The 55,705-nt window shown below is 74.0% G+C and carries 51 protein-coding genes, 2 pseudogenes and 1 riboswitch (2 of these 54 only partly in view); of the genes and pseudogenes, 32 read left to right on the forward strand and 21 right to left on the reverse strand.

Features of this window, described 5'->3' with window-relative positions:
* On the forward strand, positions 1-348 hold the 3' end of the coding sequence (locus tag ACGRHY_RS23280; RefSeq protein WP_394637253.1) for a carbohydrate ABC transporter permease. The gene continues 621 nt to the left of window position 1, outside the view; only the last 348 of its 969 coding nucleotides appear in the window; its start codon lies off the left edge, out of view; it ends in the stop codon at positions 346-348.
* Positions 349-363: 15 nt separating this feature from the next.
* On the opposite strand, the gene ACGRHY_RS23285 is transcribed toward ACGRHY_RS23280, so the two are convergent.
* The 3 genes from ACGRHY_RS23285 to ACGRHY_RS23295 form a co-directional block, all read right to left on the reverse strand.
* Positions 364-1,101 carry a DUF5995 family protein gene (locus ACGRHY_RS23285; protein ID WP_394637254.1) on the reverse strand — a complete coding sequence of 246 codons (738 nt, stop codon included), beginning with the start codon at positions 1,099-1,101 and terminating at the stop codon, positions 364-366.
* Positions 1,102-1,224: 123 nt separating this feature from the next.
* The gene (locus tag ACGRHY_RS23290) at positions 1,225-2,649 is read right to left on the reverse strand and encodes a uracil-xanthine permease family protein (RefSeq protein WP_394637255.1); all 1,425 of its coding nucleotides are present in this window, start codon (positions 2,647-2,649) and stop codon (positions 1,225-1,227) included.
* A 208-nt stretch (positions 2,650-2,857) separates the two neighbouring features.
* Entirely contained in the window at positions 2,858-4,057 is a 1,200-nt protein-coding gene (locus tag ACGRHY_RS23295; protein ID WP_394637256.1) for an MFS transporter, read from the reverse strand.
* Positions 4,058-4,116: 59 nt separating this feature from the next.
* Here ACGRHY_RS23295 and ACGRHY_RS23300 point away from each other — a divergent pair, with 59 nt between their 5' ends.
* A complete protein-coding gene (locus tag ACGRHY_RS23300; RefSeq protein ID WP_394637257.1) occupies positions 4,117-5,376 on the forward strand; it encodes an ROK family transcriptional regulator in 1,260 nt (419 codons plus the stop codon).
* A 53-nt stretch (positions 5,377-5,429) separates the two neighbouring features.
* Here the strand turns inward: ACGRHY_RS23300 and ACGRHY_RS23305 are convergent, their stop codons facing one another.
* The gene (locus ACGRHY_RS23305) at positions 5,430-7,802 is read right to left on the reverse strand and encodes a chitinase C-terminal domain-containing protein (protein ID WP_394637258.1); all 2,373 of its coding nucleotides are present in this window, start codon (positions 7,800-7,802) and stop codon (positions 5,430-5,432) included.
* 271 nt (positions 7,803-8,073) lie between these two features.
* A riboswitch (FMN riboswitch) is annotated at positions 8,074-8,204 on the forward strand.
* Between the two features lie 209 nt (positions 8,205-8,413).
* Between ACGRHY_RS23305 and ribD the strand changes: the two genes are divergently transcribed.
* From ribD to ACGRHY_RS23345, 8 genes are all read left to right on the forward strand, one after another.
* Positions 8,414-9,565, forward strand: coding sequence for a bifunctional diaminohydroxyphosphoribosylaminopyrimidine deaminase/5-amino-6-(5-phosphoribosylamino)uracil reductase RibD (gene ribD, locus ACGRHY_RS23310; protein WP_394638171.1), 1,152 nt, complete (start codon positions 8,414-8,416; stop codon positions 9,563-9,565).
* A complete protein-coding gene (locus ACGRHY_RS23315) occupies positions 9,566-10,240 on the forward strand; it encodes a riboflavin synthase (protein ID WP_394637259.1) in 675 nt (224 codons plus the stop codon).
* On the forward strand, positions 10,237-10,968 hold the full coding sequence (locus ACGRHY_RS23320) for a nicotinamide mononucleotide transporter family protein (protein WP_394637260.1): 732 nt from the start codon (positions 10,237-10,239) through the stop codon (positions 10,966-10,968). The genes ACGRHY_RS23315 and ACGRHY_RS23320 overlap by 4 nt, the downstream gene beginning before the upstream one ends.
* A complete protein-coding gene (locus ACGRHY_RS23325) occupies positions 10,965-12,368 on the forward strand; it encodes a bifunctional 3,4-dihydroxy-2-butanone-4-phosphate synthase/GTP cyclohydrolase II (protein ID WP_394637261.1) in 1,404 nt (467 codons plus the stop codon). Before ACGRHY_RS23320 ends, ACGRHY_RS23325 begins: the two co-directional genes overlap by 4 nt.
* Positions 12,369-12,447: 79 nt before the next feature.
* Positions 12,448-12,933 carry a 6,7-dimethyl-8-ribityllumazine synthase gene (gene ribH / locus ACGRHY_RS23330; RefSeq protein WP_394637262.1) on the forward strand — a complete coding sequence of 162 codons (486 nt, stop codon included), beginning with the start codon at positions 12,448-12,450 and terminating at the stop codon, positions 12,931-12,933.
* A 58-nt stretch (positions 12,934-12,991) separates the two neighbouring features.
* The gene (locus ACGRHY_RS23335; RefSeq protein ID WP_241717475.1) at positions 12,992-13,264 is read left to right on the forward strand and encodes a phosphoribosyl-ATP diphosphatase; all 273 of its coding nucleotides are present in this window, start codon (positions 12,992-12,994) and stop codon (positions 13,262-13,264) included.
* 142 nt (positions 13,265-13,406) lie between these two features.
* Positions 13,407-14,255, forward strand: a complete 849-nt coding sequence (gene hisG, locus ACGRHY_RS23340; protein ID WP_394637263.1) for an ATP phosphoribosyltransferase — start codon at positions 13,407-13,409, stop codon at positions 14,253-14,255.
* Between the two features lie 48 nt (positions 14,256-14,303).
* Positions 14,304-14,783: a PH domain-containing protein gene (locus ACGRHY_RS23345; protein WP_394637264.1), complete on the forward strand. Its 480-nt coding sequence runs from the start codon at positions 14,304-14,306 to the stop codon at positions 14,781-14,783.
* Between the two features lie 44 nt (positions 14,784-14,827).
* On the opposite strand, the gene ACGRHY_RS23350 is transcribed toward ACGRHY_RS23345, so the two are convergent.
* Both ACGRHY_RS23350 and ACGRHY_RS23355 read right to left on the reverse strand, forming a co-directional pair.
* A complete protein-coding gene (locus ACGRHY_RS23350) occupies positions 14,828-16,786 on the reverse strand; it encodes an AAA family ATPase (RefSeq protein ID WP_394637265.1) in 1,959 nt (652 codons plus the stop codon).
* 441 nt (positions 16,787-17,227) lie between these two features.
* The gene (locus ACGRHY_RS23355; RefSeq protein ID WP_394637266.1) at positions 17,228-17,851 is read right to left on the reverse strand and encodes a uridine kinase family protein; all 624 of its coding nucleotides are present in this window, start codon (positions 17,849-17,851) and stop codon (positions 17,228-17,230) included.
* 214 nt (positions 17,852-18,065) lie between these two features.
* Here ACGRHY_RS23355 and ACGRHY_RS23360 point away from each other — a divergent pair, with 214 nt between their 5' ends.
* Positions 18,066-19,466: a C39 family peptidase gene (locus ACGRHY_RS23360; RefSeq protein WP_394637267.1), complete on the forward strand. Its 1,401-nt coding sequence runs from the start codon at positions 18,066-18,068 to the stop codon at positions 19,464-19,466.
* Between the two features lie 145 nt (positions 19,467-19,611).
* Here the strand turns inward: ACGRHY_RS23360 and ACGRHY_RS23365 are convergent, their stop codons facing one another.
* On the reverse strand, positions 19,612-20,379 hold the full coding sequence (locus ACGRHY_RS23365; protein WP_394637268.1) for a class I SAM-dependent methyltransferase: 768 nt from the start codon (positions 20,377-20,379) through the stop codon (positions 19,612-19,614).
* A gap of 687 nt (positions 20,380-21,066) precedes the next feature.
* On the opposite strand from ACGRHY_RS23365, the gene ACGRHY_RS23370 reads away from it, so the two are divergent.
* Complete coding sequence (locus ACGRHY_RS23370; protein ID WP_394637269.1) at positions 21,067-21,711, forward strand: hypothetical protein; 645 nt, start codon at positions 21,067-21,069, stop codon at positions 21,709-21,711.
* 12 nt (positions 21,712-21,723) lie between these two features.
* A complete protein-coding gene (locus tag ACGRHY_RS23375; RefSeq protein WP_394637270.1) occupies positions 21,724-22,668 on the forward strand; it encodes a transporter substrate-binding domain-containing protein in 945 nt (314 codons plus the stop codon).
* Between the two features lie 511 nt (positions 22,669-23,179).
* Here the strand turns inward: ACGRHY_RS23375 and ACGRHY_RS23380 are convergent.
* Positions 23,180-24,118, reverse strand: a complete 939-nt coding sequence (locus tag ACGRHY_RS23380; protein WP_394637271.1) for an EamA family transporter — start codon at positions 24,116-24,118, stop codon at positions 23,180-23,182.
* A gap of 132 nt (positions 24,119-24,250) precedes the next feature.
* Here ACGRHY_RS23380 and ACGRHY_RS23385 point away from each other — a divergent pair, with 132 nt between their 5' ends.
* On the forward strand, positions 24,251-24,820 hold the full coding sequence (locus ACGRHY_RS23385; protein ID WP_394637272.1) for a GNAT family N-acetyltransferase: 570 nt from the start codon (positions 24,251-24,253) through the stop codon (positions 24,818-24,820).
* A 183-nt stretch (positions 24,821-25,003) separates the two neighbouring features.
* On the opposite strand, the gene ACGRHY_RS23390 is transcribed toward ACGRHY_RS23385, so the two are convergent.
* Positions 25,004-27,337, reverse strand: a complete 2,334-nt coding sequence (locus tag ACGRHY_RS23390; RefSeq protein WP_394637273.1) for a tetratricopeptide repeat protein — start codon at positions 27,335-27,337, stop codon at positions 25,004-25,006.
* Positions 27,334-27,756, reverse strand: a complete 423-nt coding sequence (locus tag ACGRHY_RS23395; protein WP_394637274.1) for a hypothetical protein — start codon at positions 27,754-27,756, stop codon at positions 27,334-27,336. Before ACGRHY_RS23395 ends, ACGRHY_RS23390 begins: the two co-directional genes overlap by 4 nt.
* Before the next feature lie 219 nt (positions 27,757-27,975).
* Here ACGRHY_RS23395 and ACGRHY_RS23400 point away from each other — a divergent pair, with 219 nt between their 5' ends.
* Positions 27,976-28,194, forward strand: a complete 219-nt coding sequence (locus ACGRHY_RS23400; RefSeq protein WP_394637275.1) for a DUF397 domain-containing protein — start codon at positions 27,976-27,978, stop codon at positions 28,192-28,194.
* Positions 28,195-28,259: 65 nt separating this feature from the next.
* Complete coding sequence (locus ACGRHY_RS23405) at positions 28,260-29,429, forward strand: MFS transporter (protein WP_394637276.1); 1,170 nt, start codon at positions 28,260-28,262, stop codon at positions 29,427-29,429.
* A gap of 179 nt (positions 29,430-29,608) precedes the next feature.
* Here the strand turns inward: ACGRHY_RS23405 and ACGRHY_RS23410 are convergent, their stop codons facing one another.
* The 3 genes and pseudogenes from ACGRHY_RS23410 to ACGRHY_RS23420 form a co-directional block, all read right to left on the reverse strand.
* Positions 29,609-29,986: a VOC family protein gene (locus ACGRHY_RS23410; RefSeq protein ID WP_394637277.1), complete on the reverse strand. Its 378-nt coding sequence runs from the start codon at positions 29,984-29,986 to the stop codon at positions 29,609-29,611.
* A 180-nt stretch (positions 29,987-30,166) separates the two neighbouring features.
* Positions 30,167-30,409, reverse strand: a pseudogene (locus ACGRHY_RS23415) (VOC family protein); the annotation flags it as partial.
* Positions 30,410-30,569: 160 nt separating this feature from the next.
* Positions 30,570-31,685, reverse strand: coding sequence for a MerR family transcriptional regulator (locus ACGRHY_RS23420; protein WP_394637278.1), 1,116 nt, complete (start codon positions 31,683-31,685; stop codon positions 30,570-30,572).
* A gap of 306 nt (positions 31,686-31,991) precedes the next feature.
* On the opposite strand from ACGRHY_RS23420, the gene ACGRHY_RS23425 reads away from it, so the two are divergent.
* The 7 genes from ACGRHY_RS23425 to ACGRHY_RS23455 all read left to right on the forward strand — a co-directional run bounded on the left by ACGRHY_RS23425 (position 31,992) and on the right by ACGRHY_RS23455 (position 35,739).
* The gene (locus tag ACGRHY_RS23425) at positions 31,992-32,264 is read left to right on the forward strand and encodes a hypothetical protein (protein ID WP_394637279.1); all 273 of its coding nucleotides are present in this window, start codon (positions 31,992-31,994) and stop codon (positions 32,262-32,264) included.
* A gap of 155 nt (positions 32,265-32,419) precedes the next feature.
* The gene (locus ACGRHY_RS23430; protein WP_394637280.1) at positions 32,420-33,001 is read left to right on the forward strand and encodes a hypothetical protein; all 582 of its coding nucleotides are present in this window, start codon (positions 32,420-32,422) and stop codon (positions 32,999-33,001) included.
* Positions 32,994-33,299 (forward strand): hypothetical protein, encoded by a 306-nt coding sequence (locus ACGRHY_RS23435; RefSeq protein WP_394637281.1) that lies wholly within the window; start codon positions 32,994-32,996, stop codon positions 33,297-33,299. The genes ACGRHY_RS23430 and ACGRHY_RS23435 overlap by 8 nt, the downstream gene beginning before the upstream one ends.
* 99 nt (positions 33,300-33,398) lie before the next feature.
* Positions 33,399-33,608 (forward strand): DUF4236 domain-containing protein, encoded by a 210-nt coding sequence (locus ACGRHY_RS23440; RefSeq protein ID WP_394637282.1) that lies wholly within the window; start codon positions 33,399-33,401, stop codon positions 33,606-33,608.
* 435 nt (positions 33,609-34,043) lie between these two features.
* The gene (locus ACGRHY_RS23445; protein ID WP_394637283.1) at positions 34,044-34,664 is read left to right on the forward strand and encodes a DUF6230 family protein; all 621 of its coding nucleotides are present in this window, start codon (positions 34,044-34,046) and stop codon (positions 34,662-34,664) included.
* Positions 34,655-35,050, forward strand: a complete 396-nt coding sequence (locus tag ACGRHY_RS23450; protein WP_394637284.1) for a DUF6114 domain-containing protein — start codon at positions 34,655-34,657, stop codon at positions 35,048-35,050. Before ACGRHY_RS23445 ends, ACGRHY_RS23450 begins: the two co-directional genes overlap by 10 nt.
* Entirely contained in the window at positions 35,047-35,739 is a 693-nt protein-coding gene (locus ACGRHY_RS23455; RefSeq protein WP_394637285.1) for a hypothetical protein, read from the forward strand. Before ACGRHY_RS23450 ends, ACGRHY_RS23455 begins: the two co-directional genes overlap by 4 nt.
* Positions 35,740-35,831: 92 nt before the next feature.
* Here ACGRHY_RS23455 and ACGRHY_RS23460 read toward each other — a convergent pair whose 3' ends face one another.
* Positions 35,832-37,196 (reverse strand): nicotinate phosphoribosyltransferase, encoded by a 1,365-nt coding sequence (locus ACGRHY_RS23460; protein ID WP_394637286.1) that lies wholly within the window; start codon positions 37,194-37,196, stop codon positions 35,832-35,834.
* Between the two features lie 86 nt (positions 37,197-37,282).
* Positions 37,283-38,866, reverse strand: coding sequence for a bifunctional aminoglycoside phosphotransferase/ATP-binding protein (locus tag ACGRHY_RS23465; RefSeq protein WP_394637287.1), 1,584 nt, complete (start codon positions 38,864-38,866; stop codon positions 37,283-37,285).
* 398 nt (positions 38,867-39,264) lie between these two features.
* Between ACGRHY_RS23465 and ACGRHY_RS23470 the strand changes: the two genes are divergently transcribed.
* Positions 39,265-39,519 (forward strand): DUF1876 domain-containing protein, encoded by a 255-nt coding sequence (locus tag ACGRHY_RS23470; RefSeq protein ID WP_394637288.1) that lies wholly within the window; start codon positions 39,265-39,267, stop codon positions 39,517-39,519.
* 140 nt (positions 39,520-39,659) lie between these two features.
* Positions 39,660-40,688 carry an Acg family FMN-binding oxidoreductase gene (locus tag ACGRHY_RS23475; RefSeq protein WP_394637289.1) on the forward strand — a complete coding sequence of 343 codons (1,029 nt, stop codon included), beginning with the start codon at positions 39,660-39,662 and terminating at the stop codon, positions 40,686-40,688.
* Between the two features lie 66 nt (positions 40,689-40,754).
* Here ACGRHY_RS23475 and ACGRHY_RS23480 read toward each other — a convergent pair.
* Together ACGRHY_RS23480 and ACGRHY_RS23485 are read right to left on the reverse strand one after the other, a co-directional pair.
* Positions 40,755-40,970: pseudogene (locus tag ACGRHY_RS23480) on the reverse strand (DUF1918 domain-containing protein); the annotation flags it as partial.
* Positions 40,971-41,463: 493 nt separating this feature from the next.
* Positions 41,464-41,748 (reverse strand): DUF1540 domain-containing protein, encoded by a 285-nt coding sequence (locus ACGRHY_RS23485; RefSeq protein ID WP_394637290.1) that lies wholly within the window; start codon positions 41,746-41,748, stop codon positions 41,464-41,466.
* 363 nt (positions 41,749-42,111) lie between these two features.
* On the opposite strand from ACGRHY_RS23485, the gene ACGRHY_RS23490 reads away from it, so the two are divergent.
* On the forward strand, positions 42,112-43,827 hold the full coding sequence (locus ACGRHY_RS23490; RefSeq protein WP_394637291.1) for a sensor histidine kinase: 1,716 nt from the start codon (positions 42,112-42,114) through the stop codon (positions 43,825-43,827).
* A 58-nt stretch (positions 43,828-43,885) separates the two neighbouring features.
* Here ACGRHY_RS23490 and ACGRHY_RS23495 read toward each other — a convergent pair whose 3' ends face one another.
* A complete protein-coding gene (locus ACGRHY_RS23495) occupies positions 43,886-44,860 on the reverse strand; it encodes an Acg family FMN-binding oxidoreductase (protein ID WP_394637292.1) in 975 nt (324 codons plus the stop codon).
* Between the two features lie 210 nt (positions 44,861-45,070).
* Between ACGRHY_RS23495 and ACGRHY_RS23500 the strand changes: the two genes are divergently transcribed.
* Positions 45,071-45,466, forward strand: a complete 396-nt coding sequence (locus ACGRHY_RS23500) for an OsmC family protein (protein ID WP_394637293.1) — start codon at positions 45,071-45,073, stop codon at positions 45,464-45,466.
* Between the two features lie 172 nt (positions 45,467-45,638).
* Here ACGRHY_RS23500 and ACGRHY_RS23505 read toward each other — a convergent pair whose 3' ends face one another.
* From ACGRHY_RS23505 to ACGRHY_RS23515, 3 genes are all read right to left on the reverse strand, one after another.
* On the reverse strand, positions 45,639-46,160 hold the full coding sequence (locus tag ACGRHY_RS23505; RefSeq protein WP_394637294.1) for a flavodoxin domain-containing protein: 522 nt from the start codon (positions 46,158-46,160) through the stop codon (positions 45,639-45,641).
* A gap of 93 nt (positions 46,161-46,253) precedes the next feature.
* Entirely contained in the window at positions 46,254-46,964 is a 711-nt protein-coding gene (locus tag ACGRHY_RS23510) for a CBS domain-containing protein (RefSeq protein WP_394637295.1), read from the reverse strand.
* Positions 46,965-46,996: 32 nt separating this feature from the next.
* Positions 46,997-49,768, reverse strand: coding sequence for a bifunctional acetate--CoA ligase family protein/GNAT family N-acetyltransferase (locus ACGRHY_RS23515; RefSeq protein ID WP_394637296.1), 2,772 nt, complete (start codon positions 49,766-49,768; stop codon positions 46,997-46,999).
* A 235-nt stretch (positions 49,769-50,003) separates the two neighbouring features.
* Here ACGRHY_RS23515 and ACGRHY_RS23520 point away from each other — a divergent pair, with 235 nt between their 5' ends.
* The 5 genes from ACGRHY_RS23520 to ACGRHY_RS23540 form a co-directional block, all read left to right on the forward strand.
* Positions 50,004-50,861: a universal stress protein gene (locus tag ACGRHY_RS23520; protein ID WP_394637297.1), complete on the forward strand. Its 858-nt coding sequence runs from the start codon at positions 50,004-50,006 to the stop codon at positions 50,859-50,861.
* A gap of 129 nt (positions 50,862-50,990) precedes the next feature.
* On the forward strand, positions 50,991-53,645 hold the full coding sequence (ppdK, locus tag ACGRHY_RS23525; RefSeq protein ID WP_394637298.1) for a pyruvate, phosphate dikinase: 2,655 nt from the start codon (positions 50,991-50,993) through the stop codon (positions 53,643-53,645).
* A 189-nt stretch (positions 53,646-53,834) separates the two neighbouring features.
* Entirely contained in the window at positions 53,835-54,785 is a 951-nt protein-coding gene (locus ACGRHY_RS23530) for a universal stress protein (RefSeq protein WP_394637299.1), read from the forward strand.
* The gene (locus tag ACGRHY_RS23535) at positions 54,782-55,303 is read left to right on the forward strand and encodes a flavodoxin domain-containing protein (protein ID WP_394637300.1); all 522 of its coding nucleotides are present in this window, start codon (positions 54,782-54,784) and stop codon (positions 55,301-55,303) included. The genes ACGRHY_RS23530 and ACGRHY_RS23535 overlap by 4 nt, the downstream gene beginning before the upstream one ends.
* Positions 55,304-55,350: 47 nt before the next feature.
* A protein-coding gene (locus ACGRHY_RS23540) for a DUF4389 domain-containing protein (protein WP_394637301.1) crosses the window boundary here: on the forward strand, positions 55,351-55,705 show its 5' portion. The gene runs 305 nt beyond the window's last position; only the first 355 of its 660 coding nucleotides appear in the window; the start codon lies at positions 55,351-55,353; its stop codon lies beyond the right edge, outside the window.

Consider the following 55,705-nt stretch of genomic DNA (forward strand, 5'->3'; position numbering starts at 1 on the left):
CTCACCCTCCCCGGGGAGCTGGAGGAGGCGGCGGAGATCGACGGCTGCAACCGGTGGCAGATCTTCGCCCGGGTGGTGCTCCCCCTCGCCCGCCCGGCCCTGGTCACGCTCGCGCTGCTGTCTTTCCTGACCAACTGGAACGACTTCCTGTGGCCGCTGTACGTGCTGCTCAGCCCCGAGTCGCTGACCCTGCCCGCCGGGCTGGCCAACTTCCAGGGCGCCAACAACATCCGCTACGACCTGCTGATGGCCGGGGCCGTCATCGCCAGCGTCCCCGTACTGCTGCTGTACGTGGTGGCGCAGCGCTGGGTGATCGAGGGGGTGTCCCGCTCGGGGCTGAAGGGCTGAGCAGGGACGGGGCGATCAGGCCGTCCGGGCTACCGGGCGGCGCTCCAGCGGGGTGAGCAGGAAACGGCCCACCAGACCCACTCCGGTGTCCAGCCGGTGGGTGAACTCCTCGGCCAGTTCCGGCAGCCGCCGCATGCTCCACAGCAGCCGCGCCGCCGACCAGGCCGCGTCCCGTGCCCGCTCCATGTTCCAGCCGGCGATCAGGTGGGTGAGCGGGTCGGCGACGTCCAGCGGGTCGGGGCCGGGCACCAGGTCCTCGCGGATCCGTTCCTCCAGCTCCACCAGGACGTCCCCGATCCGGTCGAACGCGCCCTGGAGCGCGGAGGGTTCGCACCCGTGCGCCCGGGCGGTGTCCACCACGGCCAGCGCCAGGTCGTACCCGATATGCGCGTTGACCCCCGCCAGCGCGAACTGCGCGGGGTGCACGCCCGTGTGGTGGCGCGCCCGGAACAGCGGGCGCCAGCAGGCGGGGACGGGCTCCCCGGCGGCGGCCAGGTCGACGGCGGCCGGATAGCGGCCGGCGAAGACCGCGGCCAGGGCCGCCGCGGAACGGGGGCGGGGCAGGAGGCCGTCGAGGAGACTGTGGCGCACCGACAGCGTCACGGCCAGATAGACCCGGTTGAAGGCCGCCACCCCGTCGTGGGACGGCAGTTCCTCCTGGAGCGCGCGCATCCGCGCGATCACCCCGTCCACCCCGTCCACCCCGTCCGGGGCGGCGGGCCCGGCGGCGGGCCCGGACTGCGTCATCGTCATGCGATCAGAGTGACAGACGGGGACGGAGCGCAGGAGGGAGCGCGGAAAGTCCCCCCGGATCGGGCGACCTCCGAACGAGCGGCGAAGAACCCCTGTCCGCGAGGGCGCGGCGGCCGGCGCCGCCTACCGCTTGCCGGGCTCCGTGTCGCCGGCGACGTCCGTGCCGCCGTCCGCGGTCTCGGCGTCGTAGGAGGAGGTGCCCTCGTCCAGCAGCGGTTCCTGCTCGCGCATGTGCGCCGGGGCCAGCGCCCGCAGCACGTGGTAGCCGGTGAGGACGACGATGGTGCCCAGCGCGATGCCGTTCAGTTCGAAGCTGTCGGTGACCTCCAGGCTGACGCCGCCGACGCCGATGATGACGCCCGCCGACACCGGCACCAGGTTCAGCGGGTTGCGCAGGTCCACCCGGCCCGCGAGCCAGATCTGCGCGCCGAGCAGGCCGATCATGCCGTAGAGGATCACGGTGATCCCGCCGAGCACACCGCCGGGGATCGCGGCGATCACCGCGCCGAACTTCGGGCAGAGCCCGAACAGCACGGCGAAGCAGGCGGCGGCCCAGTAGGCGGCGGTGGAGTAGACACGGGTCGCGGCCATCACGCCGATGTTCTCGGAGTACGTGGTGGTGGCCGGGCCGCCGACCGCCGTGGACAGCACCGTGGCCGCGCCGTCGGCGCCGATCGCGGTGCCCAGCTTGTCGTCGAGCGGATCGCCGGTCATCTCGCCGACGGCCTTCACATGGCCCGCGTTCTCCGCGATCAGCGCGATCACCACCGGCAGCGCCACCAGGATCGCCGACCACTGGAACTCGGGCGCGTGGAGGGAGGGCAGTCCGAGCCAGTCGGCCTCGGAGACGCCCGAGAGGTCCAGCCGCCAGTGGTCGACGGCCTCCCCGCCGCCCGCCGGGGAGTGGATCTTCCCGAAGAGGCGGTCCAGGACCCAGGAGACGGCGTAGCCGAAGACCAGTCCGAGGAAGATCGCCACACGGGACCAGAAACCGCGCAGCGCCACCACCGCGAGCCCGGTGAAGAGCATGGTCAGCAGTGCCGTCCACTGGTCCTGCGGCCAGTACGTCGAGGCCGTCACCGGGGCCAGGTTGAAGCCGATCAGCATCACGACCGCACCGGTGACCACGGGCGGCATCACGGCGTGGATGACCCGCGCGCCGAACCTCTGCACCACCAGGCCGGCCAGCAGCAGCACCACGCCGACCACCAGCAGCGCCCCGGTGATCGTCCCGCTGTCGCCGCCCGACGCGCGGATCGCCGCGGCGACGCCGACGAAGGAGAGGCTGGAGCCCAGATAGCTCGGCACCCGGCCGCGCGTCATGAGCAGGAACACCATGGTGGCGACACCCGACATCATGATGGCCAGGTTGGGGTCCAGACCCATGAGGACCGGGGCGACGAAGGTGGCGCCGAACATGGCCACCACGTGCTGGGCCCCCAGCCCGGCCGTCCGCGGCCACGACAGCCGCTCGTCGGGCCGTACGACGGCTCCGGGCGCCGGTGTGCGACCGTCGCCGTGCAGGGTCCAGCGCAGACCGAGGCCCATGGGTGCTCCGTTTCGTGCTCGTGCGGTGGTGCGTTCCGGCACGCTTCGGGGGCGCGCCGAGGTGCGATCGGGTGTGACCGGAATCGATCGGCCCACATGCTACGGGGCGCCTTCGTGGGGCCGATCGGCGCAGTGGGGCCGAGCGGACCGGTCACGTCCGGCCGGGGGAAAACCCGACCGCCTCCCTCGCCCGCCCTCGCCGCTCCGGTCAGCTCCCCCGCAGCTCCGCCCGCGTCTCCCCGGCGCCCCGGGCGACGACACCGCCCCGACCCGGGGTGCCCAGCACCCCGGCCGCCAGAACGAGGACGGCGGTGGCAGCGGTGACCAGGGCGAACGATGCCCGCAGCGAGACCAGTTCGGCCAGGAGGCCGATGACGGTCGGCGCGGCCAGTCCGGTGGTGTAGGTGATGGTGGCGACGCCGGCGATGGCCTGCCCGGGAGCCGGACCGCTGTGCCCGGCCGCGGCGAAGGCCAGCGGCACCACCACGGCGATCCCGACGCCCAGCAGGGCGAACCCGGCGATACCCGCCACCGGGCCGGGCGCGGTCACCACCAGCGCGCCGCCCGCGGTGGCCAGGACACCGCTGACCCGCACCGTGCGCACCGGACCGATACGGCGTACGGCGGCGTCGCCGGCCAGGCGGGCAGCGGCCATGGTGCAGGCGAACGCGGTGTAGCTCGCGGCCGCGACCGTCGCCGACGCGCCGGTGACGTCCCGGAGGTAGACGCCGGACCAGTCCATCGAGGCGCCCTCGGCGAGCACCGCGCACATCCCCACCGCGCCGATCAGCAGGGCCGAATGCGGCGGCAGCGCGAAGCGCGGCGGCGCCTCCCGCCCCGGCGCGGGGCGTGCGTCCGGCAGCCCGCGGCAGGCCGCCGGAACGGCCGCGGCCAGGACGGCGGCGGCCAGCGCGAGGTGGATCCGGGCGTCCAGGCCGAGGTGGACGGCGCCCACGCCGGCCGCCGAGCCCAGCAGCGCGCCCACGCTCCACATGCCGTGCAGCCCGGACATGATCGAACGGCCGTGGCGCCGCTCCACCTCCACACCCTGGGCGTTCATGGCCACATCCGCCATCCCGGCGGTGGCGCCCAGAACGAGGAACGCGGCGCAGAGCACGGCCAGGTGGGGGGCGAGGGCGGGCAGGGCGAGGGAGGCGCACCACAGGGCGAGCAGAGCGCGTACGGCCGCCCGCCCGCCGTGGCGGTGCATGATGCGCCCGGCCAGCGGCATGGCGAGCGAGGCGCCGATCGCGGGGAAGGCCAGGGCGAATCCCAACTGGCCGTTGCTCAGGTCGAGTTGGTCCCGGAGCCAGGGGATGCGGGTGGTGAAACCGCCGGAGACCGCGCCGTGCAGGGCGAAGACCAGGGCGACCGAGCGCCGGGCCCGGCCGATGGAGGAGGAGGGCATGCACGTAAACTATCAGGAAGGCTTCCTGAATGAAAAAGGAAATCTGCGAGGATTCCCGCATGACCACGCCCCCGCGACCCGATCCCCCCGCTCCTTCCGCCTCGGTTCGTCCCGCGCGCACCGCGTCGCCCCGTACGGCCCGCGCCATCAACGACCGGATCGCGCTGGAACTGCTGGTGGAGCACGGGCCCCTGACGGCCGGCCGGCTCAAGGAGCTGACCGGGCTGTCCCGCCCCAGCGTCGCGGACCTGCTGCGGCGCCTGGCCGACGACGGACTGGTCCGGGCCGCCGGTGAGGCGGGGGAGACCCGCCGCGGACCCAACGCCCGGCTGTACGGCCTCGTCGCCGACCGCGCCCACGTCGCGGCCGTCGACGTCCGCACCGGTGGCGTCTCCTTCGCCCTGGCCGACCTCGCGGGCGGCGCGGCCGGCGGGGCGGAACCGCCCGTCCTGGACGGTGCAGACGGCGCAGACGGCGGGGGCGACCCCGTGGAGCGGACGGTGACAGCCCTGCGGGAGGCGCTGCGCGAGAACGGCGTCACCACGCTGCACACCGTCGCCGTCGGCGCCCCCGGCATGATCGACCCGGCCACCGGAGCCCTCGGCCGCGGCACCACGCTGCCGGCCTGGCACGCCCGCGTCCCGGCCGCGATCCGCGAACGGCTGGGCGCCCCGGTGGTACTGGAGAACGAGGTGAACCTCGCGGGCATCGCCGAGCACCGCCTCGGCGCGGCGCGGGGCCGCGACACCTTCGTCCTGCTCTGGCTGGGGCATGGGGTGGGAGCCGCGGTGATCCTGGACGGCGCACTGCGCCGCGGCGCTTCCGGCGGCACCGGCGAGGTCGGTTTCCTGCCGGTGCCCGGTACCGCCGGACTGCCGTCCGCGACCGTCTGCGACGGCGGCTTCCACTCCCTGGCCGGCGCCGCGGCGGTGTGCGCGCTGGCGCGCGGGCACGGCCTGCGGCCGCCGCGGTACGCACCCGGGGACGGTGTCCGCGCCGCGGAGGCTGTGGTCCGCGCCGCGGTGGCCGGCGAGGCGGGAGCCGGTGCCGAGGCGTTCCTGGACGCGCTGGCCGAGCGGATCGCCGTGGGCGCCGCCGCCGTCGCCTCGGTCCTCGACCCCGGCTGCGTGGTGCTCGGCGGCGAGGTGGGACGGGCCGGGGGGCAGCCGCTGGCGGAACGGGTGGCCGGCCGGCTGGCCGGGATGTCCCCGCTGGCCACCGAGGTGCTGTGCGGCACGGTCGAGGGAAGCCCGGTGCTCGGCGGCGGCCTGGTGACGGCCCTGGACGCGGCACGGCGGGAGCTGTTCACACCGCGGTGACGCGGTGCGGACGGCTCCCGCCGCGGGGGCGGTTCACCGGGGTGGGAGCCCGGTCAGCAGGTGCCCAGGTCCTGCCAGACGCCCCACTCGCCGGTGGTGCCGGGCTCCTCGCCCTGCGTCCACCACTGGGCCTTCCACTCGTGGCCGTTCCAGGAGACGGTGGCGCCGCCGGTGTACGCGGTGGCCCGGTCCCAGGAGGGCGCGGCGCACTGCTCGCCGCCGCCCGAGGCGCCGCCGTCGGTCGTGCCGCCGTCCGTACCGTCGCCGTCCACCACCGTCACACCGCGCGTCAGGTCCCCGGCCAGCCCGTACGTCATGCCGTCGAAGGACACCGTCCAGTTCGACGGCGTGGACACCGGCAGGTAGTACACGAAGTCCAGCTCGACCGACGCGCCCGGCGCCAGTGTCTGCCAGGCGGGCAGCTTCAGTGAGACGCGGTGGAAGTCGCCGTCCAGCCCGCCGGTGTTGCCGGTACGGGTGTGGCCGCTGTCGACGATCGTCGTGCCGAAGCCCGACTGGTCCTTGGCGTTGCCCGGCGCGGAGGTGGCGTAGTCGAACCGGAACTCCGTGCCGCCCGGCAGGGTCGCCTTCGAGTTGTTGGTGATCCTCAGCCTGGGGCTGATCGGGTAGTTGGAGTCGCCCAGGGCGAACTGCCCGAACTCCACGTCGACGTCCAGGGCCCGGTCGGGCATGTCGGTGTTCGCGCGCTGTGCGCCGTAGGGCGCGGCCGTCCTGAACTTCTCGTACATCGCCGTGGTGAGGGTGTCGCCCGTCTCGTACTGGCCCCTGGCCTCGTTCCAGCCGTAGTCGCCGGCCAGTTCCCAGACCATGGTGCCGCCGATGCCCTTGTCGACCACGTAGTCGGCCTTGGCGTTCACCGACTGCTCGTCCTCGGTGGACAGGAAGACCCTCTTCCGCTCGTTCCACAGCCACGGCGCGGTCAGGGTCTCGCTGTACCTGCGCTCGTAGGTGCCGGTCAACTCCGTGCCGGCGGGCAGGCCGTACTCGTCGACGTAGTCGCCGACGATGCCCTTCTCCAGGTTCTTGGCGTGCCACATCGGGTTGGAGCCGGCCGGGGACTCCTTGCCGCTGGTGTCCTTGTCGTGCCAGAGGTTGTCGATGCCGACCGCACCGTCACCGCATTTGGTCAGTCCCGAGCCCGCCGGGCACTCGGTCGCCGCCGCCTTCCCCCACAGCCCGTCCGTGCCGCCGGTGACGTTCTTCCAGCCGCGCGTGTAGTAGGGCAGGCCGATGTTGATGCGCCCGGCCGGCATCGAGCCGCGGAAGTAGTGGTACGCCCAGTCGGTGTTGAGGTAGCCGATCCCGCCGTACTGGGAGGTGGTGTAGACGCCCGCCTGGGCCAGCTCGCCGTCGCGTCCGTCGTCGTACAGCGAGGCGTTGGGGCCGACGTACTCGTTCCAGGCGCCGTGCAGGTCGTACGACATGATGTTGACGTAGTCCAGGTACTTCTGCACCTGGAAGGTCTCCATGCCGCGCAGCAGGTAACCCGATGAGGGCGCGGCGACGGTGAGCATGTAGTGCTTCCCGTCGGCGGCGCCGGCGCGGTCCAGCTTCTCGCGCAGCGTCTTCATCAGAGCGGCGTAGCCCTTGACGAGTCCGGCGCGGCGGGGGTTGGCGACGGACCGGTCGAGCGGGTTGCCCGCGTCCTTCATGGTGGTGGGGTACTCGTAGTCGATGTCCACGCCGTTGAAGCCGTACTTCCTGATGAAGTCCACGGCCGAGTCGGCGAAGGTGTCGATGCCCGCCCGGTTGACCGAGCCGTCGGCGTTGGTGGCCATGGTGTAGAAGCCGCCGGAGTCGACCCGCTCGCCGTCGGGGCCGAAGTAGCCACCGGTCTCGGCCCAGCCGCCCACCGAGACCAGCGTCCTGACCTCCGGGTGCTGCTTCTTGAACTTGTTGAGCAGGTTGAAGTGGCCCTTGTACGGCAGGGCCGGGTCCATCTCCGCGCCCGCCACCCCGGGCCAGGTCATGCCGGTCGCGGCGTTCCCCGGTCCGTCCGGTCCCACCGAGAGCCGGTTGCCGCCGTCGACGTGCGCGAAGGCGTAGTTGATGTGGGTGACCTTGTCCCAGGGGATGTCGGAGGCGAGGTAGCGGGGCGTGCCGTCGGCGCCGGTGCGCCAGCCGGTGAAGTAGCCGATGATGCGCCGCTGGTGGTCGGCGCCCATCTTCTCGCGTCCGGCGGTGTCGTAGACCGTGCAGTAGGGCACGTCCACGCCCGGTGTCGCGTACAGCCCGTCGGGGCGGCAGGACGTGTGGTCCTCGGCGGCGTGGGAGGGGGAACCCGGCAGGGTGCCGAGCAGCAGACCGGCGACGGCCGCGGCGGTCGCGGCGAACACGGCCCCGGCGCGCGTACGGGTGCGGGGCGGTCTGCTGCGGGGGGCGGGGACGGACACGCTGGACGACATGTGCGGACCTCCGGTGCGGTAGGGGCGGGGTGAGAGGTGCCCGGGCCGCGCCGGGCGGACGGACCGGCGCGGCCGGGGCGGACGGTGCTCGGGGCCCGGTGCGTGCGCACACCCCGGGCCGACTCCTCGGAGGTGCCGCAGACACTAAGAGGACTAGACCAATTGGTCAATAGGTCCGGACCAGACCGCAGTCCGGTTCTGTGAGTCAGCCCACAGCCACTCTCCAGCGCCGCTCGATCCGGACGTGGCACACTGGTCGCGTACCAACGTCAAGCGCACTCCGGGGTCGGTGAAAGTCCGAACCGGCGGTTACAGTCCGCGACCCGGCCGCTGCCAGCGGCCGGTTGACCAGGTGAAATTCCTGGACCGACGGTTAAAGTCCGGATGGGAGGCAGTGCGCGGCGGGTCGTGAGACGGCCGGTACGCCGCCGCAGGCGGATCCTTGGGCCCCCGCCGGGCCCGGAGAATCCGGTCCGCGGTCCGGCGTCCCGTCCATCCCGCGAGACCGTTCGTTTCCCGTACCGCCCCGGAGTCCGTGCCCGAAGAGGCAGGAGGACCCGGTGGCCACCGAAGCCGCAGCGCCCACCGCGCGGCAGCGCGAACGCGACACCATGCGCCGCGCCGTCGCCCTCTCCGCCCGCGGCCTCGGCTCCACCAGCCCCAACCCCGTCGTCGGCTGTGTCGTCCTCGACGCCGCCGGGCGGACCGTCGGTGAGGGCTGGCACCGGCGCGCCGGCGGCCCTCACGCCGAGGTCCACGCCCTCGCCGAGGCCGGCGAGGCGGCCCGCGGCGGCACCGCCGTCGTCACCCTGGAGCCCTGCGACCACACCGGCCGCACCGGTCCGTGCAGCCGAGCCCTGATCGACGCCGGTATCGCCCGCGTGGTCTACGCCGTCGCCGACCCCACCCCCGCCGCCCGCGGCGGCGCGGACACCCTGGCCGCCGCCGGGATCGACACCGAGGGCGGCCTCCTGGCCGAGGAGGCGGCCGAGGTCAACGCCCCCTGGCTGGCCTCGGTGCGCCTGGGCCGCCCGTACGTGCGCTGGAAGTACGCCGCCACCCTCGACGGCCGTACCGCGGCCGCCGACGGCACCAGCCGCTGGATCACCTCCGGCGCCGCCCGCGCGGACGTCCACCGGCTGCGCGCCGAGGCCGACGCCGTACTCGTCGGCTCCGGCACCGCCCGTGCCGACGACCCCCACCTCGCGGTGCGCGGCGCCCCCGGCGCCGTCCAGCCGCTGCGCGTCGTCGCCGACACCGAGGCGCGTGCCGTCCGACCCGGCGCCCGTGTCCTGGACGGACAAGCCCCCACCCTGGTCGCCGTCGCCGACGACCTGCCGGACGCCGCCACCGCCCACCTCGACGGGCACGCCGAGGTGGTACGGCTGCCGCGCGCCGGCGACGGGTACGGCCGGGGCCTGGACGTCGCCGCGCTGCTCACGGCCCTCCACGACCGCGATGTGCGGTCCGTGCTGCTGGAGGGCGGCGCCACCCTGGCCGGGGCGTTCGTCGCCGCCCGCGCCGTGGACCGGGTCACCGCCTACCTCGCCCCGGCCCTCCTGGGCGCCGGGCCCGCCGCCCTCGCCGACGCCGGAATCGCCACCGTCGCCGACGCGTTGCGACTGACGGTGACCGCGGTCGAACGGATCGGGCCCGATCTGCGTGTCGACGCCATACCCGCCATACCCGTCGTACCCGTCGTACCCGTCGTACCCGGCACATCCGCTCCCGCCCCCGCAGTCCACGAGCCCAAGGAGTTCTGAGTGTTCACCGGAATCGTCGAAGAACTGGGCGAGGTCGCCGCCGTCGAGGAACTGGCCGAATCCAGCCGCTTCCGGCTGCGAGGCCCCCTGGTGACCGAGGGGGCGAAGCACGGCGACTCGATCGCGGTCAACGGTGTCTGCCTGACCGTGGTGGACACCGCCGACGGCGAGTTCACCGCCGACGTCATGGCCGAGACCCTCAAGCGCTCCAGCCTCGGCGCCCTGGCCGCCGGCGACCGCGTCAACCTGGAGCGCCCCATGGCGCTGGGCGGACGGCTCGGCGGCCACATCGTCCAGGGCCATGTGGACGGCACCGGCACCATCACCGAGCGCGTCCCCGGCGAGAACTGGGAGATCGTCAGGATCGACGCCCCGGGCGGGCTCACCCGCTACATCGTCGAGAAGGGCTCGATCACCGTGGACGGCGTCAGCCTCACCGTCGTCGAGGCGGGCGAGGCGGACTTCACCGTCAGCCTCATCCCCACAACCCTCGCCCTGACCACCCTGGGCGTGAAGAGCGTCGGGGACCCGGTCAACCTGGAGGTCGACGTCCTGGCCAAGTACGTCGAGCGGCTGCTCGGCCACCGTGCCGCCGCCGGAGCCGCCGGAGCCGCCGGAGCCGCCGGAGCCGCCGGAGCCGCCGGGGTGGCCGAGCCCGCCGGGGCCGTCCGATGAGCGCGCTGGAGTGGCTCGACGGAGTCCTAAACGGCACCGTCTTCGAGGCGTTCGGCCAGAGCGTGAAGTGGTCCGACATGGTCGGCAACGTCATGGGTCTGGTCGCCCTCGCCCTCGGCTGGCGCCGCTCCATCTGGACCTGGCCCGCGCAGTTCCTGGCCGGACTCATCCTGGTCGCCGCCTACGCCTCCGCCCAGCTCTCGGGCGGCGTCGGCAAGCAGTTGCTGGTCATCGGCGTCGCCGTGTGGGGCTGGCACCAGTGGCGGCGCGGCGCCTCCGCGCCGGCGGAGGACCACGGGAGCGCGGCGACCGGGCCGTCTTCCGGCGACACGGCGGGCGACAGGGCCGACGGCAGGATCACCGTACGGTTCGCCACCTGGCGCGAACGCGGCCTGCTGCTGGCCGGAACGGCCGCCGGCACCCTCGCCGTCGGCGGGCTGTTCATGCTCCACCCACAGCTGTCCTGGAGCCCGTGGGCCGACGCGTACATCTTCGTCGGCACCCTGGCGGCGATGGTCGCCCAGGCCCGCGGATGGGTGGAGTTCTGGTTCGCCTGGCTGCTGGTGGACCTGGTCGGCGTCCCGCTCGCCTTCGGCAGCGGCCTCGCCTTCTCCGGCCTGGTCTACGTCATCTACTTCGTCCTCGTCCTGTGGGGCCTGCGCGACTGGTGGCTGCGCTCCCGCGCGAAGGCGGCGAACGACTCCGCTCTGGAAGGAGCCCCGGCATGACCGTGCTGCACACCTGGAATCCGAGCCCCGCCGACTCCACGGCCCCCGCCGGCCCCGCGGCAGCGGCCGCCGCGTTCGGCGGTGCGGCCGGTGACGCCCTGGCGCTGGACCCGGTCGAGCGCGCGATCGCCGACATCGCCGCCGGACGCCCGGTGGTCGTCGTCGACGACGAGGACCGCGAGAACGAGGGCGACCTCATCGTCGCGGCCGAGCTGATCACGCCCGGGATCGTCGCCTTCATGATGAGCGAGTGCCGCGGCCTGATCTGCACGCCGATGGAGGCCGGCGAGCTGGAGCGGCTGGAACTGCCGCAGATGGTCGGCGACAACACCGAGTCGATGGGCACCGCCTTCACCGTCTCCGTGGACGCCTCCGCCGCCCACGGAGTGACCACCGGCATCAGCGCCGCCGACCGCGCCACCACCATCCGGCTGCTGGCCGACCCGGCCTGCGAGGCCGGCGACCTCGTGCGCCCCGGTCATGTCTTCCCGCTGCGCGCCCGCCCCGGCGGGGTGCTGGAGCGTCCCGGCCACACCGAGGCCGGAGTCGACCTCGCCCGTCTGGCCGGACTGCGCCCCGCCGCCGCCATCGTGGAGATCGCCGGCGAGGACGGCACCATGCTGCGCCTGCCCGAGCTGGTGCCCTTCGCCCGCGAGCACGGTCTGGCGATCGTCTCCATCGAGGCGCTGATCGCCTACCGCCGCTCCCGCGAGCAGACCGTCCCCGCACCCGCCGCCCCCGCTGCCACCGCCCCCGCCGACCTGGACGTCCCCGCCGTCCGCCGCGAGGCCGTCACCTCCCTGCCCACCGCCCACGGAGACTTCCGCGCCCACGGCTACCGCTCCACCGCCGACGGCGTGGAGCACATCGCCCTGGTCGCCGGGGACGTCGAGGGCGCCGAGGATGTCCTGGTGCGGGTGCACTCCGAGTGCCTGACCGGTGACGTGTTCGGCTCGCTGCGCTGCGACTGCGGCCCCCAGCTGGAGGATTCCCTGCGCCGCGTGGCCGCCGAGGGCCGCGGCGTGGTGGTCTACCTGCGCGGACACGAGGGCCGGGGCATCGGCCTGCTGTCCAAGCTGCGCGCCTACCAGCTCCAGGAGGCGGGCCGCGACACCCTCGACGCCAATCTGGAGCTCGGTCTGCCCGCCGACGCCCGCGACTACGCCGCCGCCGCGCGGATGCTCACCGACCTCGGTGTGCGCTCCCTGCGGCTGCTGACCAACAACCCCGACAAGACCGGCGCCCTCGCCCGGTACGGTCTGCACGTCACCGGCCGTGAGCCGGTGCCCGTCCAGGCGGGCGAGCACAATCTGCGCTACCTGCGCACCAAACGGGACCGCATGGGGCACGACCTGCCCTGGCTGGACGGGGAACCGGTCCCCGTCTGCCGCGGCCAGTGACACCGGCTCCGCCGGACACCCCCGTCCGCACACCCACCCACCGAACGACCCACCGAACGACCCACAGACGAGGAGTAACGTGAGCGGCAAGGGCGCCCCCGAACTGACCGTCAAGAACTGCGGCGACCTGCGCGTGGCCGTGATCGCCGCGCAGTGGCACGAGAAGGTGATGGGCGGCCTGCTCGACGGCGCGCTGCGCGCCCTGGGCGAGCTGGGCATCGACGAGCCCACCGTGCTGCGCGTCCCCGGCAGCTTCGAGCTGCCCGTCGCCGCCAAGGTGCTGGCCGCCCGCGGCTACGACGCGGTCGTCGCGCTCGGCGTCGTCGTCCGCGGCGGCACCCCGCACTTCGACTACGTCTGCCAGGGCGTCACCGCCGGCCTCACCCAGGTCTCCGTGGAGACCGGCGTGCCCGTCGGCTTCGGCGTACTGACCTGCGACACCGAGGAGCAGGCCCTGGACCGCGCCGGGCTGGAGGGTTCCAGCGAGGACAAGGGACACGAGGCGGTCACCGCCGCCGTCGCCACGGCCGCCGTCCTGCGCACCGTCGCCGAACCCTGGCGGTGAGCACCGGCCGAGCCCCGAGGGCGAGAGGGTCCGCGACCGGCGTAGGGTAGGGGGCACCATGGCGAACAAGACATTCGAGGAGCTCTTCGGCGAGCTCCGGCAGAAGGCCGCCACCGGCGACCCCGCCACCTCCCGCACCGCCGAGCTGGTGGCCGCGGGCGTCCACACCATCGGCAAGAAGGTCGTCGAGGAGGCCGCCGAGGTGTGGATGGCCGCGGAGCACGAGGGAGCGGAGCGCACCGCCGAGGAGATCTCCCAACTGCTGTACCACCTTCAGGTGATGATGGTCGCCCGGGGCATCGGCCTCGACGACGTATACGCTCACCTGTAGGAAGCGTCCCCCGGACCCCTTCCGGCGCCGTCACCGCCGACCGCGCCCTCCCGCCCGCACCACTCCACCCGCACCGCCTCACCCGTACGACCCCACTCCGTGCCGCACGCACCGGCCCGAAGAAGCGAAGGAAGACCGCCCCATGCTGCGCATCGCCGTCCCCAACAAGGGTTCACTGTCCGAGCCTGCGTCGGCGATGCTCCATGAGGCCGGCTACAAGCAGCGCAAGGACCGCCGCGAACTGGTCCTGGTGGACAGCGACAACGAGGTCGAGTTCTTCTTCCTCCGCCCCCGCGACATCGCCGTCTACGTCGGCTCCGGCAAGCTCGACATCGGCATCACCGGCCGCGACCTGCTGCTGGACTCCGGGGCCGCCGCCGAGGAGATCCTCCAGCTCGGCTTCGCGGCCTCCACCTTCCGTTACGCCACCCGCCCCGGCACGGCGGGCGACGTCGGCGACTTCGGCGGCATGACCATCGCCACCTCCTTCCCCGGCCTGGTCGCCAAGCACCTGGCCGACAACGGGGTGGACGCCTCCGTCGTTCGCCTCGACGGCGCGGTGGAGACGGCCATCCAGCTCGGCGTCGCCGAGATCATCGCCGATGTCGTCGAGACCGGCACCACGCTGCGCAACGCCGGACTGGAGATCATCGGCCAGCCCATCCTGGAGTCCGAGGCCGTCGTCGTCCGGCGCACCGGAGCCACCGCCGACGACCCCAAGGTGCGGCAGTTCCTCCGCCGCATGCAGGGCGTCCTGGTGGCCCGGCGCTACGTGATGATGGACTACGACATCCGCGCCGAGAAGGTCGAGCAGGCCGTGGCCCTCACTCCGGGCCTGGAGTCGCCCACCATCTCGCCGCTGCACCACGAGGGCTGGGTCGCGGTGCGCTCCATGGTGCCCGCCGGGGAGGCCCAGCGGATCATGGACGACCTGTACGACCTGGGCGCCCGGGCGATCCTCACCACCGGCATCCACGCCTGCCGCCTCTGAGGCCGCCGGCACCCACCGAAGCACCGACCCCACCGGAGATCGACGCACGTGCCCGCCCCCGCCCCCGAGCCCGGCGCAGACCCCGGCCCCGGCCCCGAACTGCCGGTGACCTTCCGGCCCGCCCGCACCCGCATCGTCCTGCTGTCGGTCGGCGTCGCGATCCTGGCCACCCTCACCACGGTCGCGATGATGCTGGAGGGCGTCGGCCCGGGGGAGCGGGCCTCCTTCGTCCTCACCGGCCTGCTGTTCCTCGGCGTCCTCACCCTGCTCAGCCGTCCGAAGGTGGTCGCCGAGGAGGGCGGCGTCACGGTCGTCAACCTCACCACCGTCCGTCACCTGGAATGGGCGCAGATCGTCAAGGTGAACCTCCGCCCCGGCGACCCGTGGGTCCTCCTCGATCTCGCCGACGGCACCAGCCTGCCCGCCATGGGCATCCAGCCCGGCGTCGCGAAGCAGCAGGCCATCCGGGACGCGAGGGCGCTGCGCGCGCTGGCCGAGCACTACGGCGCGGGGCCGTCCTCCCGCTGACCCGGCCCCTCCGCGCGGGGCCCGGCCCCGCACCGCCCCGGAGGTCAGGCGAACGAGGGGGGTTCGCGCCGCGGTCCCTCGGGGCCGCGGCCGGACAGCACCTCACCGTAGGCCTGCATCAGATCCGGCAGGCGCAGCGTCGCCAGCTCCTCCCGGGAGGGCGCGCCCGGGTAGTCCGACAGCCGCAGATCGCGGTAGGCGCAGGACTTCTCGTACAGGGTGCGCAGGAAGCGGCCGTTGCCCAGCTCGTCTATCCAGCCCTGGTCCACCACATGGCCGCTGATGCTGCGCAGCTCCTCCAGCGACTCCCCGTCCCACACGTCGCCGTTCTCGGCCGCCAGCACCTCGCCGATGGCCGTGAGCTCCGGCGGGCGGTAGCTGGGGAAGTCCACCCGGGTGGTGAAGCGCGAGCCCAGGCCCGGGCTGGCGGCCAGCAGCCGGTCCATGCCCTCCGGATAGCCAGCCAGGATCACCACCAGCCGGTCCCGGTTGTCCTCGGCGCGCTTGAGCAGCACCTGGAGCGCCTCGTCGCCGTACGCGTCGCCCTTGCCGTAGCCGGTGTTGGACAGGCTGTACGCCTCGTCCACGAAGAGCACCCCGCCCAGCGCGGAGTCGATCAGCTCGTTCGCCTTGACCGCCGTCTGGCCCAGGTACTCGCCCACCAGATCGGAGCGCTGCGCCTCCACCAGATGGTCGCCGCCCAGCAGGCCCAGTGCGCAGAACACCCGCCCCAGGATCCGCGCCACCGTCGTCTTCCCCGTCCCCGAGGGGCCGGAGAAGACGAAGTGCCGCTTGGGCGGCTGGACGGGCAGCCCCTGCTCGGCGCGGAGCCGCGCCATGTGCAACTGCGCCGACAGCGCCCGCACCTGGCGCTTGACCGGCTCCAGGCCGACCATGCGCTCCAGCTCCCCCATCGCGCGGGCCAGCAGCACCGGATCGGCCGGTCCCGCCGGGAAGCGCCCGGCCGTCCCCCGCCGGCCGGAGGACCGCTCCCGCGCCCGGTCCGCCTCCACCGGCACGGGCCCGCCCGTGCCGCCGCCCGTGCCGGCGGAGCGCAGGCCCCCGGCGGCCGGATCGGCGAGTTCCGCACCGTCGGTGGACCACTCCCCGCCGGCCGGCGAGCCATCCGGCGGGCCGCCGAACGACGCGTCGCCCGCCCCGTCGGGACCGTCCGCGACCGTCACGGCCTCGGCCGCCGTCCCCGGCGCGTCGCCCAGTCCGTCGCCCTCGGCGATGGCGGTGAGCCGGGCGGCGGTGTCCATGAACGCCGGATCCACCCGGTACACCGCCCGGTACAGCGGCAGCGCCGCCGCGCTGCGCCCGGTGCCCTCCCGGGCCCGGGCCAGCCAGTAGCGCAGCTCCTTGCGCTGCGGCTGCTCACTGCGGCAGCGCATCAGGGCGGCGGCCAGCAGCGGCTCGGCCTGCCCGTACATCTCCAGCCGCACCCGGGCCATGCCCGCGAACAGGCTCGCCTCCACGCCCAGCAGCGGATCGCCCACCAGCGGCTCGGTGTGCCGTACCAGCAGCTCCCAGTCCTTGGCGAGGTAGGCGCGGCAGGCGTGCAGGAACCGCACCTGGGAGTCGGCCTCCACCGGCGGGCACTCGGCCAGCGCCCGGTCCAGATCGGCCACACGGCGGCCGTCCAGCCAGTGCGAGGCGTGCGCCAGCAGCAGGTCGCGCTCGGTCTCCAGCACCGGCTGCACCCACCAGCCCAGCCAGTACCAGGAGTTGAGGGCACGGCCGTGCCGGACGCGCTGCTCGCCGAAGCGGTGGCGGTGCTCGTGCATCCGCAGCAGCGCGGTGGCGGTGTCCACGCGCAGGGCGTGCAGCCCCAGCCAGGCGTCGGCCATGCCCGGGTCGATGCGCACGGCGGCGCGGAACTCCTCCTCGGCGTGGGTGTAGGAACCCACGGTGTACGCGTCGACGCCGCGCAGCCAGGCGAGATCGGCGGGGGCCTGCGGATCGTGGACGTCCTGCGTGCCGTAGTCCCTCACGTCCCCCACGAAACGTCCCCCGAAGGTATGCGCCGGGCGGTCACCCGACGGCGGCGGTGGTTCTCAACGACGCTCAACGACCATGCTGCGAAAGGGAGTTGTCGCAGGCAGCAGGGCAGGACCCCGGCCGTCCGCGGCCTTTGGCATGGTACCCGCGCCCCGGTCCCGGTCGTAGACGGCGTATGGGCGGGCCGGAGGGGAGAGAGGCAAGCGCCGACGGGCCGGCGGCAGCCGTCCGGTGACGGAGGGTGAGGACGCGCCGGAGCCCTCCGGGCGGAACCCGGACAGGACGAAGCCCCCGATCACGGGGGAACAACCGGGGGCTTCGTACGGGAACGGCCTGTCAGGCCGTCCAGGCAGAAAGTAGAACCAGGGGCCGGGGCCGGTCAAGCCGGTGCGGGACGGAGCGTACGGCCCGGTACGGTTGAGGCGCGTACCGCTGACACCATGTCACCCACCGTATTCCTCAGCGGGTTTCTCCCGCTCTCCTCCCGGCCCCGGAAGCAGCAGATACCCCTGCGCGCACCGCTGTGCCAGGAGGTCGGCGTGGGGGAGGGTGGGATCGGCGGCGAAGTGCCTCTCCTCCGCGCGCTCCCAGCCGTCCCAGAATCCCGCGAGTTCCGGCCCGTCCCTGTGCCGCCCCCGGACCCAGGCCTCCTCACGCGGCACGTCCAGCCACACGACACAGGCCAGGCGGGGGCGCAGGGCGCGGCGGCCCGCGCCGACCCCCTCCACCAGCACCACCGGCGCGGGCGGCAGCGTACGCGCCCCGCCGAACACCCGGTGCTCCCAGTCGTACACCCCGTACCGGGCCGGCTCCCCGCGCGAGAGGGGAGCGACCACCTGCTCCAGAAAACGGCCGGTCCACCCGAACAGGGCGTCATGGCTCGCCAGATCGTCCAGATGGAGCACCGGCGCCCCGCCCAGCTCGGCTGCCAGGTACCCGGCCAGCGTGCTCTTGCCGGACCCGGCGTGCCCGTCGACCGCCACCAGCCGCACCGGCCCGCACGACGGCGGCAGGGCGCGCAGCCGCCGGGCGAGACCGGCCGGACCGGAGCGGGCACGGAAAATCACCGCTCCAGCGTACGACCGGCCGGGCAACGCCACTGGTCGACACCAATGTTTTCGGGCGTGCGGAGCCCGCAGCACTGGCCCCGAAGATCCGGCGGCGGGAAGATGTGGACACTCCGCGGTGCGTCCGCGGCACCGCCGCCGCCGTATCGGCGCAGCACCCACGCGCGACACCGTACGCGCACCGACCCACGGAAGGACCGGGGTACCCACCGCCATGACCGACAGCAGACCGGCCACCCGCCGCACCGTACTCGCCGCCGCCGTCGCCACCGCCGCGGCCGCCGTCGCCTCCCAGACCGCGCTCTCCCCGGCCGCCGCCTCCCCGCCGCCGGCCACCCCGTCCGCCCCCGGAGCGGGCCGGGGCGGCTCACGGGCCGGCTCCACCGTGGACTACCGCGCCTGGACCTCCGCCACCGACTGGCGCTCCGGCACCGGGCAGGGCGCCCGCGTGTCGGCCGGCCGCCGCCCCGGCATCGCCATCGCCGTCCCCGCGGGCACCACCGACTACACCGACCCGCACACCGGGCGCACCGACGCCTGGGAGTACGCCGTCTGGACCTCGCCCGTCCACCGCCTGCCGGTGCCCGCGAGTGAACTCGTCGCCTCCTGGAACGCCCACACCCCGGCCGGCACCTGGATCCGGACCGAGATGCGGGGCACCTACACCGACGGCACCGACACCCCCTGGTACACCCTGGGCGTCTGGGCCGCCGGCGACGAGGACATCCGCCGCACCTCCGTGGACGACCAGGGTGACGGCAAGTCCAGCGTCTGGACCGACACCTTCGCCATCGACGACACCTCCACCGGCCTGCGCCTGGCCTCCTACCGGCTGCGCGCCACCCTTCACCGCGCCCCCGGTACCGACGCCACCCCGGTGGTCTGGCGACTGGGCGCCATGGGTTCCGACGTCCCCGCCCGTTTCGAGGTCCCGGCCTCCGCGCCGGGCGTGGCCGCGGGCATCGAGCTGGACGTCCCGCGCTACTCGCAGAACACCCACATCGGTCAGTACCCGGAGTACGACAACGGCGGCGAGGCGTGGTGCAGCCCCACCTCCTCGCAGATGATCATCGAGTACTGGGGCCGCAAGCCCACCGCCGAGGACCTGTCCTGGGTCAACCCCGAGTACGCCGACCCCCAGGTCTGCCACGCCGCCCGCTTCACCTACGACTACCAGTACTCCGGTTGCGGCAACTGGCCGTTCAACACCGCCTACGCGGCCACCTACCGCGACATGCAGGGCATCGTGACCCGCCTGGACTCCCTCGCGGCCGCCGAGTGCCTGATCCGCGCCGGCATCCCCCTGATCACCTCCCAGTCCTTCATGGAGTCCGAACTCGACGGCGCGGGTTACGGCACCGCGGGCCACCTGATGACCGTCATCGGCTTCACCGAGGACGGCGACGTCATCGCCAACGACCCGGCCAGCGACAGCAACGAGTCCGTCCGTCACGTCTACAAGCGCCGGCAGTTCGAGAACATCTGGCTGAGGACGAAGCGCTACAACGCCAAAGGCCAGGTCAGAAGCGGTACGGGAGGCATCTGCTACATCCTCTTCCCGGCCAGTCCCTCCCCGGCCCAGCGCCGTGCCCTGCGGAGCCTCGGCATCCGCTGACCCACCGCCGCCGAAGACGGCTCCGACCGCCTCTGGCGGAAGCCCCTGCCGCCGCCGGAGGCGAGACGGCCGTAGCGGTCCGCCGTGACCCCGGTGGACGCGTACCCCGTCCACCGCGACACCTCGTGGAGGGGAACGCCGCTGCTCAGGGACACGGCGGACCGTTTGTGTCGCAGGCCGTGCGGGTTGTGATCCCGGCACCCCGGTGGTCATGTGGTTGGTGACCCGCCGTCTGGTGACGGACCTGGAAGAGACGGCAGGAGACGGGAGTGTCGTCCTCGGGGGCGTCGAGGACGACGACTCGGTCGACGACGAGTCGGTGCTTGGCCAGCAGGCCTTCCCACAGTTCGGATGTGAGGACCCACATCCGTACAGTGAGTCGGCCGCCGCCGGCCAGGGGCAAAGTCTCCGGCCGGGCGGTGACGGTGGCCGAGGGTCCGTGTCCGTCGGAGTCGGTGTGCAGGACGGAGAAGACCAGGCGGCCGCCGGGACACAGCGCGGCGGCGACAGCGGGCAGGAGCCGCCGGGGGTCGATGTAGGCGAAGCCGTGGATGGAGTAGATCACGTCGTACGGCTCCGCTGTGCGCAGATGTTCGACGGCGTCGGCCAGGATCAGGTTCAGGCCGGGCCGTCGGCCGTACCGGGTGCGGGCGCGTTCGTGCTGGGTGGCGGAGGCGTCTACCGCGTCGACCAGGGCACCGTGTTCACGGGTCAGGTGGGCGGCGTACCTGCCTGTTCCGGAGCAGAGGTCCAGCACGCGGTGACCGGAGACGTTTCCGAGGATCTCGGTACCGGGTCCGGTCGGCCAGAAACCCCAGGCGAGGCGGTCCACTTCGGGTGTGTCGGTGCCGCGCGCCAAGTGATGCGCGCCGTAAGCGGTCCAGGCGTCGGAGTTCGCCGGTTCGGAGTCCATGGAGCGGTCCTTCCGGTGGCCGGACTGGACGAGCAGAGGGGGCCCGCCTGCCATGAGGCGGCTTGTGGGGCATCGCGGAGCTCGCAAGCAGGTTAGGAGCAAACCGATCAGCGGCCACAGCGCCTGTGCGGCGAAGTCGAGCAGCAGCGCTGTGATCAGCGTGCCCTGCTCTGGCGCGGTCAGAACCTCCACAGTCGCCCTCGCCCCGGAGCGGCAACGCTGAAGGACCTCGGTGAAGATGCCACTGCCGGCCGCCGCGGGTGGTGTGGAACGACGTCCTGACGCGCAGGTACGGGCTCCGGAAGATCCCCGTCCCGGGATGGCCGAGGGACCGCTCCGGCGCCCTGCGGTCAGACCGCCCCGCAACTGAGCGGCCGCCGGACCGGGCTTCACGGCGGCGTCCCCTCCCCCTCGTTCCCTGGTTCGTGGTGCCCCCGCCCCGGCGCCGTCCGGTGCGGGGCGGGTCGGGCCGGAACCGTGAGGATCGCCTTACGGCGCGGCGTCGGCACGCTGTGTCCGGGGAAGGGGCGCGGACGCGGTGGGCGGGAGGCTTTGCGGGCGGCCCGGCATCACACCGGACGAACTTTCCCGGGGCGGGCAGTATTCGGCGAAATCACTACCCATGGCGAAGACGGTGGGTCACTATGGACACGCACCGAGCGTAGCGGTGCGCCAACGGGGGTTGGGGTGAAGCTCGTCGATGTCGTACGCCGCACACCGTGGTCCGTGGTTCTCCTGGTGGTGCTGGCGATCGTTCTGGCGGTCCTCCCGCTGACGCTGCTTCCGGGCAGCCCGTCGGCCGTGCAGTCGGTCCTCGCCTCCGTGGGGAGCATCGTTCTGCTGGTCTTCGCGCTGTTCAGCCTGGTGCGCGACACTTTCTCGGCCTGGCAGCTGGTCAGCGCCCTGGCACTGCTGGCGCTCCTGGTGACGGGGGCGCTGCTCGTGTGGCGGCATGTGGAGCAGACGCGTCCGGTCACGGTGACCGACGAGGTGGGGCTCACCTCCGTGACGGGGGAGAAGGACGGCCCGAAGCGGATGGGGGACGGCGAGGTGGTCCACCTGACCCTGCGGGTCCCCCGGCCCCGCGACGAGCTGCGCGTCACCTTCGCCGCCGAGGACCTGGACCCCCTCGGTTCGCCGTGCGTGCCGTCCAGCTCTCTGCAGTTGACCGGAGCCGGCCTCGACGGCCGGAAGAAGACCAGGCCCGGCCGGGAGGTGTCGGTCGACCTCGACAGGAGTGAACGGCGGGTCCGTCTGAAGGTGAGGCTTGAGACCGGTCCCGGTTGTCTGCTCTCCCTTGAGGTGACGAAGGCCGTTCTCCGGAACCGCTGACCCACGGGAGCCATGATGAAACCGACAGTCCGACCACTCACCGCCGCGGCACTGTGCGGCGCACTGACGCTGACGGCCGCCTGCACCGCCGACCGGGACGCGGGCGGCCCCTCCCCGGGCGTCTCCGACGAGCCGTCCTCCGCCGCGGCGCGGCAGAAGCCGTCCATCCTCGCACGCGGCGTCAACATCGGGGTGAAGTACGACCAGCCCGGTTTCAACGTCGAGGACGGCGACACGCGGCACCACGCCGGCTTCGAGAACGACCTGGCGAACTTCCTCGGCAAGGAGATGAAGTTCGAGGGCATGGCCTTCAACGACATCCCCTCCAAGGACCGTGAGAAGGTCCTGCGGGAGGGCACGGCCGAGCTGGTGATCGCCACGTACTCCATCACCGACGACCGCGACGAGGAGATCGACTTCGCCGGGCCGTACTTCCAGACCCGGCAGGGGCTGCTCGTCCGTGACGAGGACCGCTCCATCGACTCCCGGGAGAAGACCGCCGGCAAGGTCGTCTGCACGGTCCAGGGCTCCACCTCCGACACGCGTGACTCCAAACCCTCCACCCGCAAGCAGCTCGCCAGACTGCTGCCCGAGGCGGGTGTCCATCTCCAGGAGGACTACTCCGACTGCGTCCAGCAGCTGCGGGCCGGGAACGTCGACGCGGTCTGGACGGACCAGGCCGTCCTCTACGGCTTCGTGGAGCGCCACGACGACGTCAGGGTCGTCGAGGGGCTGGAGATCGGTTCGCCCCAGCTCTACGGGGTCGGCATCCAGGAGGGGGCGGAGGAGGACTGCCGGCGCGTCGCGGAGAAGCTGCGCGAGTTCATCACCTCCGCCCGCTGGCGCGAGTCCTTCCGGAACCACTTCCCCAAACTGGCCGCGGCGGACGAGCAGTTCGAGCAGCACTACAAGCCGGCCGTATCCGACGTGGACGCCTACTCCTGCTCGGACGACTGAGCCGGCTCCCCGGCGCCGTCCCCGCCCCCGTCCGGCGCGTGCTCGACGTCGGCGCCGGAACCGGCAGGCTGACCGGCGCGCTGGTCGCGCTGGGCGCCGGAGTCGTCGCGGTCGAGACCCGCCTGGCGATGCCGGCCGAGCCGCGCCGCTCACCGCCGGCTGCTCTCCGCGCCCCGCCGTCCCGCGACACGGCCACGGTCGTCATCGGGCCGACGGCCCCCAGCGAGTGCGAGGCCGTGGCCGCGCAGGCGCAGGCGGCGGCGACCGCACGGCGCCACCCGGACCAGTGCCCGTTCCCCGGGAGGACGACTCCGCACCGGATCAGGCGGGAGAGGACCAACGCGGTGGCGGTGAGGACCACCACCGGCACGAGGGGGACCACAGTGCCCCTTTCCTCCGGGAGCGGCGTGGGTGGGAAGTGGTTCGCGGCCACCTCGCGGACCGGTACGAACGCCGGTCGTGCCCGGCTGCTCGCTTTCCGGCCTCCGCCCCGTCGGCCCGGCGCCGGCGGTCAGGAGTCGGGGCGGGTGGCGCGGGTGGCGCCCGCCGACGCGACCACCACGCACAGCACCGCGGCCCACTGCGACCAGTACAGCGACTCCCGCAGCACCACCAGGCCGATGAGGGCCGCCACCGCCGGTTCCAGGCTCATCAGGATGCCGAACACACGCGGCGGCATCCTGCGCAGCGCCTCCAGGTCCAGCGAGTACGGGATCACCGACGACAGCAGCGCCACGCCGAGCCCCGCGGCCAGGACCCACGGCTGGAGCAGTGCCGTTCCGCTGTCGGCCACGCCGAACGGCACGGCCATCAGCGCCGCGACGGCCATCCCCAGAGCCAGCCCGCCGCCTTCCGCGGTGTGGCGGCCCAGTGCCGCGCCGAGAAGGATGTACAGCCCCCAGCACACCCCCGCGGCGAGGGCGAACAGGCAGCCGATGAGGTCGAGTTCGCCGCGTCCCTCCATCAGCAGCACCACGCCGCCTCCCGCGAGCACGGCCCAGAAGGCGTCCAGCCAACGCCTCGCCCCGGCCAGGGCCACCCCCAGCGGCCCGAGGAACTCGATGGTCACCGCGATCCCCAGCGGGATCCGGGCCAGCGCCAGATAGAAGCACAGGTTCATCAGGCCCAGGACCGCGCCGTAGCCGAGCACCACCGTCCACGCGCGGCGGTTCATGCGCGGCGACGGCCGCCACAGCAGCATCAGCACCGCCGCCGCGAAGAACAGCCGCAGCGTGACCGTTCCGAAGCTGCCCGCCGCGCTGAACAGGTTCTTTGCCAGCGCCGCGCCCACCTGGACGCTGACGATGCCGAGCAGTACCAGTGCCGTCGGCGGGACCGCGTCGAAGAGGCGACCGGCCGACGCGGTCAGAGGGGACCGGGGAGACCGGGAGGAAGGTGGGGACGTGCCGGGTTTGGTCCTGTCCGCGTTCGAGGTGTTCGAGATGGCCACGCGCGGAGTATCGACGACCGGGCGCCGCGCGTCACATGTTTTTCCCGCCGCCCGCATCCGGGATGATCCCGTGGTGGACCTCCGGCACGGCGGATCGCCGGAGCCGGTGCGGACCGAGGACGACGGGGAGGCATGGTGCTCACATGGCGGCGGGTGACCGAGGGGGACTTCGGGTTGCTGCGGAAGTGGCTCGCGAAGCCGCACGTGGCGCGGTGGTGGCACCACGACACGTCCGCGGAGGCGGTCGCGCGGGACTTCGGCCCGGCGGCGCGCGGTGAGGAGCCCTCCGAGGACCTGCTGGTCATGGAGGACGGCACACCGGTCGCCCTGGTGCAGCGGTGCCGCTTCTCGGACTACCCCGACTACCGCGCGGAGCTGGCCGGCCAAGTCGAACTGCCCGACTCGGCGGTCACGATCGACTACCTGGTCGGTGACCCCGCCCGGGTGGGGCGGGGACTGGGGCCGCGCGTCGTCCGGGCGGTCGTGGCGGCCACCTGGGCCGACCACCCGGAGGCATCCGCCGTCGTCGTCCCGGTGAACGCGGCCAACCGCGCGTCGTGGCGGGCCCTGGAGAAGGCCGGGCTGCGCAGGGTCGGCACGGCCGACCTGGATCCGGACAACCCGGCCGACGGCCGCGCCCACCACGTCTACCGCGCAGACCGGCCCACCGGCGAGGCTCCCGGCCCCGCCGCCCGGGACTGAGCGCGGCCGCGTTACCGGGATGAGTGGAACCGGCCGTGACGCCCACCGCACCGCGGCCGCCGTCCTCGGCTGTGGTGGTGGACCGCCAGGACCCTCCGGGAACTGTCGTCCGGTGGCGGGGAGGTCGTCAGCCGGTTCTGGAACGGCCGGTGGCGCCCTGGGCCGTCGCCGCACTCCGGGGGCTCATGTGGCGAAGGTCGCCCGGATCCTCTTCACGTCCGGGTCGTCCGGCCCGTAGACGCGCTCCGCATCGGCGAGGTTGTCGGCGATGAGCTCCCGGGCTTCCCGGCCCTGACCTGCCGCGGCCAGGCGTTCGGCGAGGAGGACACGCGCTTTGACGCTCAGTGGATGGTCCCGGCCCAAGAGACGCTCGCGTCCTTCGACGGCCTCGCGCATCAGGGCCACGGCCTGGTCGTGGACGCCGCAGAGCATCAGCGCCCAGCTGAGTACGAGTTCGGCCGAGTAGACCAGAGGGTGGTCGGGGCCGTGAAGGCGGATACGGGCCTCCAGCGCCCGGCGCGCGGCGGCCTCCGCGTCCTCGGGCGTTCCGGCGTGGAGAAGTCCGTAGGCGTAGTTGCTGTAGGCGACGACGGTGACCGGGTGGTCCGGCCCGAGAGCGCGTTCGCAGTCGGCGACGGTGGCCGGGCCGTCGCCGAGGAACTCCTCGGTGTGGCCGGTGTCGACGAGGAACTCCAGGATGAGTGCGCGGCTCCTGAGGGTTTCGGCGTGGTCGTCGCCCAGGGCGCGGCGCTGCCCGGCGATGGCCCGGCGCATCCAGCCCAGGCACTCTTCGTGGCGGCCGAGGAGGTAGAGCGGGACGCTGAGGACGGCGGCCGTCTGCAGAGTGTCCGGGTGGTCGGCCCCCAAGGCCCGCTCGCGTTGTCCGTGGACCCGCTGCAGCAGGGCCTCGGCCTGCTGCAGCCCGCCCTGGCGGCGCAGCGAGTCGCCCTGCTGGTGGCGGGCGGAGAGGGTTTCGGGGTGCTCGGCCCCCTGCAGGCGTTCGGAGACGTCACCGGCCAGGGATGCCAGGGCGACGGCCGCGGAGTAGTCGCCGGCCTCGTAGATCCGCTGTGCGACGCGCACAGCCAGCCGGACAGCACCGGACGCTGTGGAGCGGTCGACGCGGTGGAGCAGGGCGGTCGCGTGCGGGGCGATGAGCCGGATGTGGTCGGCGGCGACCGCGTGGGTGTGCCCGTCGGTAAGGGTGGCTTCCAGCAGGAGGGAGGCCGCGTGGAGGTAGGCGGTGCGGTCGTGGGCGGGGATGTCCGCGTGAACGCTGTCGAGGAGGACGCCGTGAATCTGCACGCAGCGCACCACCGTCTCCTGGCGCTCGCCGGGGAAGCGGTGGAGGGTGGCCAGGGAGTGGTCGAGCAGCGCGCGTAGGGCGGGCTCCACCCGGTCGCCGCGCAGTGACGGTTCCACGGCGCCGAGGTCGGCGTCGTCGACGGCGCTGCGGGACAGGACGGTTAGCGGCAAGGGGTCGGGGCCCCAGCAGGACAGCAGGCGCAGCAGCGCGATGGTCTCGGGGACGCCCTGTTCGGCCAGGGCGTCGAGGGTGATCCGCCAGGTGCGGGAGACGAGATGGCGGGAGTCCCGGCCGGCCGCGGCGGGATCGGCGCCCTGGTCGATGAGGTTGATGGCGTCTTCTCTGAGGTGCTCGTGGTAATCGCTCATCGTCCAGGACTCCAGGAGTTGCCGGGCCAGGTACGAACCGGCGAGGTTGAGTGCCAGGGGCAGGCAGCCCAGGCGGCGGGCCACCACCTGGGCCTCCTCGAAGGTGCCGGTCTCGGGAGCCAGGTCACGCAGGACCTGGGCGGCGTCGTCCAGCGGCAGCACGTCCAGGTGGTGCAGCACGGTGCCCCGCCATAACGGCGCGTTGGCCCGCCGAGTGGTGACCAGCACGGTGCCGGCGGGGCTTGAGCGCAGCCATCCGCCCTCCTCCAAGGGGGCGGGGTCGTCGGCGTTGTCGATGACCAGTAACCATGGCTCGGGGGAATGATCCAGGTAGTGCCAGACCAGATCGGCTGCCGCGCGCTGGCCGTTGTGCGCGGCGACGAGCTCCACGGTGGCGGCGCCGCGATCGGCCGCCACGGCGAGCATCGCGGCACGCAGCGCCATACGCTCCGAAGCGGTCACCCACAGACCGACCAGCCCTCGCTGCCGGGCTTCCTGGAAGAGCCAGTGGGCCAGGGACGTCTTGCCGCAGCCACCCATGCCGTGTACCACGTGGATACCGCCGCGCTCCTCCAGAGCCGAAGCCAGAGCGGCGCGCACCGAAGCACGGTTGCGCAGCACCCGAGGGGGGCGTTCGACCAGTGCCGTACGGACGGAGTCGGGGGCCGGTACCACCGGCGCGGCGCTCCGGGCCGGGATCCGGGCGGGAATCTGGTAGTGGTGATGGTGCTCGGTGATCAGTTGGTTCCCGGCCGCCTGGTACACCCGGCCGTGCCCGGCCGCCCGCCCCTGGAGCGACGAGCCGGCCGCCATGTCCCGTTCGGGCACGTTGTGAGCGGTCACTTCTCGGTGATGTGCTGGTCGCGGCCCGCCTGGTACACCCGGCCGTGTCCGGAGGCGCGGGCCTGCATCCGGATCCGGGCGGCCGGTGCCGGTTCCTGCCCGTCGGCCGGACCGATCTCCTCCAGCAGCCGGCGCAGATCTTCGGCGATCCGCGGATCGGCGGCCAGCAGTCGGCGGATCCGCCCCTGCCACTCGCTGTGCAGTTCTTCCCGGGGCCGAACGTCCCCGGCCTCGGCGGCGGCCAGCAGGTCGGAACGGGTGGCCTCCAGCTCCGCGCCGACCGCGTCGGCCCGGTCCGGGTGCACCCGGCGCCACAGGGAGACCACGCCGTCGCGGGCGCGTTCCCATGCGTCGGTGACCATCAACGTGAGCACGGTGGTGCCCGCCGATCCTGCCAGCGCGGCGATCTCCGGGTCCATCTCTTCCTCCCCCAGTGGCTTTCGCGCAGAGCGTGCCCACCCTGGAAAGGCCCGGTCCGCCGTCAGCGGCAGCGCCCTTCCCCGGCAGCCCCGGAGGAGCCTCGGCGCACCGGTTTCCGGCCAAAACATCTTGTGGGACCGGGCGCTGGTCGGCTTGGGTGGTAATGCTCACCGTAGCCGGTCGGACACGGCTCACACCATGACCTTCTGGAGGCACCTGTGACGGACGTGGACTTCCAGCACGCCCGCTGGCGCAAGGGAACCGGAAGCGGGGACAGCGGCTGCGTCGAAGTGGCCCTGGAAACCCGCCTGATCGGAGTGCGCGACACCAAGGACCTCGGCGTCGGGCCTGTCCTGGCCTTCCGCCCCTCGGTGTGGACATCCTTTCTGAACGGCCTGCGAGGCGACGACTTCACGCCGGAATGGACTGACAACTGACTACCGAGCACAGCAACCGGACGCCCCGGGCGGGAGACCGGACCGACACTCGTCCGTCCGGCCGGGTGACCCCTCTGCTCCTCGCGACTGGTGTCTCGGTCACCGGAGACGGAGCCTTCCTGGCCGCCGCACCGCTCCTTGCCGCATCGCTCACCCGCGATCCGCTGGCGGTCTCCGCGGTGACCGCGGCCTTCTACCTGCCCTGGCTGATCGCCGGTCTGCCGGCCGGGGCACTGGTCGACCGCTGGCCGCGCCGACTGGTGATGATCACCGCCGATCTGCTGCGAGCCGCGGTCCTCGGCGTTCTCTCGGTGCTCATCCTGACGGCCCATGTGGGCATTCCGCTTCTGCTGACCGCGATCCTGTTCGTCGGTATCGCGGGGTGTTTCTTCGACGCTGCCTCCCAGGCGGTCATCCCCACCCTGGTCGGTCGGGACAAGGAGGCTCTCGCCAGGGTCAACGGACGTTACTGGGCCATCGACACCGTGGGCCGGTCACTGGCCGGGCCGCCCCTCGGCTCCACCGCCTTCAGTGTCTCCAGGGCGCTCCCCTTCGCCGGTGACGCCGTTTCCTTCGTACTCTCCGCACTCTGCCTCAGCCGTCTGCCGTCCATGCCGCCCGCCGGGGGCAGCCAGCCGATGATGTCGGCCATCCGCGACGGACTCGCCCATCTGCGCGCGACAGCGGAACTGAAGGTGCTCGCCGCGAGCATGGCGACCTACAACTTCGCCTATAACGTGGCCATGGCGCCTTTCGTTCTCTACGTGACCAGGAACCTCCACGTCTCCGACGTGGGCTACGGTGTCCTGCTGGCCGTCGCGGCGTTCGGCGGTGTCGTCACCGGCTGGCGCGCCGCTCCTCTGACCCGCCGGTTCACCTACCGCCAGACGATGTCCCTGGCCACAGCACTCCAGAGCGTCGCCTGGCTCGGGATCGCCGTCTCCCCCAACGCCTACGCCGCAGGGGCCTTTCTGGCCCTCATCGGCGCCGCGTCCACCCTCACCAGCGTTGCTGTGGGTTCGGCCCGTCAGGCACTCACGCCCGATCACCTTCTGGGGCGTGTCGTCTCCGCCTTCCGGCTTTTCGGCGTCGGCGCGGCCGGCCTGGGGGCTCTTGCCGGCGGTCTCGTCGCCAGACAGGTCGGCCTGCATGCGACGCTGTGGGCGGCCACCGCCGTACTGGCCGTCGCCGCGTTGGCGTTGGCGCCCTGGCGGCGCGGGGCATCAGCCAGCTGACGGTCCGGCTCCCGGCGCGACGGTGCCGCTTCGCGGACCATCCCGCCTGCTGGTGGAGCCGACCGGCCAGGTCGAACTGCCCGACCCGGCGGTCGCCTCACGGCCAAGGCTTGCCCGCTACACCGGGTTTCGGGCCGGGGCCCCGGCACCGGGCGCCGGGCGGGCGTGGCCGGAGAACGTCAGAGCGGGCTGAGGCGGGCCTTGAGCAGGCAGAACTCGTTGCCCTCCGGATCGGCGAGAACGTGCCAGGACTCCTCGCCGGTCTGGCCGATGTCGGCCGGGCGCGCCCCGAGCTTCAGGAGGCGCTCGAGTTCGGCGTCCTGGTCGCGGTCGGTGGCGTTGACGTCGATGTGCAGCCGGGACTTCCCCGGCTCCGGCTCGTCCCTGCGGCTGAGGATGATCGTCGGCTGCGGACCGCCGAACCCCTCGCGCGGCCCGATCTCGACGCAGCCCTCCTCACGGTCGAGCACCACGAAGTCCAGGACCTCGCACCAGAACCGCGCCAGTACCTCGGGGTCGCGGCAACCGAGCACGAGCTCACTGATACGACATGCCATCGACGAAAACCTGCTTTCGGTGTGGGAACCGCCAGGACGCCCGTGACCGTACCGGGCGAGACGAGCGGGAGCGAGGGGTTTTCAGGGACCCCGCGGCCCGCCCAGGGGCACGGCGCATCGGCACACGAGGCCCGCCGTGCCGGGGTGTCGTCGCGGCTCCGCGTCAGGGTGTCGGGGCAGGGCGCAGACGCAGAACTCGTGGCCCTCGGGGCCGGTCAGGCACGTCCACAGCACCTCGCCCCGGCCGAGGTCGAGGTCGGTGGCGCCCAGGGCCCGCAGCCGGGCCACGTCCGCCTCCTTGTCGTCACCCGGGTACGGCAGCAGGTCGAGGTGGACGCGGTCCGGTGCGGTCTTCACACCGGGCGTGCGGAGGAACTCCAGGTACGGGCCGACACCCTTGGCGGAGCGCAGCACCGCATCGTCGCCGAACAGGAATCGGCTCGCTCACCAGCCGCGATGCTCAGCTCGCCGACCGGAGCGCTCGGCCCCGCCAGGTGAACGGGCCACTCACCGGATGAAGCGCACGACCCGTCCGGTCGATCATGTGCAAAGTCAGACGACCGGCGTTCTCGCGCACGGTGCTTCAGGCCACGAGCAGGCGGAGGCCGAGCTCCGCCGCGTCGAGGGCGACGAGGTCGCGGTTGCGTTCGGCCCACCGGCCCGAGGAAAGATCGCCGCGGAGTCTGTTCACCGCCCGCTGCTCGGCCTCCGGCCCGACTCTGGTCCATACCGATATCGCGCGGCGCACATGTTCGTCCAGGTACGCCTCGGGCCGACGCCAGTAGGCCTCGAAGAAGCCGTCAGCACAGTCCCACGGAATGAGCACCGGGTCCATACGGGCCCCGATCGCGCAGGCCAGCCGGTTCACCGAGGGGCGACCGGCGACCAGGCCGGCGACCTCGGGCAGGTAGTCGCGGGTGAGCCAGAACCGGTGACGCCATCCGGTGTCACCGGCGTCGTGCGTGAACACCACCACGCGGCGGGCCACGCGCCGCATTTCGCGCAGCCCGGCGATCGGGTCCTGCCAGTGGTGAACGGTGCTGAAGGCCATCGCGGCGTCGAAGGACCGGTCCTCGAACGGGAGGTTCTCCGCGGCGGCGGCCACGCACGGCGCCGCGCCGACGGGACGCTGCGCCCGCATGACCGCCGACGGTTCCACCGCCGTGACGTCGCGGTCGGAGGGCTCGTAGGAGCCGGTGCCGGCCCCGGCGTTCAGCACCGTCCGCGCGTCCCCGAGCGCATCCCAGACCTTCGCGGCGATCCGCGGCTCGGTGCGCCGCGTCGCGGGGTAAGCGGACCCGATGGCGTCGTAAAACTGTGCGCCGAACGCTTTCAGCTGTTCCTCCGGCGTCGTCCTGCCCCCCATGGCCCGTACCTCCAGTTCCTTGTCTATGGACGTCACCATGGCAGCAGTGCGGTCGCGCTGTTCCAGCAGCAGGCCGCGCAGTCGGCGCAGGTGCGCGACCGTGTCGGTGGCCGGGTCGTCAACCAGATTCGCGATCTCGCGCAGTCCGAAGCCCAGCCGCCGGTAGACGAGTACCTCCCGTAGCCGCTCCACGTCGCCCGCCGAGTAGGCCCGGTACCCGGCCGCCGTCCGCGCGGACGGCCGTACGAGGCCGATCTCGTCGTAGTGATGCAGCGTGCGGACGGTCACGTCGGCCAGCTCTGCCACGCGTCCCACGGTCAGGTGCTCTTCCACACCACCGACGATGCGGCATGACGCCACGTGGGGGTCAAGCGCTTCGCTCCTGACACCGCGTGCGACCGGCCACGGCCAGGCTCCGCACCCCCGCGGGAGACGGCGGCGCCTGCCCGCGCGGACGGCCGGGGAGTGCCTACGGGGCCGAGCTGTAGGCGTTCCGGCGGCCGTTGTACGCGCTCCGCGCCGTGTCGTGACGCGGCGCGGAGCCGCGTTGCGCCCGGTGACGGAAAGGGGCGGCATGGGCGAAGTCGGGACGGACGACGACACACAGCTCGAGTCGGTCCGGGAAACCGCCTGTCGTGGGTGGTGCGCAAGGAGACCGGTGATCCGGACCGGCCGCGCGTCCATTACACCCTGAGGTACGAGCTGGGACAGCAGGGGCCGGGACGGTACACCTACGAGGCGGACCTCACCACCACCGCGCCGGGGTCCGAGCGGCCCCTGACCGCCGTCCTGATGGATGGCACCACCTACCGCGCGGTGAAGGCGGGCAGGGACCCCGAGGCCGCCTATGCGGATCTGCCTTCGCCCGTCCCCGCCGTGTCCAACCCGCTGCTGATCACCACACCCGGGTAGTACACGGACAGGGGAGAGCGGCCGCCGGGAACGAGTCCGCCGCGCCGGAACGCGCTTTACGGGCCGCGCCCCCGGCCGAGAAACTGGTGCGGGGACGGCGCGGGGGAGGAAGCAGGGTGAACATGGCCGAGGGGCAGGGGAGTTGGGGGAGACCGGTGCCTCTGGGGCAGGGCGGCGCGTCCGAGGCGGCCCACTTCGTCGCGGCGCCGCTGCTGGCCGGCGCCTGCATCGCCACCGTCGGTGTGCTGGGCGCGGACGCCGAGAAGTTCCGCTGGCCAGGGCCCGCGATGCTGCTGCTCACCCTCGCCTTCACCGCGCTCGTCGGCAGTGTGCAGTACGGCTTCCACGCCCGCCGCCACCTGTACTCCCCGGCGGACGTGGAGTCCTGGCACCCGCCGGACTCTTTCAGGCCCTCCGGCGAGGTGCTGCGGCGGGAGCAGCGCCGCCACTTCGGGGAGTGGCTGCGGCTGAGCCGCCGGGCGGCCCTGACCTACAACCTGGGGATCGCCATGCTGGGCTCGGGCGGGGCGCTGGCCCTGGCGGCCCCCGAGGGCGCCTCGTTCTGGCACGCGGCGTGCCGCTGGACGGCGAGCGCCGTGCTGGCGGCCGGAGCCCTGGCGGAGCTGGAGTGGACGCTGCGCGAGTGGTGGACGCGCAGGACGCTGCTGCGCGCCGCCCGGGCCGGTGGGGGAGAGGGCGGTCGGGGAGAGGGCAGGAGGGAGGGGCGCGATGTCTGAGTCCGTCGTGCGCGCCGTCGGCGGCCCGTGGGAGCCGGAGGTGACGCACTGCTGCGTGTGCGGAGGGCCGCTGCTGCTGCGCGGGCGCCCGCTGACGGTGCGTCCGCGCGTGTGGTCCCTGCGCAGGCAGGGCTTCCTGGACGACCTGGCGTACGACCACGACGGCGGCTGCGCCGCGGCGGCGGTCCCCGCCGGAGTGCTCGTCGGGATGAGCAGGGAGCAGGCACTGGCGGAGGCGGCCCGCCGCGCCGCTTCGCCGGGGGAGGGGGAGAGCGGCAGGGGGGACGGAGGCGGCTGAGTCCAGCGGAGCCGAAGTCGGGCATACGGGCAACATCCGTACCCGGCGGGGCGGTTCGCCGCCGGGTACGCCGAGGACAGCCGAGCCGAGGAGGACCGTATGGCCGTCACGTTCCGCAAGAGCATCCGGATCCTGCCCGGAGTGCGACTGAACCGCAACCGCCGCTCCTGGTCGCTCACCCTGGGCAGGGGGAATGGCCCCAGGCGCACGTTCGGGTCCAGGGGACGCCGCACCACGTCGGTGAACCTTCCCGGCCCGTTCGGATACCGCAGGACGACGACGAGCCGGAGCCGCCGCGGCGGCCGCTGAGACCGAGGCGGCCCAAGCGCCGCGCGTCGTACACCGGGCCGGCCCCGGAACCCCCGGAGGGTTCCGGGGCCGGCCTTTTCTCCGGCGGCCCGGTATGGGCGGCCCGGTGTGGGCGGCTCCGTGCGAACGGCCTCCGAATGGCCGAAAAGGGGCTGCGCGGAACCTTGCCAGTGACCGGTGGCGTACCTAGAGTCAACCTACTCGCTGGTATTGACATGTTCACTAATACCGGGAGCCTCCCCGTGCGCCCCGGCCGGGCGCGGGGCGGAGCCGCGCCACCGTACGCACCGGTCCGCCGCCGTGCCGCGCACGGCAAGCAGCGCGGCGGCGCCGCACCGGTGCGAACGCCAGCACCGCACCAGCACAGGACCTCGCAATCCGTATGCCACAGGCACGTCCGCGAGACGTTCGCGGGCTCCGCCGGAAGGGTGTGTCATGAAGGACGAGCAGGAGAGACCCGTGGACGGCCGCGTCAGATGGCGCAGGTTCGCCGCCGTGTGCGTGCCCGGCTTCGCCGTCACCGGCGTACTGGCCGTCGCGCTGGCCGAGGGAGCCCTCGCCGCGTCGTTCGCCGTGTCCGGCCAGCAGTTCAAGGTGTCCGCGGACCGGCTCACCGGCACCGGCTTCGTGCAGTACGGCAGTGTGGACATCAACGCCCGCGACCAGTTGCTGCCCGTCGCGGTGACCGGCATCAAGAAGGCGGAGATGGAGAGCCTGTGCCAGTCCGTCGTCACCACCCTGCCCATCCTCGGCGACATCTCGCTCAGACTCTCCGCCGGCACCGGCGACAAACCGGTGGAGGCCGCCGACCTGTTCGTGGACGCCACCCAGCTCTCGGGTGACGCCTCGTTCAAGAACATCGAGATCGGCCGCGACGCCTCCACGCTGGACAAGGGCCCCGACGGAGCCCAGGGAATGCAGGACGCCTTCTCCCAGCAGGCCGACACCTTCGAGATCAGCGATCTGAAGCAGACCGCGTGGGCCACCAACGCGGGCACGTTCAAGCTCGCCGACCTCAGCATGAAGATCACCAAGGGTAAGCGCGAATGCTTCTGAGGTGGCGGCGCTGGCGCCGCGGCCGGCCCTTCTGGGGAGGACTGGTCACCGTCGCCGCGGGCGTGGAGATCGCGGTCATCCCCCTGGCCCCGATGAAGGTCATGCTGCACCAGGGGGCCGCGGGCGCCGCGTCCGTCCTCCTGGGTGCCGTACTGATCGTGCTGGGTCTGTCGGCCTGGTTCACGCCGTACTACCGCACCCTCACCGGCATCCTCACGGCCATGATCGCCGCGGCCGCGCTGGTCCTCTCCAATCTCGGCGGCTTCCTGATCGGGACGGTCGCCGGACTCATCGGCGGCGGGCTCGTCTTCGGCTGGCAGCCGGGGACGGCGCCCGCGCCGGAACCCCTCCACCCCAACCCCCCCTCAGTCCAGGAGGAAGCGTGACCCTCAGCGCATCACGTTCCCGCACTCCCCTGTCCATCGGCGCCGGTCTGGCCGCCGCGGCCGCCCTGACCCTGGCCGGGGCCGGCACCGCCGCGGCCGAGCCGGCCGCCGTCGCGGGCTCCACGACCGTCACCCCCGCCGGGCACTACTTCGCCGCCGACCTCAACGGCAGCGCCACCTTCAAGGCCGGCAGCGTGACGGTGACCTGCACGGTCTCCAGCTCCGCACCCACGGGCACCGGCGACGCCAACCGCGTCCCGCAGGCCCCGGACAACAGCAACGCCGCCGGACCGGTCGGAGGCCCCCTCAACGCGCCCACCTACAGCTCGTGCCACACCAACATGCCGGGCGTCTGGGCCACCGTCACCACCAGCGGAGGCTGGGGCGTCTCCGTCCAGCACGGGGCGCCGTCCACCGCGACCCTGTCCATGCCCAGCGGCGGCCTGGTCGTCAAGACCAGTGGCCTGGCCAACTGCACCGTGACCGCCGCGCCCGACGCCGGCGCCTCGATCCCCGGCACCTGGACCAACGGGGCGCCCTCCGAGCTCACCTTCACCGACGTCTCCGTGCCCGTCGACGTCGTCGGCGGATTCGGCTGCCCGACCAGCGCGAGCAGCTCCGTCTTCAACGCCGCCTACGACATCACCGACGTGACCGACCCCGCCTCGCAGATCACCGTGACCGACTGACCCGGGAGCGGCGGCTCCCCCAAGGGCCCCGGGCGGCGACCAGGCAACCGCCCGGGGCCCGCCGCGCCGCCGTACGGCCGGCGTCCCGCGGGTCAGCCGCCCGCCCTGCGGCCGCCGAACACCCGCTCCTCGATACGGGAGCGCACCCCGGCGGTCAGGTTCGACAGGGCCTCGGAGGCGACGGGCTCCGGCGGCACCGGATCCACCACACGCCGCGCCTCCCCGGGCAGCCGGGCCAGATCGGCCTCGAAGCGTTCGCGGGCGGCCGCCAGGGGCGCGGGGGCGGCGACGCGCCGGCCGCCGGTCATCACCGTCTCCAGCATCGGTTCGGCACCGGACGGCGCCTCTTCCTCCCGCAGCCCGACGACATCGGCGAGGCCCGGGCCGCGGAAGACCTGCTTGGCCCCCGGAGCGGTCACCTTGGCCGCCGACAGCTTCATCACCGGCCGTCCGTCGTAGGCCACCAGCTTGTAGGCGGAGTCCAGATAGGGGGCGTCGGCCGAGACCCCGACACGGGTGCCCACGGCGTAGGTGTCGATCGGGGCGCCGGAACGCACCAGGCGGTCGACGCCGTACTCGTCCAGGCCGCCGCTGGCGGTGATCCGTACCTCCTCCAGCCCGGCCCCGTCCAGGATCCGCCGCGCGCGCACCGCCAGTTCGCCCAGATCGCCGCTGTCGAGCCGGACGGCGCAGCCGGGCCCGTACCCCAGATCGCGCAACACCCGCGCCGCCGTCCGCACGCCCTCCTCGGTGTCGTAAGTGTCCACCAGGAAGGTCACCGGACCCGGATGGACCCGGGCGAAGGCGCGGAACGCCGCCTCCTCGTCCTCGTACGCCTCCACGAAGGAGTGCGCCATGGTGCCCACCGCCGGGATGCCGTAGGCGGCTGACGCGGCCACGTCGCTGGTGCCGGCGAAACCCACCAGGGCGCCGAGCCGGGCCATGCGCAGACCGGCCTCGATCCCGTGGGTGCGGCGCAGCGAGAAGTCCACCACCGGGCGGCCGTCGGCGGCCAGGACGCAGCGCGCGGCCTTCGACGCGATGGCCGTCTGGTGGCTGAGCTGGTTGAGCAGACAGGTCTCCACGAGCTGCGCCTGCGGCAGCGGCGCGGTCACCTCCAGCAGCGGCTCGCCCGCCAGCACGATCCGGCCTTCGGGCACGGCCCGCACCTCGCCGGTGAACTCCAGGCCCCGCATCGGCTCCAGGTCCTCCACCGGCCGGTTCAGCGCCTCGGCGAAGGCGGCGGCCTCGCTCGCGCCGACCCGAAGCCCCTCCAGATACGACAGCGCCGACTCCAGCCCCGCCGTCACCAGGAAGCCGCGGTGCGGCGGCAGCTTCCGCACGAACAGGCTGAAGACGGCCTCGCCGGTCATGTCCTCGCGCAGGTAGGCCAGGGCCATGCTCACCTCGTACAGATCCGTGGTGAGCGCTCCTGGGACGGCCATCTGTCCGGTCATGTCCGAATCATCCTTCCGTGTGCGGCCCGGCGCATCTTCGCGGGGGGCGGCCTGTCCGGCAGGACACCGCTCCGGCCGTCGGCCCGTCAGTCCGGCTCCATGTAGGGGCGGCGGAAGACCGGTGCGGGCCCGGCGCCGTACGGGTACACGGCCGCCAGTGCCCGGTCGGCCGCCGCCCGGAGAGGCCCGGAGGTGTCCACGGCGACGGCCTCCGGCCACGGCGCCTCCCGCCGTGCCATCGCGGCGGCCACCTCCGCCCCGGCGTCGGAGGCTCCCGGCGCGCGGCCGGCCAGCCGGGAGGCGGCCACACCACCCGGCGTCCGGCAGTGCAGGGCGACCAGATCCGCACCGGCGCGCCCGGCGGTCCGCCGGGCCGCCTCCCGCTGCTCCGGATCCGTCCAGCTCGCGTCCAGCACCACCGACTCGCCCGAGGCCAGCAGGGCGGCGGCGCGGTCCAGGAGGGCGGCGTAGACGGCGCGCGTCCGCTCGGGCGTGTACAGGCCCTCGCCGTACGGTGCGGGCGCCGGCTGCTCGGCCGGGATGCCCGCCAGTTCCTTGCGGACGCGGTCGCTGCTGAGCAGCGTGACGCCCATCCGGTCCGCCAGCGCTCCCGAGAGCGTGGACTTGCCGCGGCCCGGCAGTCCGCCGACCAGGACCAGGCGTACGGCGGAGGCGCGCAGATGGCGCAGGGCCGCGGTGACCAGCCCCCGTGCCTCCTCCCTCGCGTCCGGCGTGCCCTGGACGGCCTGGATGAGGGAGACCTTGGCACGGACGAAGGCGCGGTAGGCGACGTAGTGGTGCCACAGGGAGGGCGGTGCGGGGTCCGCGGAGTACTCGCTGTAGCGGGCCAGGAAGAACGCCGCCGCGTCCGGCGCGCCCAGCCGCTCCAGGTCCATCGCGAGGAAGGCGGCGTCGTCCAGGCCGTCGACGTGGCGCAGCCGGTCGTCGAACTCCAGGCAGTCCAGGACGCGCGGGCCGTCGTCGAGGCAGAAGACGTCCTCGGCCCGCAGATCGCCGTGTCCGTCGACGACCCGGTGCCGCCGGACGCGCGTCTCGAACAGCACCTCGCGGCCGCCGAGGTAGCGGCGCACCAGCCGCTCGGCCTCGATCACCCCCTCGGGCAGCTCGATGGCGCCCTCCAGGGCGCGGACCTCGGTGAAGTTCGCCTCCCAGCGCCCGGCGAGCGCGTCCCGGGTGCCCTCGCGCACCACCTCCGGGCCGCGCGGGGAGTCCGCGTGCCGCGCCGCCAGCAGCCGCGCCACGGCCCGCAGCGGCTCCCGCACGTCCGCGCCCCGGCGCACCAGAGCGGCCAGCCGGCGCCCGGCCGGCATACGGCGCATCACCACGACCGGCTCGGGCCCGCCGTCCTCGCCCTGCCCGGAGGAGGCGTCGAAGGGGCAGTGGACCTCCGCGAGCCCCAGGTAGACGTCGGGCGCGAAACGGCGGTTGAGCTCGATCTCCCGCTCGCACCCCCACCGCCGGGCGGCGAGGGTGGTGAAGTCCACGAACCCCAGGCCGACCGGCTTCTTGAGCTTGTAGACACGGTCCCCGAGGAAGAACAGCACCGCGGTGTGGGTCTCCTGGACCCCCGCGCGCGGAGGGTGCGCCGCTTCCGCTCCGATGTCGGGGCCGGGGCCGGGGCCGGGGCCGGGGTGCGGGGGTGTGGGCATCCTGTGGCTCCCTGGCTGCGTCGGAGGTGGTGCCGGTGTCGTACGGGGACCGTGCGGGCGGGGCCGGTGGCCGCCACCCGGTGGGGAGTACCGGGGAGGCCGTTTCGGAAACCCCCGTCCGCCCGGAGCGGGGGCGCGGGGCGTACGCCGTCCGATGGAACCCTCACGGCGCCGGGGTTACCGTGGGAGGCAGAGGCCGGAGGCGTATCCACGCCGGGGAGATGCCGGCGATGCCCGGTGCGGCGACCAGCGAAGCCGGCGGGTCCGGCGGGCGGAGGGCGCCGCGGGAGACACGGCCGCGCCGAGAAGGCTGCGGACGGCCGCGGCAGGCGCGGACAACGGACCGGGCCGAACGCATCCGGACCGCATCGGCCCCGCACCACCCCAGGGAGCAGACGATGGCTCATACACAGGACTGGAAGGTCCGCCTCCACCTCTTCGAGGACGAGGGCACGACGAAGGCCCGCGCGGTACTGGACCTCGGTGGCACGGAGATCAGCGGGCAGGGCGTCGCACGGCGCAATCCGCACGACAGGGACGTCCCCGAGATCGGCGACGAGCTCGCGGCGGGACGTGCGATGAACGACCTGGCACAGAAGCTGCTGACCGTCGCGCGCACCGACATCGAGGGCGTGGCGCACCCCGGGCCCTGACCCCGGCACCCGGACACCGGCCGGGGATCCGGCCCGGCACCCGGCTCAACCGGCCCCGGACGCGCTCCCGGCCCGCGGGCGCGTCCTCCGGGGGGCCGCTCGCACCGGCAGGTCGGCGGGCCGCCAGGACCGGAGGCCCGATGAGCACACGGGAGATGTCCGACGAACGCGTGACGGCCGCGGTCCGCGACGCCGCCGCGGCCCCGTCCGTGCACAACACCCAGCCGTGGCGGTTCCGCTATCTGAGGAGTGAGGGCGCCTTCCAGGTGCGCGCGGACTTCGGCCGGGCGCTTTTGCACGCCGACCCCGACGGGCGGGCCCTCCACATCAGCTGCGGCGCCGCCCTGTTCAACCTGAGAGTCGCGCTCGCCCACGAGGGGCTGCGGCCGGTGACCCGGCTGCTGCCGGACCCGGACGATCCCGCCCTGCTCGCCGTGGTGCGGCCGGCCGGCCCCGGCGACGGCGGGGGCGGCGAGGACGGGACCGGCGCGCTCCACCCGGCCGTCCACCGCCGCCACACCAGCCGCCGGCCGTTCACCGAGACCGGGATCCCCCGGGCGCTGCGCACCGCGCTGGCCGACGCCGCCCTGCGGGAGGGCGCCCTGCTGGACTTCCCCGGGCCGCGGCATCTGCGGTGGGTGCTGGAACTGGTGGAGGAGGCCGAGGCCCGCAACCGCGCCGACCTCGGAGAGGCGGAGGACCTGGCGCACTGGACCCGTGCCGGAACCGCCACAACCACCGGGGCGGACGCCGGAGGCGGGGCGGACTCGGCCGGCGACGGGGTCCCCGAGTACGCCTTCGGGCCGCGCAAGTTCGACGGGCGCGCCCCGGTACGGGACTTCGCGGGCACCGGGCGCGTGGCCGGACGCCGCTCGGAGACCTTCGAGCGGCGTCCGCAGATCGCCCTGCTCAGCACGGTGAAGGACCGTCCCGGTGACTGGCTGAGGGCGGGGCAGGCCATGGAGCGCGTCCTGCTGCTGGCCACCCTGGAGGGCCTGGTGGGCTCGCCGGCCACCCAGCCCGTGGAGTGGCCCGACCTGCGCTGGCCGCTGCGCGATCCGGTGTCGGGCCGGGGCCAGGTGCAGACGGTGCTGCGGCTGGGATACGGGCCGCCGGGGCCCGGCACCCCGCGCCGCCCACCGGGCGAGGTGCTCGACATCGAGCCGTAGCGCGTCGAGCCGCGGCTCGACGCGCCACGGCCGGATCCGGCCGGGTCACCCCTGGTCGGCTCCGCCCGGCTCCGCGGCGCCCGGGTCCTCGTGGTGGTGCAGATGACGGACGTGGGCGTCGGGACCGGGGAAGACCAGTGACACCCGGCCGGTGTCCGACCAGCGCACGTCGTACGGCGGTGTCCCGTCGCCGTGGTGCAGCCCGACGATCTCGCCGTCCCGCCTGGCGACGCCCGTGGCCGGGCTCTCGATGATCAGCTCGTCTCCCAGTTCCGCGTGCATGGTCGTCACCGCTCTCCGAAACTCTCCGGCGCCCGCCCCCGATGCCGTGGTCCGGCCTCCGTGCGCCCCGGGTACGGGATCGGGTACCCCGCGGCGCCGTACCCGCAACCGCCGGGCACCTCCCCGCGCGGCCCGACCGGGGCCGAGGCCGCCGCACGGCGCGGGAGGTACGCGCCCAGCCGCCCGCCGCGGCTCCCGGCGGCTGCTGACCGACCAGTTCACCGATCCGGCGGGTGTGGACGTGGTCGAGACCGCGATCACGCCCCGCTCCCGCGCCGCCGGGCGGACGCCGGCGGACATCGACCTGCCGCCCGGCACCGTGGCGGCCACCGTCGTACGCGACGGCCGGCCCGCCCGTCCCCGCACCGAAGACGCAGCTGAGGCCCGGCGGCGAACCGCTCCTTGTGCCGCACCCCGCCACCGAGGGGGGAGATCCGTGCGGCCCTCCGGCGACGGGCGGGACGGGGGCCGGCGGAGCCGGCTCGGGAACGGGTCAGTTCGGGGAGTAGGTCAGGCAGTCGGCCGTGCCGTGCAGGGCGCCCACCGAGATGCCGGTCGCCTGGCACTCGAAATCGGTGTTGTGCCGGCAGTCCGACATCTTGCAGGCGCCGACGTGCGCGGCGGCCTCCGGGCTCCCGCCCTTGCGAGGGGCGGTGAAGAACGTGTCGCATTGGGCCTGCTGGGGGTCGCCGACGGTGATGGCGAGTGCGTGGCAGGCGTGCTCCCTGTTGTACGCGCAGGACTCCACGGCGCATTCGGTCACAGCGGGCATGTCCATGGATCTCTCCAGTGCTCTTCGGGTGTCCTCGGGCGCTTTCGGTTTTCGGGCACCCGGCCGAGGCCGGGCTGTCCGAGGTGGAGGCTTTCCCGGCCGGGCGGAGGCGCCTGCACCCGAACCGCCGCAGTTCACCCGATGGGCCGAGCACGGAGAGGTCGTCGGACCTCTGCACGGATAAATAATGTGCCAAGCAGTTCGTATTGCAAACGGAGGAGCGCATCCGGGCGCTCCCGGCACCGAAAGAGCCGGGAAGGCCGGGAGGAACGGCAGGAACCGAACACTCCGAGGAGGGGCAGCGGTCCGCCCGGGTGAACCGATACCTTTGGGTAAAGGCTCTGGGGCCTGACGGAAGGACCGGTGGGCATGGGGAGCGAGAAGGACGCAGGGCGTCTGCCTCGGCTGCAGTTGGACGAGTTGCTGGACGAGCTGCAGGCTCGCGTTGACGCGGTGCGCGGCACCCGGGACCGGGTGCACAGTCTGCTCGAGGCCGTGATGTCGGTGGGACAGGAGCTGGATCTGTCCCATGCGCTCCAGCGGATCGTGGAGGCCGCGGTGCTGCTGGTCGACGCCGAGTACGGTGCCCTCGGCGTCATCGGTGAGGACGGCGGGCTGTCCCAGTTCATCCCGGTGGGCATCGAGGAGGAACTGGTCGAACCCATCGGCCCCCTGCCGTCGGGCCACGGGCTGCTGGGCGAGCTGATCCGCCACCCGGAGCCGCTGCGCATCCCGGATCTGGCCGAGCACCGCAACTCCTCGGGCTTCCCGCCCAACCACCCGCCGATGCACTCCTTCCTGGGCGTGCCGATCCGGGTGCGCGAGGAAGTCTTCGGCAACCTCTACCTGACCGAGAAGCGGGGCGGCGCGGAGTTCGACGCCGAGGACGAGGCGGTGCTGTCCACCCTCGCCGTGGCGGCCGGCGTGGCCATCGAGAACGCCCGCCTCTACGAGCAGGCCCGCAACCGCGAGCGCTGGATGGAGGCCAACGCCGAGATCACCGCCGGACTGCTGTCCGGGGCGGACGAGCAGGAGGTGCTGGCGCTGGTCGTCGACCACGCGCGCCACATCCTCGCCGCCGACCTGGGCGTACTGGCCCTGCCCCTGGAGGACACCGGGAACCTCCAGGTGGTGCTGGCCCAGGGGGAGCGCGCAGAGGAGTTCCGCGGGCTGGTGCTGCCCGGGCAGGGATCCTTCGTGGGGGCGGCGCTGGCCGCCGGCGAGGCGATCACCAGTGCCGACATCGCGAACGACCCCCGCATCTCGGCGGGTACGGAACGCTGGAAGGGCATGGGCCCGGCGGTGGCGGTGCCGATGGGCGCCGGCGACGGGGTGCGCGGCGTGCTGCTGCTGGCGCGCAGGGAGAGGCGCGCGCCGTTCACGGAGACGGAGACGGCCCCGCTGGCGTCCTTCTCCGGACAGGCCGCGGTGGCCATGGAGCTGGCGGAGCGGCGCCGGGCGGCCGAGCAGGTGGCACTGCTGGAGGACCGCGACCGCATCGCCCGCGATCTGCACGACCTGGCCATCCAGCGGCTGTTCGCCACGGGCATGACTCTGCAGAGCGCGGTGCGCTTCGTCCAGCACCAGGAGGCGAGCGAGCGGCTGCTGCGGGCCGTGGACGATCTGGACGAGACCATCAAGATCATCAGATCGACGATCTTCGGTCTGCGCAGCCACGGGGACGGCCGGGCCCGGCAGCAGGGACTGCGGGTGCGGGTGGCCCGGCTGGTGGAGGAGGCCGTGGGGAACCTGGGCTTCACCCCGGCCCTGCGCATGGAGGGGCTGGTGGACACCGATGTGCCGCCTGCCGTGGCCGACCATGTGGTGGCGGTGTTGGCCGAGGCGCTTTCGAACGTGGCGCGGCACGCGCGGGCCGCGGTGGCCGAGGTCTCGCTGGTGGTGAGGGGCGGTTCCCTGACCGCCACGGTGGCCGACGACGGGGTGGGCATTCCGGAGGGCGGTCGCCGCAGCGGGCTGGTGAACCTGGCCGAGCGCGCCGAGAAGCTCGGCGGCGAGCTGCTGGTGGAGAGACCGCCGTCCGGCGGCTCCCGCCTGGTGTGGCGGGTGCCGCTGGACGGGGCCTGAGGCGCCGGGGCCCGCGAGCCGGGACGGCGCGGCCGGACGGCTGGACCGGATGGCGCGGTCAGGCCCTCGTCTCCAGCACCTCCCGCACGGGCCGGCGCGGCGTGACCGGTCCCTCGGGGCCGTAGCCGAGGCGGACAAGCATCTGGACGTACCGCGGGCCCGAGGTGACGCGCCGCAGGGACATCCTGAGGTCCGGCCACTCCAGAGCCTGGTGCAGCAGTGAGGTCCGCACCGAGTGGGCGGTGGCGACCAGCAGGACGTGTTCCAGCGCCTGGCCGGCGCGGAGCCAGTCCGCGCGCCGGTCGCGGGCCGTGGCCAGGACGGCGATGGTGGGCCCGGTCTCGAACCGGGCCGTGAGGGTGCCGGCCGCCCCGACGCCGGAGAAGTCACGCAGCGGCAGGCGCCCGGTGGCGTCCCGGGCGCCCAGGGCGGCGCCGGGGAGCCCGTCGTGGGCTCCCTCGCGCATCCAGGAGCGGTTCTCGGCGCGGCGTTCGTCGGTCTCGGTGTTGCGGCGTTCACCCGCGGCGGTCAGGCGCATCATCCGGACGGTGTCCCGGGCGCCGGGGAACCACAGGGAGGCGCCCTCGGCACGGGCGGCGGCGGCCAGTTCGCGCAGGAGCCCGCCGGGCGGGCGGTGGGGGGAGAAGGGGAAGCGGCTGCTGTGCCGGCGCCACAGGGCGGCGTACAGGTCGGGGCGGTGGCGCGGATCGGTGGCGCCGGTCCTCACCGGACGCACGGAGGCCAGCAGCTCCGGCTCGGCGGGGCGGGGCAGCAGGCGTACGGCCGGTTCCCAGCCGGTGTGGGCCACCGCCACGCGGAGGTTGAACAGGGCGGCGCCGACGGAGACGTGCAGGGCCCGCCCGACGGGGTCGGCGTGGCGCAGTCCCCGTCCCGCGGCGGCGCGTACCTCCAGGGTGGCGGTGGAGGGGTCCAGGCGGTAGCGCCAGGGCTGGGTGTTGTGGATCGACGGTGCGGCCACGGCGGCGGAGACGAGGCTCTCCAGGACGACCGCGTCGAGTGTGGTGGGTGGCATGGTGTGCTCCTCCCGTTCCGGCCGCCACCAGACTGCCCCGGCGACCGCCCGCCGGGGCAGTGCCGTTGGTCCCGTTCCGTGCCGCCGACCGGTCCGGGCGGCCGGGTGGCCCGGAAAGCGGGGCCGTACGGCCCCCGGGCGCGTCCGGTCGGCCCCTGCCACGGAGGTGCGCAGGGCGGTTGACTGGGGGCGATGTCAAGGAGGTGCGTCATGGAGAAGGTGTCGGTGGCCCTGTCGGGGGGCGATGCCTACCGGGTCTCGGTGCGCGGTCACGAGTTCACCGTGGACCAGCCGCCGGAGGCCGGCGGCGAGGGGCTGGGGCCCACACCCGTGGACCTGTTCGTCGCCTCGCTGGCGTCGTGCGTGGGCTTCTACGCGGGCCGCTACCTGGCGCGGCACGGGCTGCCGCGCGAGGGGCTGCGGGTGGAGACGGAGTACGAGATGGCCACCGACCGGCCGGCGCGGGTGGGGGAGGTGCGGCTGCGCGTGGTGCTGCCGCAGGACATCGGGGAGGCGCGTACCCGGGCGCTGGCGGCTGTGGTGGACCACTGCACGGTGCACAACTCGCTGCGGCAGCCGCCGCGGGTGGACATCGGGATCGGCTGACCGCGGGGAGGGGAGCGGCCCGGCCGAGGGGAGCGGCCGGGCCGCGGTCTCGGTCCCGGTGTTTACCCGCGGTCCGGTGTCCTCGGTCCGGTTTCCGGGTTCCGTCCGGAAGCCGGGCCTTCGCCGTGCCGTCGGCCGTGTCCCGCGCGTGGGGCACGGAGGCTTCAGGCGTTCAGGTGCCCTGGGCCGCCCGGGTGAGTTCGGCGGCGACCGAGCGCGTCCACCGCCTGATGTGCTCGCGGTCGCGGAAATCGCCGCCCTTGCCCTGCTTTACGATCTGCCGGGCGATGAAGCCGCGTGCGTCCTCCCCCAGCCGGCCGCCGAAGGTGGTGTGGCCGCGTGCGTCGATCAGGGCGGCCACGCGTGCGGCGCCGGGGGCGGGCGGGATGTCGTGCTCCTCGGCGGAGGAGTCCAGCGGGCCGCTGCTGAACAGCCACACCGGCAGCCGCGCCAGCGCGTGGCGGTGGCGCCGGGCGAAGCGGGTGGCCTCCCTGCGCCAGCGGCCCGCGTACAGGCCGGAGCCCAGCAGGACGGCGTCGTAGGCGTCGAGGCCGCCGAGCGCGGCGGCCTCGGCGGCGGGCAGGACGTCGGCGGTCAGGCCGCTCTCCCGCAGGTCCTGGCCGATCCACTCGGCGATCTCCGCGGTGGAGCCGTTCTTCGAGCCGTGGGCGACGAGTACGTGTGGTGGTGTCATCGTGATCGCCTTCCTGTGAGCTCCCGGGCGTCCGGGACGTTCCCGGGTGCCCGGGAGGGCCGGTCGTGTGCCGGCGGCGTGCCGGCGGGTGTGTCAGTGGTTGCGCAGCCACCGGTCGGCGAGGCCGTGCAGCGCGGGTTCCTCGGGACGCAGCCGTGAGTCGTCCAGACGGTAGGTCACGCGGCTGACGACATCGACCACGCCGTCGAGGCGACGGATGAGGGCGGTTGCGACGGGGATCTCGCTGCGCCGCTCGACCTGCCCGGTGAGGGTGACCACGCCGTCGGCGACGGAGACGGAGACGGTGTCCGGGGACAGCCACAGGGACCGGACCAGGACCTCGTCGACGACCTGGGCGCGGATGTCGGCGTCCGGGCGGAGGAAGACACCCAGCAGGTCGCGGCGGGTGACGATGCCGACCAGCCGCTCCTCCTCGTCCAGGACCGGCAGCCGCTGGACGCCGTGCGCGACCATGGTGCGGGCCGCGCGTGCCACGGAGTCCAGGGCGTGGACGGTGACGGCGGGCGCGGTCATCAGCTCGCCGGCGGTCAGCGGGCGTCCGGCGGCGGCCCTGCGGCGGCCGGGGCGCCCCCTGGGCGGGGCGCCGTCCGAGCCCTGGCGCGCCTGGTGGGCCAGGAGGTCGGTCTCGGAGACGACCCCGAGGACCTTGTCGTCGTCGTCCACGACGGGCAGGCCGCTGATGCCGTGCCGTGAGAGCAGGTGGGCGACCTGCTTGAAGGGTGTCGTCGGGTGGGCCTTGACGACGTCGATCGTCATGACGGCGCCGACCACTTTGTGCTTCATGGTGTCCTCCGTGTTCTCTCTCCGGCGGCCTGTCAGCGCAGCCGGCGCAGGTGGGGGTCGTGGGCGCACCTGGGCAGCAGGCGCACGCGGGCGTCGACGGCGGTGGCGCCGTCGGGCCGGGCCAGGACCGGGCTGAGGCCGGCCTCGGCGAGTTCGGGCAGGTCGCAGGCCATCCGCGACAGGCGCAGCAGGATCTGTTCCAGGGCGTCCAGGTCCACCGGCCCGCCGCGGCGCCCGAGCAGCAGGGGGGCGCAGCGGGGTGCGGTGATCAGGTCGTGGACGTCCCGGTCGGTGAGCGGGGCGAGCCGGGCGGCGTGGTCGGCCAGGAGTTCGGCGGCGGTGCCGCCCGGTCCGAAGAGGACCAGGGGGCCGAACACCTCGTCCTGGACGACGCCGGCGACCAGTTCGGTGCCGCGCCCTGCCATGGGCTGGACGAGTGCGCCGGTCATGGCGCCGTCCAGGCGGGCGGACAGGTCCCGCCAGGCGGCCCGTACGCGGTCCTCGCCCTGGAGGTCGAGGGCGACCGCGTCCTCCCCGTTCCCGTGCTGCCGGCCGGGCCAGTGGGCCTTGAGGACGGTGCGTTCGCAGCCCCGCCCGGCCAGGCGGGCGGCGGCACGGGCGGCGGCGTCCTCGTCCTCGGCCCAGGCCTGGGGCAGGCGGGGGATGCCGTAGTGGTCCAGGAGGCGGGCGCAGTCGCGGGGGCCGAGCAGGCCGCCGCCCGGGTGGTCGGCGAGGAAGGCGCCGACCAGGGCGCGGGCGGCCTCGGTGTCCACACCGTGGAGTTCGGGGGTCTCGCCGGGCGGGCGGCCCAGCCAGCGGGTCCGTTCGGCGGCGTGGGCCAGGGCGCGGGCGGCGTCCTGTGGTTCGGCGTACGCCGGGAGCGCGGTGCCGTCGTCCGAGCGGAGCAGGCGGACGCGTTCGGCCTGACCGGGCAGGACGGCGACGATGGTGCGGGAGGGGTGGGCGGAGGCGGTGCGCAGCAGTTCGCGGACCGGGGCGCCACCGTCCTCCCCGTCCTCTTCGTCGTCTTCCCCGCCGCCGGCCGGGGCGGTGGGCACCAGCACGGCCAGCACCGCGTCCACGCCTCCGTACCCGGCCAGTCGTCCCACGCACTCGGCCGGCCGGGGCCCGTCGGCGGCACCGGTGTCGACGGGGTTCGCGGTGGAGGCGCCGGCGGGCGGGGTGCCGAGCAGTTCGGTGGTGAGGGAGCCGGGCAGCCGGGGCAGGATCAGCCCGGCCTCGGCGCAGGCGTCGGCGGCCAGGACCCCGGCGCCTGTGGCGTTGGAGACCACGGCGACGCGGGTGCCGGTGGGCAGGGGCCGGGAGTGGAGCAGGGCCGCGGTGTCCAGGAGTTCGCCGATGCCGCGGGTGGCGATCACCCCGGCCTGGGCGAACAGGGCGCGGCGGGTCATGGCGGGGGCGGACGCGGCGGCGGTGTGGGCCGCGGCGGCGCGGCGTCCGGCCCCGGAGCGTCCGGCGTCGACGGTGAGCACGGGCATGCGTCGGGCGACGCGGCGGGCGGTGCGGGAGAAGGCGCGCGGGTTGCCGAAGGACTCCAGGTGGAGCAGGGCCAGGTCGGTGCGGCCGTCGCCCTCCCACCACCGGAGCATGTCGTTGCCGCTGACGTCGTACTTGTCGCCCAGGGAGGCGAAGGTGGAGACGCCGATGCCCAGGCGGGCCAGCCCGTCCAGCAGGGCGGCGCCGACCCCGCCGGACTGCACGGCCACCCCGGCTGTGCCGCCGGCGCCGGCCGCCGGGAGCGCGGCGGTGAGGACGGCCGCCAGGCGGACGTCGTCCTCGGTGTTGGCGGCGCCCAGCGAGTGGGGGCCGAGCAGGCGCATGCCGTGGCGGCGGCAGGCGGCCAGCAGGGCGGCGCCCTGCCCGGCGTCGAGGCGGGGGCCGAGGACGGCCAGGGCGCGCACGCCCGTCTTGCCGCACTGCTCGGCGGCCTCGGGCACCTCATGGGCCGGGAGGGTCAGGACGGCCAGATCGGGCGCCTTGGGGAGTGCGGTCACCGAGGGGTGGGCGGGGACGCCCTCGACGGACCGGGCGCCGGGGGCGACGGCCAGCAGGCGCCCGGTGAAGCCGGCGCGGCGCAGGTTGCGCAGGACGGCGCGGCCCGCCGCACCCTCCGGCCCGCCGGCGCCCACCACGACGAGGGAACGGGGGCGCAGCAGCGGGCGGAGGCTGGCGGCGTCGGCGGTGCGGGCGCGCTCGTCGACGGCGGTCAGGTAGTGCTCGTCGGGGTCCAGCCGGATGGTCCAGCGCACCTCGCCGGCGTCGTGGCGGCGGGTGGTGTGCAGCCCGAGGTCGGCGAAGACCTTCCGCATCGCGTGGTTGTCGGCCAGGGCTCCGGCGGCGAAGGTGGTGACGCCGGCGGCGCGGGCGGCGTGGACGAGGTGTTCGAGCAGCAGGGTGCCCACGCCGCGGTGGTGGAACTCGTCGGTGACCGCCAGTGCGACCTCCGCGGTGCGGCCCGCGCTCCCGTCCTCGCCCTCGTACTCGGCGATCCCCACGGGCCGCCCCTCGTGGAGGGCCAGCAGGGCCAGGCTGCCGCGGCGGGGCGGCCCGCAGACGCGGCGGGCGGCCTGCCGGCCCAGCTCGCGGCCGGAGCCGAAGAACCGCAGGCGCAGGTTCTCGGGCGACATCCGCCCGTACAGTCCCTCGACGCCGGTGCGGTCCTCGGGGCGGGCGGGGCGGATCTCCACGGTCCGGCCGTCGGCCAGCAGCGCGTGGGCCGGCCGTACGGGGCGCACGGCGCCCGTGGTGTCCGCTGTTCCGGTGGTGCTCGTGGTGCCCGTCATGGCCGGTCCCCTCTCCTTCTGCCTCGGTTTCCAGCGTCGTACGGGAACCGGGCCGCTCCCAGGGCCGGCAGGGGCCCGGCGGGGGGCCGTTCGGCCCGGGCGGGGCGGGACGGCCCGGCAGGCCGGTCGGTCCCGCCCGTCGGGACCTGTGTCCCCTCGCGGTGGCGGGTACCCGGCCGCAGCCTGAAGGTGGAGCGGACGGCCGCTCCGCAGGGAAGGCTTGGAGGTACACACCATGACCCGCACCGTCACCGTGGGCCTGGACGGCTCGCGCGAGAGCCTGGCCGCTGCCGAGTGGGCGGCCCGCGAGGCACTGCGCCGCACGCTGCCGCTGCGGCTCGTACACGTGAAGGAGAACGACTCCCATCCGAAGGTGCTGTCCGGGATGGACCCGGAGGCGCGGGAGCGGTGGGAGGCGCTGCCGGACGAGACGGCCGCCGACCTGGCCCGCAAGCACCCCCCGCTGGAGGTCGCCGTGGAGCGGCTGGCCGGCCGCCCGGCCGAGGTGGTCAGGGACTCGGTGGGCGAGGCGGAGCTGCTTGTCCTGGGCTCGCGGGGCCGGGGGACGCTGACGGGCTTCCTGGTGGGCTCGGTGGCGCTGTCTACCGTGGCGCACGTGGAGTGCCCGGTGGTGCTGGTACGGGCCGGGACCGCCGAGCAGGACACCGGTGACGTCGTGGTGGGACTGGACCTGACCAGGCCGCGCGAGGAGCTGCTGGAGTTCGCCTTCGACGCCGCCGCCCGGCGCGGGGTGCCGCTGACGGTCGTCCACGGCTGGGATCCGCCGCCGGTGTACGGCATCAACCCGGTGGCCGTGAACCCCCACCTGATCGACGACCTGGCCGAGGAGAAGTCCGACGCCCTGACCCGGGTGCTGGCCCCCTGGCGGGAGAGGCACCCGGAGGTGGAGGTGCGCCCGCAGGCCGTGGTCGGCAGGGCCGCCCACCATCTGCTGGAGGCCGCCGAGAACGCCTCCCTGCTGGTGGTGGGGCGCCGCAACCGCCGTGCCCGGCTGGGCTTCCACACCGGACCGGTCACCCATGCCCTGATGCACCACTCGCCGGCGCCGGTGGCCGTCGTACCGCACGACTGAGCCGTGCCCGGTGCGGCGGCCGGCCACCGCGGCAGGCTCCCGCACCGGGTCCGCGACCCCATCCGCCGAGGTGCTCCGCCGCCGGGCCCAGGCCCGCACGGGCGCCGAGCCGCTGAGGAGACACCAGACATGGCCCGCTACGTCCAGGACTTCACCGAGGGGGGCCGGGAGCAGGCCGACCTGCTCGGGGGCAAGGGTGCCAATCTCGCCGAGATGACCCGCATCGGCCTGCCCGTGCCGCCCGGTTTCACCGTCACCACCGAGGCGTGCCGTGCCTACCTGGCCACCGGCGCCGAGCCCGAGGGGCTGGTGGAGGAGGTGGCCGGACACCTGACGGCGCTGGAGCGGGCCGCCGGGCGGAGGCTGGGCGACCCGGACGATCCGCTGCTGCTGTCGGTGCGCTCCGGCGCCCGTCACTCCATGCCGGGGATGATGGAGACGATCCTCGACATCGGGCTGAACGACGCCTCCGTGCACGGACTGGCCCGGACCTCCGGGCACGAGGACTTCGCCTGGGACTCCTACCGGCGGCTGATCCAGATGTTCGGCACCACGGTGATGGGGATCGACGGGATCCTGTTCGCCGACGCGCTGGCCCGCCGGCCCGACCCGGGGCAGCGGCGGCTGCTGGTGGAGGACTTCCGCCGCATCGTGCGCGAGCGGACGGGCGAGGAGTTCCCGCAGGACCCGGCCGAGCAGCTGCGGCGCTCGGTGCGCGCGGTGTTCTCCTCGTGGAACACCGAGCGCGCCCGCGTCTACCGCCGCCGCGAGCACATCCCCGAGGACCTGGGTACGGCCGTCAACGTCCAGACGATGGTCTTCGGCAACGCCGGCCCGGACTCGGGCACCGGTGTGGCCTTCACCCGTGACCCGGCCACCGGGCTGCAGGGGATCTACGGCGATTATCTGGCCGACGCCCAGGGCGAGGACGTGGTCTCCGGGGCGCGCAACACCGTGCCGCTGGCCGAACTGGAACGCCTGCACCCCGAGTGCTACGCGCAGCTGCGCGAGTACATGGAAAGGCTGGAGCGGCACTACCGGGATCTGTGCGACATCGAGTTCACCATCGAGCGCGGCAGGCTGTGGATGCTGCAGACCCGGGTGGGCAAGCGCACCGCCGAGGCCGCCTTCCGCATCGCCGCCCAGCTCGCGGACGAGGGGACGATCGGCTGGGACGAGGCCCTGGACCGGGTGAGCGGCGAGCAGCTCGCCCGGCTGATGTTCCCGAGCTTCGACACCGCCGAGGCCGGCGAGCCGCTGGCCCGCGGGGTGCCGGCGTCCCCCGGCGCGGCCTTCGGGGCGGTGGTCTTCGACTCGGCCGAGGCCGCCCGCCGGGCCGCGGCCGGCGAGAAGGTGGTGCTGGTGCGCGGCGAGACCACGCCCGACGACCTGCCCGGCATGGTGGCCGCCCAGGCGGTCCTGACCAGCCGGGGCGGCAAGACCAGCCATGCGGCCGTGGTGGCCCGGGGCATGGGCCGGGTGTGCGTGTGCGGAGCCGAGGCCGTCGAGATCGACGCCGCCGCGCGCCGCTTCACCGTGGACGGCACGGTGGTCGCCGAGGGCGAGACGGTCTCCGTGGACGGATCGGCCGGCGCCGTCTACATCGGTGAGCTGCCCCTGGTGGGCTCCCCGGTGATGCGGTACTTCGAGACGGGGGAGCGTCGGCCGGGCGTGGTCGACGCGGTCGCCCGGCTGATGGAGCACGCCGACGCCACGCGCCGTCTGGGCGTGCGGGCCAACGCCGACACGCCCGAGGACGCCGCCCGCGCGCGCCGCTTCGGAGCGCGGGGCATCGGCCTGTGCCGCACCGAGCACATGTTCCTGGGCGAGCGGCGGCGTCTGGTGGAGGCGATGATCCTGGCCGGGGACGACGCCGGGCGCGAGAAGGCGCTGGCGGCGCTGCTGCCGCCGCAGCGCGAGGACTTCACCGCCATGCTGGAGGCCATGGACGGCCTGCCGGTCACCATCCGCCTGCTGGACCCGCCGCTGCACGAGTTCCTGCCCGACCACACCGAGCTGGCGGTGCGGGTGGCGTCCGCCGAGGCGGCCGGGGGCGAGCCCGACCCGCACGACGTGCGGCTGCTGAGCGCGGTGGAGCGCATGCACGAGCACAACCCGATGCTGGGGCTGCGCGGGGTGCGGCTGGGCCTGGTGGTGCCCGGGCTGATCGCCCTGCAGGTGCGGGCGGTGGGCGAGGCCGTGGCGCGGCGGCTGCGCGACGGCGGCGACCCGCGGGCGGAGATCATGGTGCCGCTGGTGGACACCTCCGACGAGCTGCGGCTGGTGCGCGACGAGGTGGACGCCGTACTGGCCGAGGTCTCCCGGGAGACGGGGGTTGAGGTCACCTGCCCGGTCGGCACGATGATCGAGCTGCCCAGGGCGGCGCTTACCGCGGACCGGATCGCGGCCGAGGCCGACTTCTTCTCCCTGGGCACCAACGACCTGACCCAGACCACCTGGGGGCTGTCGCGCGACGACGTGGAGGCGTCGTTCTTCTCCGCCTACCTGGAGCGGGGCATCCTCCAGGACTCGCCGTTCGAGACGCTCGACCGGCAGGGTGTGGGCCGGCTGGTGCGGATCGCGGTCGACGAGGGCCGGGCCGCCCGGCCGGGCCTGAAGGTGGGGGTGTGCGGTGAGCACGGCGGCGATCCCGACTCCGTGCACTTCTTCCACCAGGCGGAGCTGGACTACGTCTCCTGCTCCCCCTTCCGGGTGCCGGTCGCCCGTCTGGAGGCGGCCCGTGCGGCCCTTGCTCCCGGCCGCGAGCGGTCGACGACCGCGTGACCTCCGGCCGCTCCCGCCCGGTGCCCGTACGGGCACCGGGCGGGAGCGGCCCGGGCGGGTGTACGGCGCCCGGGGCCGATCGGCCCACCGGACGGGCGGCCGACCCCAGGCGGAAAAGAACTTTTCCGGTAAGGCTTGGACGAGGCGGGCGAGACGCCCGCACCGTGCGGCGGAACGGGAGGAGCGACCATGGACGCCAACTCAGCCGGACCCCGGGGCCATGTGGCCGTCGGGGTGGACGGCTCCCGGCACGCCGAGCTGGCGCTGGAGCAGGCGGCGGCCGAGGCGCGGCGCCGCGGGGTGCCGCTGGAGGTCGTGCACGGCCGCCCCTGGGCCGCGCTCCCCCGGACCGGGGCGGAACCCGCGGCGCACACCCCCTCCCGCGAGGACGCCCGGGCGCTGGCGGAGTCGGCCGCCGAGCACGCCCGGCGCCTGGTCCCGCGGCTGGAGGTGGTGGCCTCGGCCGTGGACGAGGACGCCCCGGACGCCCTGGTGCGCCTGAGCCACCGGGCCGGTCTGACCGTGGTCGGCTCCCGCGGGCTGGGCGGTTTCACCGGCCTGCTGCTGGGGTCGGTGGGCCTGCGGGTCGCCGCGCACACCGCCGGGCCGCTGCTGGTGGTACGCGGCGACCTGCCGCCGGAGCGCAACCGCGTCTCCCACGACACCGTGCTGCTGGGCGTGGAGGGCGAGGCCGACGCCGACGCGGTCGACCTGGCCTTCCGCGAGGCCGCCGCCCGGGAGGCGCGTCTGGTGGCGCTGCACGCCTGGGTCTACCGGCACCTCGCCCCACCCGGGGAGCCGCTGGTGCCCACCAGCCCGCGGCGCGAGGACATCGCCAGGGTCGCGCGCGCCGAGACGGCCGCGGCCGAAGGGGTGCTGGGCCCCTTCCGCGGCCGCTATCCGCAGGTGCGCGCGGAGGTCAGGGCCGTCAACGGCGGCGCCGCCCACGCACTGGTCGAGGCCAGTGAGGCGGCGGACGTGGTGGTGGTCGCCGTCCACCGGCGGCGCGGCCGGCTGGCGATGCGGCTGGGCCCGGTGGCTCACTCCCTGCTCCACCACGCCCGCTGCCCGGTGCTGGTGGTGCCGGTCCCGCTCGCCGGAAAGCAGGTCGGGAACCACAGTGAGGAGGAAGCGGCATGACCGTACTGGTGGGATACGCCAGCGCCCACGGCTCCACCCGCGAGATCGCCGAGCGCATCGCCGCCCGGCTGGCCGGTCGGGGTGTCGAGGCCGAGACCGCGTCCCTGGACGCGGTGGGCGACGCGGGCGGCTACGACGCCTACGTACTGGGCAGCGCCGTCCACGGAATGGCCTGGCTGCCGGAGGCCACCGGGTTCGCCCACACCCACCGGGAACTGCTGGCCGACCGGCCGGTGTGGATCTTCAGCGTCGGCATGCCCGCGGCCCTGCGCGGCCCGTGGAAGCCCATGGCCGCCAAGGAGGAGCCGAAGGTGACCGAGGAGGTCCTGGCCGACCTCTCACCCCGCGACCACGCCATGTTCTCCGGGGTCGTCGCACCGGAGCACCTGCCCGGCGCCGGACGCGCGGTCTTCCGGGCGATGGGCCTGCGCTACGGCGACTACCGCGACTGGGAGGCGGTCGACGCCTTCGCCGACACCGTCGCACGCTCCCTGCACCCGGCCCCCGGCAGCCCCTGAGCGCCCGCGGGCACCAGAGAACGAAGGAGCTGATCACCGTGTTCTCCATGGCTGCAACCGGGGCCCGCCGGCCCGTGACGGTGGAGGCGGAGCTGGACCAACCGCTGTCGAGGTGGCTGTGGCTGGTGAAGTGGATCCTGCTGATCCCGCACTTCGTCGTGCTGTTCTTCCTGTGGCTGGCGTTCTTCGTGGTGACCGTGATCGCGTTCTTCGCGATCCTGTTCACCGCCCGCTATCCCAGGCCGTTGTTCGACTTCAACACCGGTGTGCTGCGCTGGAGCTGGCGGGTGGCCTTCTACTCCACCAGCGCGTTCGCCACCGACCGCTACCCGCCCTTCAGCCTTGGCCCGGAGCCGGACTACCCGGCGCGGCTGGAAGTCGACTACCCCGGGCGGCTCTCGC

It is taken from the genome of Streptomyces shinuiensis, assembly GCF_043660855.1.
Lineage (GTDB): Bacteria > Actinomycetota > Actinomycetes > Streptomycetales > Streptomycetaceae > Streptomyces.

Coding starts and splice junctions, on each gene's coding strand:
- ACGRHY_RS23285 (WP_394637254.1), bottom strand. CDS start 1,101: ATGACGATGACGCAGTCCGGGCCCGCCGCCGGGCCCGCCGCCCCGGAC.
- ACGRHY_RS23290 (WP_394637255.1), bottom strand. CDS start 2,649: ATGGGCCTCGGTCTGCGCTGGACCCTGCACGGCGACGGTCGCACACCG.
- ACGRHY_RS23295 (WP_394637256.1), bottom strand. CDS start 4,057: ATGCCCTCCTCCTCCATCGGCCGGGCCCGGCGCTCGGTCGCCCTGGTC.
- ACGRHY_RS23300 (WP_394637257.1), top strand. CDS start 4,117: ATGACCACGCCCCCGCGACCCGATCCCCCCGCTCCTTCCGCCTCGGTT.
- ACGRHY_RS23305 (WP_394637258.1), bottom strand. CDS start 7,802: ATGTCGTCCAGCGTGTCCGTCCCCGCCCCCCGCAGCAGACCGCCCCGC.
- ribD (WP_394638171.1), top strand. CDS start 8,414: ATGCGCCGCGCCGTCGCCCTCTCCGCCCGCGGCCTCGGCTCCACCAGC.
- ACGRHY_RS23320 (WP_394637260.1), top strand. CDS start 10,237: ATGAGCGCGCTGGAGTGGCTCGACGGAGTCCTAAACGGCACCGTCTTC.
- ACGRHY_RS23325 (WP_394637261.1), top strand. CDS start 10,965: ATGACCGTGCTGCACACCTGGAATCCGAGCCCCGCCGACTCCACGGCC.
- ACGRHY_RS23335 (WP_241717475.1), top strand. CDS start 12,992: ATGGCGAACAAGACATTCGAGGAGCTCTTCGGCGAGCTCCGGCAGAAG.
- hisG (WP_394637263.1), top strand. CDS start 13,407: ATGCTGCGCATCGCCGTCCCCAACAAGGGTTCACTGTCCGAGCCTGCG.
- ACGRHY_RS23360 (WP_394637267.1), top strand. CDS start 18,066: ATGACCGACAGCAGACCGGCCACCCGCCGCACCGTACTCGCCGCCGCC.
- ACGRHY_RS23365 (WP_394637268.1), bottom strand. CDS start 20,379: ATGGACTCCGAACCGGCGAACTCCGACGCCTGGACCGCTTACGGCGCG.
- ACGRHY_RS23375 (WP_394637270.1), top strand. CDS start 21,724: ATGATGAAACCGACAGTCCGACCACTCACCGCCGCGGCACTGTGCGGC.
- ACGRHY_RS23385 (WP_394637272.1), top strand. CDS start 24,251: ATGGTGCTCACATGGCGGCGGGTGACCGAGGGGGACTTCGGGTTGCTG.
- ACGRHY_RS23395 (WP_394637274.1), bottom strand. CDS start 27,756: ATGGACCCGGAGATCGCCGCGCTGGCAGGATCGGCGGGCACCACCGTG.
- ACGRHY_RS23410 (WP_394637277.1), bottom strand. CDS start 29,986: ATGGCATGTCGTATCAGTGAGCTCGTGCTCGGTTGCCGCGACCCCGAG.
- ACGRHY_RS23435 (WP_394637281.1), top strand. CDS start 32,994: ATGTCTGAGTCCGTCGTGCGCGCCGTCGGCGGCCCGTGGGAGCCGGAG.
- ACGRHY_RS23440 (WP_394637282.1), top strand. CDS start 33,399: ATGGCCGTCACGTTCCGCAAGAGCATCCGGATCCTGCCCGGAGTGCGA.
- ACGRHY_RS23445 (WP_394637283.1), top strand. CDS start 34,044: ATGAAGGACGAGCAGGAGAGACCCGTGGACGGCCGCGTCAGATGGCGC.
- ACGRHY_RS23450 (WP_394637284.1), top strand. CDS start 34,655: ATGCTTCTGAGGTGGCGGCGCTGGCGCCGCGGCCGGCCCTTCTGGGGA.
- ACGRHY_RS23460 (WP_394637286.1), bottom strand. CDS start 37,196: ATGACCGGACAGATGGCCGTCCCAGGAGCGCTCACCACGGATCTGTAC.
- ACGRHY_RS23465 (WP_394637287.1), bottom strand. CDS start 38,866: ATGCCCACACCCCCGCACCCCGGCCCCGGCCCCGGCCCCGGCCCCGAC.
- ACGRHY_RS23470 (WP_394637288.1), top strand. CDS start 39,265: ATGGCTCATACACAGGACTGGAAGGTCCGCCTCCACCTCTTCGAGGAC.
- ACGRHY_RS23475 (WP_394637289.1), top strand. CDS start 39,660: ATGAGCACACGGGAGATGTCCGACGAACGCGTGACGGCCGCGGTCCGC.
- ACGRHY_RS23485 (WP_394637290.1), bottom strand. CDS start 41,748: ATGGACATGCCCGCTGTGACCGAATGCGCCGTGGAGTCCTGCGCGTAC.
- ACGRHY_RS23490 (WP_394637291.1), top strand. CDS start 42,112: ATGGGGAGCGAGAAGGACGCAGGGCGTCTGCCTCGGCTGCAGTTGGAC.
- ACGRHY_RS23495 (WP_394637292.1), bottom strand. CDS start 44,860: ATGCCACCCACCACACTCGACGCGGTCGTCCTGGAGAGCCTCGTCTCC.
- ACGRHY_RS23500 (WP_394637293.1), top strand. CDS start 45,071: ATGGAGAAGGTGTCGGTGGCCCTGTCGGGGGGCGATGCCTACCGGGTC.
- ACGRHY_RS23505 (WP_394637294.1), bottom strand. CDS start 46,160: ATGACACCACCACACGTACTCGTCGCCCACGGCTCGAAGAACGGCTCC.
- ACGRHY_RS23510 (WP_394637295.1), bottom strand. CDS start 46,964: ATGAAGCACAAAGTGGTCGGCGCCGTCATGACGATCGACGTCGTCAAG.
- ACGRHY_RS23515 (WP_394637296.1), bottom strand. CDS start 49,768: ATGACGGGCACCACGAGCACCACCGGAACAGCGGACACCACGGGCGCC.
- ACGRHY_RS23520 (WP_394637297.1), top strand. CDS start 50,004: ATGACCCGCACCGTCACCGTGGGCCTGGACGGCTCGCGCGAGAGCCTG.
- ppdK (WP_394637298.1), top strand. CDS start 50,991: ATGGCCCGCTACGTCCAGGACTTCACCGAGGGGGGCCGGGAGCAGGCC.
- ACGRHY_RS23530 (WP_394637299.1), top strand. CDS start 53,835: ATGGACGCCAACTCAGCCGGACCCCGGGGCCATGTGGCCGTCGGGGTG.
- ACGRHY_RS23535 (WP_394637300.1), top strand. CDS start 54,782: ATGACCGTACTGGTGGGATACGCCAGCGCCCACGGCTCCACCCGCGAG.